Source organism: Muricoccus harenae (genome assembly GCF_009848505.1).
Classification (GTDB): Bacteria; Pseudomonadota; Alphaproteobacteria; order Acetobacterales; family Acetobacteraceae; genus Roseomonas; species Roseomonas harenae.
Genome location: NZ_WWDL01000006.1, coordinates 109,241 through 155,919, shown reverse-complemented (window position 1 = coordinate 155,919; position 46,679 = coordinate 109,241). Strand labels below are relative to the sequence as shown.

Sequence of the window (46,679 nt, the reverse complement as noted above, 5' to 3'; positions counted from 1 at the left end):
CCACCCGGCCATCGATCTCCTCCACCAGCCGGCTGACCTCGCTCTTGGAGATGCCCGACCCGCCCATCGCCTTGACCAGGTCATCGACGGCCCGGGTGGAGACGCCATGAATGTAGGCCTCCTGGATCACAGCCGTGAGTGCCTTCTCCGCCGTCCGGCGGGGCTCCAGAAAGGAGGGGAAGTAACTGCCCCGGCGCAGCCGGGGGATCTCAAGCTCGATCCGGCCCGCCCTGGTCTCCCAGGCCCGCCCGCGATAGCCGTTGCGCTGCACCTGCCGAGCCGGATCCCGCACGCCATGCGCCGCGCCGGTTCGGGCCTGCACCTCGGCCTCCATCAGGCGCTCGGCGGCAAAGCCCAGCATCTCGCGCACCAGATCACCATCGGCGCTCTTCTCGATCAACTCCAGCAGCGCCATCTTGTCGTCGGTCATCGTCATCTCTGTGCTGAGGGTTCAAGGTCGCACTCGAACCATAGCCAGAGATCGACGGTGGCCACCCCGCCAGGGCAGCCCCCCGCTGTGGATAAGTGGCCCGCCTGCGCTCAACCCCTGATCTCGCTCCGGCAGGCCACTTACCCACAGCTGCTACACCACGCGTCGGGGCACGATCCTCCGCTAACCTCCGCTGAGGCTGAACTGAATGCTGATGATGGCCCTGAAGCGCGGCGAGTCCCGACCGATGCCAGCTCCGAGCGCGCCACCGAGGATGACGTCGCGCGCAATCTGGTGGCGCAGGCCCGCCTCAAGGATGGTGGCGTCGCGCTCGCCACGCTCCTGGCTTTCGCGCAGGAGGTTGGTCACCAGCGCGGTGCGCTCCGCGACCAATTGGCTGTAGCCGAGGGTGAAGCGGTAGCGATTGCGCCGCTCCTCCTCCCTCGGATCGAGGCGGCGGAACCAGATGGCGTTTAAATGAAGACGCCGCTGCGCCGGGCTGGGATCGATCGTCCTGCTGGCAATTCCCCCGAGCTGGATCTCCCAGCTTCGGTCGCCCGGACCGATCGGTGCGTCCGCTTCCGCGAAGGCAGCGAAGGCGGGCAGCCAACCTGTCTCGCGGTTCAGCTGGCAAAGCCCGCCCAGGCTGACTTCGCCCTGATTCGCGCGGGAGCCCGAGCCCACAGTATAGGGCAGGTCAAAGGAGAGCTGCAGCCGCTCCGCCGGAACCCATTGCAGCTGAGGGATGAAGCGCACCGTTTCGTCGCCCCGGCGCCAGCGGTCGTAGCGGGCCGCGCCGAGCAGGTCGAGGCTGCCGCGCTCACCGACGAAAGCATCCTCCAGCGTGTTCGGCATGTTGACGTCAAGGTCGCCGACTTCGCCCGCGCCTGCGCCACACACGACCGTTGCGGCAAGGATCCCGGCGAGGAGGCCTCCCCGCCGGAAGATTCGCACCCACACGCCCCTGTTCCTCCGCCACGCGCATGGCCTGCAGCGTTCTTTCGTGATCGAGGTTGAGGTTCCCGCATGGCGCGCCGGAGTGGTTGCCCGGCACATGTCACGAAGCTGCCTGCCGCCGGAAGGCGCTGCGGCTTGAGGAGGACAGAGGATGCAGGGCTCTATCTGGAAGCGGTATGGGTTCGCCTGGGTGACGGGAGGCTTCTTCCTCATCTCGTTCCTGGGCCACTGGGTGTTCGGCTGGTTTACCTATGTCAGCGAACAGCAGGCCCACCAACAACCCGTCCAGTTTTCAGAGTACCTCGTGCAGATGATGCGCGACACGCTGGAGAACTGGCAGTCCGAATTCCTGCAGCTCCTCTGGCAAATCGTCGGACTTGCACTCCTGCTCTATGTCGGATCGCCGCAGTCGAAGGAGGGCAACGACCGCATGGAGGCGAAGATCGACGCCCTCCTGCGCAAGGTGGATCCCGGCAATGCCGACCGCGTCATCGCAGCGATCGACGACGCCTATTCGGGGCGCGAGACCGACACCCCTCACGCCCATCAATGAGGGTTGGAATTCATCCCCGATGGAGGATCGCGCGGTCAAACGATGGTCGTGCAGGCTGCGGCTCCTCGTCCGCATTGTCGCTGCTCCTGCACAGCGAAAACGTATGCCGCTGAAAGACATGCAGCGGCCGGTGCTGGAGCCTGTATCGGGCGTCCCCGATCCAGGCTCTGGCATCAGCGTGTCACCGCCGCGCGCAAGCCGCCGCCTCGATCCCCGGCATTCTTCACCTCGCCACCACATCCGGCCGGCTTAGGCACGAACCGGCCCTAGCCCGAACCGGCGGCAAGGTCGGCCATGATGGAAGGCACCTCCGCCAGCAGCTCCCTCGCGAGGAATCCCAGCGGCCCTAGCCGCCGCGCCAGGCGGTGCCCGGCTTCGGCGTGCAGCCAGACGGCCCAGGCCGTCGCCTGAACCGGCGGCGCGCCGCGCGCCAGAAGTCCGGTGACGATGCCTGCCAGCGTGTCGCCCGAGCCGGAGGTGGCGAGACCCACATGGCCGTGGCTGCATGACAAGGTCTCGCCGCCTGGCCCGACAACCCAGGTATGGGCCCCTTTCATTGCCACCACGGCCCCGAGCAACTCCGCCGCGCGCCGGGCCGCTGCCAGCGGATCCGCCGAGACTTCCTCCTTCGGAATGCCCAGAATGCGGGCCATCTCCCCGGCATGGGGCGTCACCACGCTGTGCCCGGCATGCCGGCGCAGCGCGGCCGGATGGGCGCCCAGGCCGGCGAGGGCACCGGCATCCAGCGCCACGCCTGTCCCGGGCTCCAGCCCGTCGAGCAGCGTGCCGACCAGCGCCTCCGCCCCATCGGCCATCAGCCCGGGGCCGATGAGGAGCGCGGCGCTGCCCGAAAGCCGTGGCAGCAGGGCGGTGCCGGCCCCGGCACCGACGCAACCCTCCGCCGTCTCCTCCAGGGGGATCACCAGCGCCTCCGGCACCGCGAGGGCGAGATGCAACGCGACGGAGCGCACCGTCGCCATCTGCAGCCGCCCCGCCCCGGCCCGCAGCGCGGCCTCACCTGCCAGCATCACGGCGCCGGGCACCTCGGCGCAGCCGCCCACCACCAGCACCGTGCCGCGCTGGGACTTGTCGTCATCCGCCGCCGGGATGGGCAGCGGATGGGCGCGCAGCCAGGCGGGATTGATCTCGGTCATCGCCTGGCTCCGCCGTTCGGCGCGGCGGACGTCACCTCCGCGCGCCTCACGGCGCGACGGCCTTCGCGTCCGGCTCGGACGTGACCGGCGTGCCCTCGCGCTGCAGCGGCACGACGAAATTGTAGCGCTCCAGTGTCAGCGCGCCCGTTGCGCCCTTGTCAGCATCGAAGCGGTATTCGGTGATGCCGCAATTCGGCACGTCGCCCTCGCGGTCGATCGCCAGAATCTCCTCCTCGGTCATGTTCTCCAGCAGGTAGCGCAGGCAGAGCACCACAACCTGATGCGCCACGATCACCACGCGGCGTCCGCCGTGATGCAGGCTGATCGTGTCCAGCGCCGAGCGCAGCCGCAGGATGACGTCGCACCAGGATTCGCCCCCCGGCGGCCGGTGGTAGAACTTGCCGAGCAGGCGGCGGAACTCCGCCTGGTCCGGATGCACCTCGCGGATGCCGAGGGTGGTCAGCCCGTCCAGCACGCCGAATTCCTTCTCGCGCAGCCGCTCGTCGATGACGAAATCCTCGCGTTCCACGGGCAGGCCGCCGGCCTCGTGCAGCAGCGCCGCCGTCTGCCGCGCGCGGCGATAGGGCGAGCAGAGGATCACCTCCGGCCGCTCCTCCTCGGGCATGGCGGCGAACCAATGGCCCAATGAGCGGGATTGCTCCTGGCCGAGCGGACTGAGCGGGACATCCACGTCACGGCCATCCAGCGCGATGCGGGCGGCCTTGGCGCGATGCGCGGCATCCCGGGCGACATTCCCGGCGCTTTCGCCGTGGCGGATGATCCAGAGCCTGTCCGGCCATCGTTGCGAAGGCTGGCGCCGGGAGGGGTGGGGCATGCGGTCTCCTCTCTCGGCAGGCCCAACGCCCCGGCGGCGGGTGGGTTGGCTGCCGGTCCGGAACGCCGCCTCAGCCCTCGTCCTCGAGCCGCGCGATTCCTTCGTCGGAATAGCCGAAGTGATGGGCGATCTCGTGGATCAGCACGTTGCGGACCAGGCGGAACAGGTCTTCCCCGGTCTCGACCCATTCCACCAGGATCGGCTCGCGGTAGAGGAGGATCGTGTCGGGGCCGGTCGCGACATCCAGCACGGATTTCTCCGTCAGCGGTGTGCCGCGGTAGAGGCCAGTCAGCTCCCAGGGATGTTCGAGCCCGAGCGCCTCCAGCGTCTCGTCATCGGGCAGTTCCTCCACGAGGATGGCGGCGCCCGCCACGGCCTCGCGGAGCGGGGCGGGAATGGCGGCGAAGGCGGTCTCGGCCAACTCGGCGAGATCCTCGGCGCTGGGCGGGTTGCCCCATCGGGTGCTGGTGTTCGGCATTGGAGAAGGGGGCCATAAGGACGGCCCAGGTCAAGTGAAACTGGTTGCGTCAAACCCGTGAATCGAAACCGGCAGCAGGAGATGCGCGCCATGGTCGAACCCCTCCCCGCCGCCCGCCGCGAGGCGCTGCCCACCCTGCTGCCGCATTGGTCCGTGGCGGAGGGGCGCGACGCGATCCAGCGGACGTTCCGCTTCCGCGACTTCTCCGAGGCCTTCGGCTTCATGGCCCGGGTGGCGCTGCTGGCCGAGGCGCAGGACCACCACCCGGAATGGTTCAACGTGTGGAACCGGGTGGAGATCACCCTCACCACCCATGACGCCAAGGGGCTGAGCGAGCGCGACCTGCGGCTGGCCGAAGCCATCGATGCCCTCCTCCCCTGACAGCGAATCCGTTGCGCGCCGGCACCAGGGCGCGCAGCCTTCCTCCAACCGCCATGCAACGGCGGAGGAGGAGAATGTTATGGCCATCACCCGCCGCGCTGCTTTGGCGGCACCCGCGATCCTTCTCGGGCGTCCCGTGCTCGCCCAGGGCACCTTTCCCAGCCGCGCCGTGCGCATGGTCGTCCCCTACACGCCCGGTGGCGTGTCGGACATCACCGCGCGGCTGATCGCTGAGCCGCTGGCAGCGCAATGGGGCCAGCCCGTGCCGGTCGAGAACCGCGCCGGGGCGGATGGCATCATCGGCACGGATGTGGTCGCGAAGGCGACGCCGGACGGGCACACCCTCGGCCTCGTCTCGGTCGGCCATCCGGTGAACGCCGCCTTCTACCGCCTGCCCTATGACACGATGAAGGACTTCTCCTTCATCACGCTGACGACGAAAACCCCACTGGTGCTCGTGGCCAGCAAGGGCTTCGGCGCCTCCAACCCGGCGGAGCTTGTGGCGCGGGCGAAGGAAGGCGGCACGGCCAAGCCCCTCACCTTCGCCGGCACCAGCGGCGTGGTGCGACTGGCCCCGCTGCTCTTCGCGCAGCGCGCCGGGATCGAGATGACCTATGTCCCCTATCGCGGCTCCACCCAGGCGCATCCGGACCTGATGGCGGGCCGCGTCGACATCATGTTCGACACGGTGCCCGCCGCGCTCTCCCATATCCAGTCCGGCAACTTCAAGGCGCTGGCCACTACTGGCGCCAGCCGCGCGCCGCAGCTTCCCGACGTGCCGACGCTCGGGGAAGCCTTCATGCCGGGCTTCGAGGCCTCGACCTGGGGCATGGTCATTGGCCCGGCCGGCATTCCGGCTCCGGTGCTGGCAAAGCTCTCGGCGGATTGCGGCGCGGCGGTGATGCGCCAGGACGTCGCCGCCCGGCACACCGCCCTGGGTGCGGCGGTGGTGCGTTCCACGCCGGAGGAGACTCGGCAGTTCGTCCAGGCCGAGATGGAGAAATGGGGCGATGCCGCCCGGAAGGCCGGCATCCAGCCCCAATCCGCCAGCTGAGCCTGACAGCCCGCCCTTCGCCACGCGATGCGGCGGGCGCTTCAACCGCCGAGCCACAGGAAGAGCAGGACACATGGGTGGGCATTCCCCAGAGCCGCGAGGCCGGGCTCGGCTGCCTTCGCGCCTTGGTGGAGGTAAAGGCTCCGGCTTTGTCGTCCGCGCCCTTACGGCCAGCGGCCAGGGAGACGCGACAGTGGTGCCATCGGCGCAGTTAGGACCGATGGCGCAGTTAGGACCGATGGCACAGTACCCGGGCCGGCAGGACGACAGCCGCCCGGCGCGGCGCTAGGATCGGCCGATGCGCGCCTATCGCTTCGTCACCGTCGACGTTTTCACCGACCGCCGCTTCGGCGGCAATCCGCTGGCGGTCTTCCCCGATGCACGAGGCCTGTCCGATGCCGAGATGCAGGCCCTCGCCGCCGAGTTCAACCTGAGCGAGACGACCTTCGTCCTCCCGCCGGAGGACCCGGCGCATACCGCCCGCGTTCGCATCTTCAACCGCCAATCCGAAATGCCCTTCGCCGGCCACCCCAATGTCGGCACCGGCTTCCTGCTGGCGCAGGAGGGGCACGACCGCGAAGGCCGCCTTGCCTTCGAGGAGATCGCGGGGCTGGTGGAGGTTGTGGTGGAGCGCGATGCCGCCGGCACAGTGCGGGGCGCCACCATCGCGGCGCCGCAGCCCCTGTCCCTCGGCACGCGCTTCGAGGCCGGGCCGATCGCCGCCTGCGCCGGGCTGGAAGCCACCGCCATCCGGACCGGCGGTCATCCGCCCATCCAGGCAGGAACCGGCAATCACTTCGTGATCGCCGAAGTGGCGCCCGAGGCCCTGGCTCGCGCCCGTCCGGACGCGGGCGCCTTCCGCCAGATTGCCGCCGAGCACCCAGCGCTGGAAGGGCGCGTCGCTCTCTACCTCTATGCCCGCGAGGAGAATGGCGACCGCGCCCGCATGTTCGCGCCACTCCACGGCACGGAGGAGGATCCGGCGACCGGCAGCGCTGCCACGTCGCTGGCCGCTTTGCTGCTGTCCCTTTCGAGCGAGGCGGCGGCGCGGCTCGACATCCGGCAGGGGGTGGAGATGGGCCGCCCGAGCCTTCTCCGCACCACGGCCCGCCGGGCGGCAGATGGCATCCACGCCACGGTGGGCGGCGGCTGCGTGCCGGTGCTGCGCGGCGAGGCCCTCCTCTGAGCCACGGTCGCCAGAGGGGCGGAGACCGGTAGGCCGCCCCTACGGCGTTCCGCGCCAGGCCATGTCTTGCACCGCTGCCGCGTCCATTCCAGCTTCCCGCAGCGCCCGCAGGGCGGGGGCACCGTCCCGCTTCGCCAGCCGCCGCCCATCCGCGCCCCGTAGCAGCGCGTGATGCCGGTAGCGCGGCTCTGGCCAGCCCATCAGCGCCTGGATCAGGCGGTGGAGGTCGGTGGCTGGTTTCAGATCCTCGCCGCGCGTGACGAGCGTCACCCCCTGTAGCGCGTCGTCATGCGTCACGCAGAGATGGTAGGAGGCGGGCGTGTCCTTCCGGGCCAGCACGATGTCGCCGAAGCGCGCGGGGTCGCAGGGGATACGGCCTTCGCCCAGCTCATCGAAGGACAGGGGGCCATCCACCGCGGCCAGTGCCGCCTGCATGTCCAGCCGCAGGGCATAGGCATCGCCCGCCGCGATGCGGGTCGCCCGGGCGGCGGCGAAGAGGCGGCGGCAAGTGCCGGGATAGGGCACGCCCTCCGGCCCATGCGGGGCGCCGCCGATCGCCGCCACCTCCCGCGCGATGTCGGCACGGGTGCAAAAGCAGGGATAGAGCAACCCGCGGCCCGACAGGCAGTTCAGCGTCGCGCGATAATCGGGGAAGTGCTCGGACTGCACGCGCACCGGCCCATCCCAGTCCAGGCCGAGCCAGGCCAGGTCCTCGAGGATGGCCTCCGTGTATTCGGGCCGGCAGCGGGTGCGGTCGATATCCTCGATCCGCAGCAGGAAACGGCCGCCCGCGTCCCGCGCCGCGCGCCAGGCATGGAGGGCCGAATACGCATGGCCCAGATGCAGGAAGCCGGTCGGGCTGGGGGCGAAGCGCGTTACGACAAAGCTCGGTTGGGGACTCGGGGGATGGGGGCTTGCTGCCATCGCGATGGGCGGGTTAGCCGGGACCAGGAACGAAGGAAAGCATGATGGCCGAGCTGGACGGACCGCGCTGGGGCCCCGCCTCCAAGGGCAAGGTGAAGCAGATCGTCTTCCTGCTGCACGGGGTGGGGGCCGATGGGCACGACCTGATCGACCTCGCCCCCCGCTGGGCGCAGGCGCTGCCGGATGCGCTGTTCATCTCCCCCCATGCGCCGACGCCCTATCAGGGCGCGGCCTTCGGCCGGCAATGGTTCGACCTGACCGACCGCAGCCCCGCGCGGCTGGAGGCAGGGGTGCGCGCCGTGGCCCCGGTGCTGGATGCCGCCATCAGCCGCGAATGCGCCGCCGCCGGGTTGCCAGAGTCGCACGTGTTCCTGGCGGGCTTCAGCCAGGGCGCCATGACCGCCCTGTTCTGCGGGCTGCGCCGGGCCACGCCACCCGCCGCCATCCTGGCCTATTCCGGCCTTCTCCTCGGGCCGGAGTCGCTGGGCGCGGAGCTGCGTGGGCGCCCGCCGGTGCTGCTTGTCCATGGCGAGGTGGACGAGGTGGTGCCGGTCGGCGGCAGCCGGGCCGCGGAGCGCCAGCTGCGGGATGCCGGGGTGCCGGTGGAGGCCGTTTACTCCCCGAAACTCGGCCATGGGATCGACGATGCGGGGCTGGTGGCCGGTTCCCTTTTCCTCCAGCGGGCCGCGGCCGGCCTGCCCGAAGCGTGACGCTCGCGTGAAGCTAGGCGAGGGCGAGTTGCACCCCCCGCCCGGCGCTGCCATCCTCGCTTTGTTCGGGGCGGCGCCACTTGATCTGGGGCCCGTCCGCCCGGCCGAGCCCCAGGACTGGTGATGCCGCGCCTCCGGCAAGGAGAGGCGCGTGCCAGACGGATCTTATGTTGGTGGCGATTTAAGTGATCTTCCCGCCTTCGGCTCCCCCGGCAGCCGTTCCTTCCCCGCCCTTGTCCTGAACGCAGACTTCCGCCCGCTCTCCTACTTCCCGCTCTCGATCTGGTCCTGGCAGGACGCGGTGAAGGCCGTCTTCCTCGACCGTGTGTCGGTGCTGAACGAGTATGAGACGGAGGTGCATTCCACCAGCCTGACCATGCGCCTGCCCAGCGTGATCGCGCTGAAGGAATACATCCCGGCGGCGCGGCGCCCGGCCTTCACCCGCTTCAACGTCTTCCTGCGCGACCGCTTCTCCTGCCAGTACTGCGGCGCCGACCGCCCCGCGCCGGACCTGACCTTCGACCATGTCATCCCCCGCAGCCGCGGCGGGCGAACAACCTGGGAGAACGTCGTGGCCGCCTGCGGGCCCTGCAACCTGCGCAAGGGGTCCAAGCTGCCGCGCGAGATCGCGATGCACCCGCGCCAGGTCCCGCGCCAGCCGACAAGCTGGGAGCTACAGGAGAATGGCCGCGCCTTCCCGCCGAACCACCTGCATGAAAGCTGGCGCGACTATCTCTACTGGGACTCCGAGCTGGAGAGCTGACAGGGCCGGTCTCCATGGACCGCATGCTCTTCTTCATGTGGCGCCTGTGGCGGAACCCGCCCTCGCGCTTGAAGCTCATCGTGATGATGGCGGCGCTCGCCCTGGCAGTCGGGCTGGTGCTGGTCGAGCGCTATGTCGGCTGGCCCGACTGGATGCGGGCGGAACGGATGCCGAGGCCCCGCCTGCCCCATCCCTGACGGGCACGGGCGGCACACCGCCCGCCCCTGACTCAATCCGCCTGCAGGCCGAGTTCGCGTGACACAGCCTGCCAGCGCGCGGCGCTTTCATCCGTCCAGCGCACCAGATCGGCCTCCGGCACCACCAGCGGATCGACGAAGGCGCCCCTCAGCTTCTCCTCGAATTCCGGGGTGCGGCCCTTGACCATCGCCTGGCGCAGGGTGGCGACCACCGGGGCGGGCGTGCCCTTGCGCACGAAGAAGCCAGTCCACAGGCCCACATCATAGCCGGGCAGTCCGGCCTCGGCGAAAGTCGGCACCTCCGGCAGCGCCGATGCGCGGCGGGTGGTGGAGGCGGCCAGGGCCCGGAAGGCGCCCGAGCGGATATGCGGGGTAGAGGTGGCGGTGGTGTCCAGGCCGAAATCGATCTCGCCGGACAGCATGGCCGTTACCAGCGGGGCCGAGCCGCGATAGGGGACATGCGTCGCCTCGATCCCTGCCATCTTCAGGAAGGTGGCGGCCGCGAGATGCGAGGAGCTGCCATTGCCGACCGAGCCGTACATCAGCGGCTTCTGCTTTGCCTCCGCGATGAAGTCCTTCAGATTGGTGGCCTTCACCTTGCCCGGCAGCACGGAGAGGATGTTCGCCACCTCCCCGATCGTGCCCAGCGGCACGAAATCCTTCGAGGCATCGACGCCGCCGCGCGGGTAGAGCACCGGGTTCACGCCCAGGATCGCCATGCTGCCCAGCAGGATGGTGTAGCCATCGGCCTCGGCGTTCAACGCGGCCAGGGTGCCGACATTGCCGCCCGCGCCGGCGCGGTTCTCCACAACCACGGTCTGGCCCAGCATGCGGCCCAGCAACTCGGCACCCAGGCGGCCGGAGATGTCCATCACGCCGCCGGGCGGGAAGGTGACGATCACCCGGACGGGGCGGTCCGGCTTCCAGCCGGGCTCCTGCGCCCGGCCCCGGGCCGGCGCCAGCGCCGTCGGCAAGGCCAGGGCGGCAAGGGAAGCCATCGTGTCGCGCCTGCGCATCCTCGAACTCCTGTTTTATTTCCGTGCGGGCGACGCATAGCCCGGCGGGGTTGGTTGGGACAGGGAGTCTGACAGAACACCGCCCGGGCTCGTCCCGGGCTCCGGCTGGGGTTAGGATAAGGAATGCAACGCCGCGCTGCCCCAATCCTCGCCGCGCTCCTGCCCCTGCTGGCCGCATGCGGTGGCCGGGCGCCGCCGCCGCTTTCCGCCGAAGCCGCTTATGCCCGCCTGCCGGAGGAGATCGGCGGCTTCCGCAAGTCCCGGCCCGAGGAGGGCCAGGCCCGCACCATCATTGCTCGCTACGCCCATCCGAACCGATCGGCGGCCTCGATCCATGCGCTGCCGCCGACCAGCCGTGGCAATGTGCAGGATGGCGGGGACGCGCCGGAGGTGAGCGCCGCGGTGGAGGTCTTCGCCCGTGCCCTGGTGACCGACGCCACCACCCGCCAGGAGAATGTGACGCTGCGTCATTTCGGCGCCCGGCTGGCCGAGCCCGGTCCAGCCGCACGCTGCCTGGACGCGCATCTCCGCAGCGAGGAGCCGCGCCGCCAGCTCGGCTGCGCCACCATGCTGGAGCGCAGGGTCTATTTCGTGATGATGGTCGCGCCGGAGTCTGTGGATGCCCGGCGCGGGCTTCGGGACCCGCTACTGGCCGTGACGATGCGGCTGATCGGCGCCCTGTCGGGCCACCCGCCCGAGCCCGTCCCAGCCTCGGCGGATGAGGTGCTGCCACCGCCGCCCGAGGCCGCGCCGCCCGCGCCGAAGCGCCCCGCTCCGCCACGGCCGAGGCGCCCCGGAAGCGGCCCGACCTGGCGAACCTGAGCGGGCGGGATCAGACCCGCTCGCTCACCTTGATGGCCACCTTGCAGCCGGCCTTGATGACGCTGGCCAGCAGCTTGTAGGCCGGGGCGAGCTCGGCCTCGTTCTCCAGGCCGATGTCGCGATGCTCCAGCTCCTCCTGGCGGAAGCGCTCGATCTGGTCGCGCAGCGGCTGCTCGTCCTCACCGAGGGTGGCGTGCTGGGCGGCGTAATGCTCGTCGATCGCCTCCTCCACCGCGACGGTGCAGGCCATGGCGCCACGATGGCCAATCAGGGCCGTGGCGGCGCCGAGGGCGAAGCCGGCCACATGCCAGAGCGGCAGCAGCGCCGTGGGGCGCACCCGGCGTTCGCCGATCAGGCGGGAGAAGGTGTCCAGATGGACCTGCTCCTGCGCCTTCATATGCTCGAGGATCGGGCCGTATTTGGTACGGCCGAGCACGGCCAGCTGGCCCTCATAGATGCGCTTGGCGCCGTATTCCCCCGCATGGTCCACGCGGATCGTGCGCGCCACGTATTCGCGCGGGGTCGGGTCGCCCGGCAGACGGTTGCTCAAAGTGGTGGAACGGGGCGTCGCGCCGCCCGCACCGGTGCTCGCTTCACTCATCCATTGGCTCCTCTGCGGGCCCAGTTAAGCGCCAACCCGCCCAGCACAAGCGCATAGGCCAGGTTCATCGCCGCCATCGAGACCGGCAGGCCCGGAATGAGATAGGCGGGTGCGTCGCAGGGCTTGTCCGGCCGGGGGGCGAGGCTGCGCAGGAGGTCGTCCGCATTCATTGCGGCGCCGGCATTCGGCGCGGCGCAGGAGGCCAGCGGGCTGGGCCACCAGCCATGCTCCACCCCCACATGCAGCCCCGCGATCCCCGCCGAGACGAGCACCGCCAGCCCCGCCAGCGCCAGCAACCCGCGGGAGCGCAGCCCGGCGGCGAGGACCGCCAGCACCACCGCCACCCAATAGGGCCAGCGTTGCCAGAGGCACAGGGCGCAGGGCGCCATGTGCAGGAAGGCCTCGGAGCCTAGGGCCACCAGCGGCGCGGTCGTGGCCAGGATGGCCAGGATTGTGGCGTGTCGGCGGATGGTCATCGCGGCGGAAGCTGCTCCTGCCCCTGCTCGGCGGCAAGCCCACCGCAGCCTTCCACGCCGCCCGTCCATGGGCTTGCCGCTCGGGCAGGCGGCACCCAGATGCAAAATGGACGACCCGGCTCCGCGCAGCCTGCAGGTCTTTCGTGAGGCGACGGTTCCCGGGCCCTCCGCACTGCGTTCGCAACGCAGCCCGCCGCAGAGACATGCGGCCGGCAAGGAGGAATCGTGATGGCCGTAGCTCCGCGCATCGACACGAGATCCACGGACCGGATCGCCGAGCAATCGGGTACCCGCCACGCACCGGTGGTGGTCCGCCGGATCGGCACCGGCAATGTCTGGGCGTCCCTGCGGGAGGGTTGGGAGGACTTCCTTTCGCAGCCTACGCAGTTGGTTTTCCTGGCGATCATCTATCCTATCATCGGGCTGATTGCGGCTCAGGTGGCCTCGGAAGGGGAGCTGATGCCCCTGATGTGGCCGCTGATCTCCGGCTTCGCCCTGGTCGGCCCGATCGCCGCCCTCGGGATCTACGAGCTGAGCCGGCGGCGGGAGCAGAACCTGCCCACCACCTGGCTGAACGCCTTTGACGTCCTGCGCTCCCCCAATCTCGGGGGCATCGTCATCCTCGGCGTGATGCTGCTGGCGATCTTCGTAGCCTGGCTGCTCACCGCGCAGGCGATCTACGATTCCATATTCCACGGGGCGCGGCCGGCGACGATCGAGGAGTTCACCCACCAGATCTTCCGCACCGAGGAAGGCCGCCGGCTGATGGTCGTCGGCAATATCGCCGGCTTCTGCTTCGCCGTGGTGGTGCTGGCCCTTACGGTGGTGGCCTTCCCGCTCCTGCTGGACCGGCCGGTCGGGCCCCTCGCCGCGGTCGGGACATCGGTGCGGGCGGTCCTGGCCAATCCCATCCCGATGGCGCTCTGGGGGCTGATTGTCGGCGTCCTGCTGTTCCTCGGCAGCCTGCCGCTGTTCGTCGGGCTGGCCGTGGTCCTGCCCGTCCTCGGACATGGGACCTGGCACCTCTATCGTAAGGTGATCGGCGGCTGATCGGCGGCACGAGGCAACATTGCGGGCCGCCGCCCGCCATGATCCCGTCCACCAGTCCCTGGCGCCCCCTCGCGGAGGCTGGCACCTTCCGCCCGGAACCGGATGCAACCGGGCAGGAGGGACGGCACCATGCCGGGTGAGACGCTGACCATCTGGGGACGGGCCAACAGCGGCAACGTCATGAAGCCGCTTTGGCTCTGCGAGGAACTGTCCATCCCCTTCCGGCGGCTGGATGCGGGCGGCGCATTCGGGGTGACGAAGGATGCCGCCTACACGGCCATGAACCCCAACAGCACCGTCCCCACCATCGAGGAGCCGGACGGCTTCACCCTGTGGGAGAGCAACAGCATCCTCCGCTACCTGGCCTCCACCCGCCCAGGCGGGGAGGCGCTCTATCCCACCGAACCGCGCCGCCGCGCGAAGGTGGACCAGTGGCTTGACTGGGTCCTCGGTCAGCTGAACCCGAATGTGACGCTGCTCTTCTGGGCCCTGGTGCGCCTGCCGCCAGAGCAGCGGGACCCGGTGGCCTTCGCCAAGGCACACAAGGAATCCATCCGCCTGTGGACCATCCTGGACCAGGAGCTGGAGGGCCGGGACTATATCTGCGGCGCCTTCTCCATCGCCGATATCGCCGCCGGGGCCCTGGTGCACCGCTGGCACAACCTGCCCCTCGAGCGGCCGGACCTGCCGCGCCTAGCCGCCTATTACGCGCGGCTGCGCCAGCATCCGGGCTTCCGCCAGCACCTCGACGTCCCGCTCAGCTGAGGAGCCATCCATGCCCACCACGGTCAGCAAGGCCGCCGGCGCGCATTACGATGCCGGGCTGCGAGCCTTCTTTGCTTATCGGGACCTCGGCATCCGCGATGCCACCGGCGGCGCCTTCGGGGCGCATTTCATCCGCGCCGTGCCCGGCGAAGGGCCGAAGCCGCATTGGCACACCCATGAGCTGGGCTTCCAAATGGTGCTGGTCACCCGCGGTTGGGTCCGCTTCGAATACGAGGATATCGGGGAGGTGCTGCTGGAACCCGGCGACACGGTCCTCCAGCCGCCCGGTGTCCGGCACCGGGAGGTGGCGCATTCCGACGATCTGGAGATGCTCGAGGTGACCTCCCCGGCGACCTTCCGGACGGCGGAGGTGGAGGCGCCCGCCCCAGCCTGACGCAACGCTCGCCCTGGCGCGGCAGGCCCGCGGCCTTTCCGCTTTGCCAAGGCACCCTATAAGAAGTGCAGGCATGCCGGCGTCCTTGGGCCGGCCAGCGGGCGAGGCATGGCACTTCTGTTTCTTTCAGGCGGCGGCGAGATGGGGCAGCGGATGCGCTCCCATGACTGGGATGCCACGCCCCTAGGCGATCCGCCGGGCTGGCCTTCTCCGCTCAAGACCATTACCGGCGTGATGCTGAGCGCCAGCCAGCCGATGTTCGCCGTCTGGGGCCCCGAGCGGATCATGCTCTACAATGACGACTATGCCGCCGTCCTCGGGGCCAAGCATCCCGCCGCCCTCGGTCGGCCCTTCGCCGAGGTGTGGCACGACATCCTCGGGGAGGTCGGGCCGCTCATGGACCGCGGCTATGCCGGCGAGCCGACGAGCATGGAGAACCTCCTGCTCACGATGACGCGGCACGGCCATCCGGAGGAGACATATTTCACCTTCTCCTACTCTCCGCTCCGAGGCGAGGATGGGCAGGTGGGGGGCGTCTTCTGCGCCTGCCAGGAAACCACCGCCCAGGTCACGGCCGAACGCGAGCGCGTCGCGGAGATGGACCGGCTGCGCCAGCTCTTCGAGCGATCCCCGAGCTTCATGGCCCTGCTGCGCGGGCCCGAGCACCGCTTCGAATTCGCCAATCGTCGCTACCTCGAGCTTGTGGGGCGGGCGGATGTGACCGGGCTTTCCCTGCAGGAGGTGCTGCCCGGAATCGCCGAGCAGGGCTTCATCGCATTGCTGGATCAGGTGCGCGTGACGGGCGAGACCCATGTCGGCCGCGACAGCCGTGTCCTGCTGGACCGCGTGCCGGGCCAGCCGCCCGAGGAGCGCATCCTCGACTTCATCTTCCAGCCGCTCCCCGATGGCCGGGGCGGCGCCGCGGCCATCTTTGTCGAAGGAGTGGACGTCACCGAGGCACGGCGCGCGGAGGCGCAGCTGCGCGAGCGCGAGGGCTTCCTCATGGCCATCATCGGCCAGGCGGCGGCAGGCATCGCACTGACCCTGCCGGATGGTACGCTGACCTTCATCAATGACCGCTACTGCGAAATCCTTGGCCGACGGCGCGAGGTGCTGCTGGGCACGCGGATGCAGGACGTCATCCATCCGGAGGACCGCGAGGCCAAGTTGGCCGCATTTCGCGCACTGCGCGCGGGCGGCCCGCCCTTCACTGCCGAGTGGCGCCATCTCCGGCCCGACGGTGCGGTGGTCTGGGCCCGCAACAGCGTCACCGCCATCCGTGACCCGGACGGCGCCATCACCGATGTCATCACCGTGTCCATCGACGTCTCGGATCGCCATGCGGCGGAGGCGGCGCTACGGGAGATGAACGGAACGCTCGAGCGCCGCGTTGCCGAGCGGACGGGCGAGCTGGACCGGCTCTGGCGGACCTCGCAGGACCTGCTGGCGGTGGTGGGGGCCGACGGGGTCCTTCGCGCGGCCAACCCGGCCTGGCGCGAGGTGCTGGGCTTCGATTCCAGCCAACTGGTCGGCCGTTCGTTGGACGACATCCTCTGGCCCGAGGACCGCGTGGCCACGCGCGAGGCGCTGCGGCGCTCCACCATGGGGGCCCTGCGGCATTTCGAGAACCGCTTCCGCCACCGCGACGGCGGCTTCCGGTGGGTCGCCTGGTCCGCGGCCCCGGACGAGACCGGGCTGGTCTATGCCACCGGGCGGGACATCACCTCCGAGCGCGAGGCCAAGGAGGCACTGGCCCTGGCCGAGGAAGCGCTGCGCCAGTCCCAGAAGATGGAGGCGCTGGGCCAGCTGACCGGCGGCATCGCGCATGACTTCAACAACCTGCTGACGGGCATCATCGGCTCGCTGGATATCATGCGCCGGCGCATCGAGGCCGGCCGCAGCGGCGAGCTTGCCCGCTACATGGACGCGGCCTCAGGCGCCGCCCAGCGGGCCGCCGCCCTCACCCACCGGCTGCTGGCCTTCGCCCGGCGGCAATCGCTCGATTCACGGCCGGTGGACGTCAACCTGCTGGTCGCGGGGATGGAGGATCTGCTTCGCCGGACGCTGGGCGAGCAGATCGGGCTGGAGACATTGCTGGATACCGCGCTCTGGCCCGCGCACACCGATGCGAACCAGCTTGAGAGCGCCATCCTCAACCTGGCGATCAACGCACGGGACGCGATGCCCGATGGCGGGCATCTCTATATCGCCACAGGGCGGGAGACCCTGGAGGCGGACGGCAAGGAGGTGGCGGCGGGCGACTACGTCGCGATCCGCGTCTCCGACACCGGGGTGGGCATGCCGCCCGACGTGCTGGCCAAGGCCTTCGATCCCTTCTTCACCACCAAGCCCATCGGCCAGGGCACCGGCCTCGGCCTCTCCATGATCTACGGCTTCGCCAAGCAGTCGCGCGGCCATGTGCGGGTGCGGAGCGCACCGGGCCAGGGCACCGCCTTCACGCTGCTGCTGCCGCGCGCCCAGCTCTCCGGCAAGACTGGCGCCGCCGCGGAAGGCGCCGCACCCCAGGGCAAGGGCGAGACGGTGCTGGTTGTGGAGGACGATGCCACCGTGCGCCTGCTGGTGGTCGAGGTGCTGGAGGAGTTGGGCTACCGCTACCTGGAGGCCGCGGATGCGCGGGACGCGATCCCCATCATCCAGTCGGCGCAGCGGATCGACCTGATGATCTCCGATGTCGGCCTGCCCGGCATGAACGGGCGGCAACTGGCCGAGATGGCGCGGAGCGTCCGGCCGGCCCTGCGGGTGCTTTTCGTCACCGGCTATGCCGAGAATGCCAGGATGCGTAGCGGATTCCTCGCACCGGGCATGGACATGATGACCAAGCCCTTTGCCCTGGACGCGCTGGGGACAAAGATCCGGGCAATGCTGGAGGCCCGCTGACGCCTTCCGCCGGAGGGCCTGCTGGCCAGGTTGCTGGACGGGCCTGCTGGACGGAGTGGGGTCCGTCGTGGCATCCAGCGGGTGCGCGGGTGTGGCGGAACGGTAGACGCGGCGGACTCAAAATCCGCTTCTGGTAACAGAGTGCCGGTTCGAAACCGGCCACCCGCACCAGCCCAGGCATTGGCCGTCGCCTCGCGATGGCCGTGACGCGCCGCCGTGCTTAGCTCCGCCTGAAAAGATCCGTCCAGGAGAGCTCAGCCCGAAAAACTTCCGGCTCAAAAACGCGCTGACCTGAAACCGGCGGGAGCCGGACGGCTTCTGGGCTGGACGGATTGGCGAAGAGGTCCAGATGACCCGACGATCGGCAGGCCTTCTGCCGGAGACTTCCTCTCCCCGCCGCCAAGGCGGGCTTCGGCGGATGCCGCCCGGCCGTGCCCGATCCCTAACAACTGATTGAACATGCTTTCATTCATGGCTGATGGTGGCCAGTTGGGCGCCCTGATCCGCGCGCATGACTGGGCCGCCACCCCGTTCGGGCCGGCGGAGCGCTGGCCGCAATCCCTGAAGACGCTTGTGAGCGTGATGCTTGGTGCCCAGCAGCCGATGTTCGTCGTCTGGGGTCCCGGGCGCAGGCTCCTCTACAACGGCGGCTATGCCGAGATCCTCGCCGGCAAGCATCCCGCGGCGCTCGGCCGGCCCTTCCTGGAGGTCTGGTCGGAGATCGCGGCGGATCTGATCCCGATCGTCGAGCAGGCCTATTCCGGCAAGCCCGTCCATATGGACGACATCCTCCTGATGATGGAGCGCAAGGGCTATCCGGAGGAGACGCATTTCGCCTTCTCCTACACGCCCATCCGCGGCGAGGGCGGCGTGATCGAGGGCTTCTTCTGTCCCTGCACGGAAACGACCCAGCAGGCCCTGGCCATCCGCGCCCTGCGCGACAGCGAGGCGCGGGCCCATCAGGTCTTCGACAGCGTCACCGATTACGCAATCATCGTGAGCGACCTGGAAGGCGGCATCACAAGCTGGAACGAGGGGGCGCGCCAGACCTTCGGCTGGACCGAGGAAGAGATGCTCGGCCAAACCTCGGCCCGGATCTTCACACCGGAAGACCTGGCGGCCGGGCGCCTCGCCGAGGAGATGCGCCAGACCCTCGCGCACGGCCATGCGCCGGACGAGCGCTGGCACCTCCGCGCGAGCGGCGAGCGCTTCTGGGCCACGGGCGAGATGACCCAGCTGCGGGACGATGCCGGGGACATGGTGGGCTTCGTCAAGGTGCTGCGCGACCGCACGGCGCAGCGCGAGGCCGAGCGCGCCCTCGCCGAGAGCGAGGCGCGCTTCCGGGAGGTGGCGGAAGCGGTGCCTGGCTTCCTCTGGACGGCGACGCCGGATGGAACACTCAACTATGCCAGCCCGCGCTGGTACAGCTATTCGGGCGCCATGCCGATCCAGACCCATGGCGCGGGCTGGACTTCCTTCGTGCATCCCGAGGACCAGGATGCCGCCGGGGCGCGCTGGGCGCAGTCGACGACGACGGGCACGCCCTATGAGACGGAACTCCGGCTGCGGGCCGCTGATGGCAGCTATCGATGGTGGCTTGCCAGGGCCCTGCCGAACCGGGAGGAGGGCGTCATCCAGCGCTGGATCGGCGTCTGCACCGACATCCAGGAGATCGTCGAGGCGCGCGAGACCCTCGCCCGTTCGCGCGAGGAGCTGGAGGTGCTGATCCAGCAGCGCACGCGCGACCGCGACCGCATGTGGCGGCTTTCCACCGACATCATGCTCGTGGCCGACTTCGAGGGGCGGATCGATGCGGTCAACCCGGCATGGACGACGACGCACGGCTGGGGACGGGAAGAGCTGATCGGCGCGAGCCTCCTGGAGCTGGTCCATCCCGAGGATATCGAGGCCACGCTCGCCGAGGTCGGCAAGCTCGCCCAGGGCATCACCACGCTGCGCTTCGAAAATCGCTACCGGCACAAGGACGGGACCTATCGCTGGCTGTCCTGGACGGCGGTGCCGGACGAACGCTTCATCCATGCCGTCGGCCGCGATATCCAGGCGGAGAAGGAGGCGGCCGAGGCGCTGCGGGCGACGGAAGAGGCGCTGCGCCAATCGCAGAAGATGGAGGCCGTCGGCCAGCTGACGGGTGGCATCGCGCATGACTTCAACAACCTGCTGACCGGCGTGATCGGCAGCCTGGACCTGATGCAGCGGCGGATCGCAGCGGGGCGTACAGGGGACATCGAGCGCTTCGTCTCCTCGGCCATCACCTCGGCCAATCGCGCGGCCGCCCTCACCCACCGCCTCCTCGCCTTTTCGCGCCGCCAGCCGCTGGATCCGAAGCCGGTGAACAGCAACCGGCTGGTGGCCTCGATGGAGGAGTTGCTGCGGCGGACCATCGGCGAGAGCATCCAGCTGGAAATCGTGACCGCCGGCGGGCTGTGGCTGACGCTGTGCGATTCGCACCAGCTGGAAAGCGCGCTGCTCAACCTCTCGATCAATGCGCGGGATGCCATGCCGGGCGGCGGCAAGCTCACCATCGAGACCTGCAACGCCCATCTGGACAACGCCTATGTCGCCCGCGCCCGGGACCTGCGGCCCGGCCAGTATGTGTGCATCTGTGTCTCCGACACCGGGGTGGGCATGAGCCGCGACACGATCGAGAAGGCTTTCGAGCCCTTCTTCACCACCAACCCGATCGGCCAGGGCACGGGACTCGGCCTGTCGATGGTCTATGGCTTCGCCCGCCAATCGGAGGGCTATGCGAAGATCTATTCCGACCTCGGTCAGGGCACGACGGTGAAGCTCTACCTCCCCCGCTACTATGGCGAGGGTTCGGATGCCGAGGATGCGCTTCCCACCACCGAGGCGCCCCGCCCCTCGGAACGAGGTGAGGTCGTGCTGGTGGTCGAGGACGAGACCGCCGTGCGGAATCTCGTGGTGGAGGTGCTCTCCGAGCTCGGCTACCGCGCGATCGAGGCGGCGGATGGCCCCGCCGGCCTCCGCATCCTGGAATCGCGCGAGCGGATCGACCTGCTGGTGACCGATGTCGGCCTGCCCGGGCTGAACGGAAGGCAGCTGGCGGATGCGGCCCGCCAGCACCGCCCGGCCCTGAAGGTGCTGTTCATGACGGGCTATGCCGAGAATGCGGCGATCAACGGCGGCTTCCTCGATCCGGGAATGGAGCTGGTCACCAAGCCCTTCGCGATCGACACGCTGGCGCAGCGGGTCCGGGGGATGCTGGAGGCGCGCTGACGCCCGAGCGACAGCGCCGCCTCCTCTCGCGCGGCGCCCGGCCCTGGTCAGGTGCCGCGCCTGGTGGAACATGTTGCCGGGCCACGCCACCGAGGTCTTCCCGGTCCTGCGAAGGCTCGGCCCGCCGAAATGCCGCAGGACGAGGCGCATCGGCCCGAAGGTGGAACGACACCGCCATTCGGCCTCCCCGACAAAGTCTTGAATCCTCACGATATCGGGAGGCGGCCGCCGGGCGGGGCGCCGCCGCCCCTGGACTTCGCACCCCATTCCGGTCCATCACCCGCGCCGATCATCAAGACCCCCGCCCCTGCCCGGCCCTTCAAGGCCGCGCCCGGCGTGCCTGACCAGGAGCCGCCCCATGGCTGCCGAGACCACCGCCACCTTCGACAAGGTGGCCGACATCATCGCCGAGAACAGCGAGGTCGCGCGCGACAGCATCACGCCGGACAGCCATGTGACTGAGGACCTGGGGATCGACAGCCTGGACTTCCTCGACATTGTCTTCGCGATCGACAAGGCCTTCGGGATCAAGGTCCCGGTGGAGAAGTGGACGCAGGAAGTGAATGCGGGCGAGAAGCCGGCCGAGCACTACTTCGTCATGAAGAACCTCGCGGCCCGCATCGACGAGCTGGTCGCCGTCAAGCAGGGTTGAGGCGGCGCCGCCGATGCGCCTCGAATATTTCCAGATGATCGATCGGATCGTGTCGCTCGAGGGTGACACCATCCAGGTGGAGAGCCGCGTGCCCGAGGCATCGCCGGTTTTCGAGGGGCATTTCCCCGGTCACCCGCTGGTCCCAGGCGTGCTGCTGGTGGAAACCATGGCGCAGGCGAGCGGCTGGCTCATCCTCGGGCGCAACGGCTTCGCGCAGATGCCCTTCCTGATGTCCGTGAAGGAAGCGAAGTTCCGGAACTTTGTCGGACCGAACGCACCGCTCGACGTCACCTCCAAGGTTACGCATGACGGCTCTGGCTACACCGTGACCGAGGCGCGGGTGACGAGCGGGGGCAAGCGGATTGCGGATGCCGAGATCCTGCTGCGCTCCATGCCCTTCCCCCATCCGGATCTGGAGGCCGCCATGCGCGCCAATGCCGTGCGGATCGGCCTTCCGGGGCATGCGGCATGATCCGGCGTGATGTGGTCATCAGTGGGATCGGGCTGGTCTCCGCCCTTGGCGAGGGACCGGATGCGCATTGGGAGACGCTCTCGGTCGGCGCGAAGCCCGTGGTGGACGAGGCGAGCTACGCGCCCTGGACCGTGCATCCCCTCCCCGCCCTGAGCCTCGACACACAGATCCCGAAGAAGGGCGACCAGCGGCAGATGGAGCCCTGGCAGCGCCTGGGCACCTACGCAGCGGGCCTGGCGATCGACGATGCCGGGGCACGCGACTTGGTGGACGACATGCACCTGATCGTCGCCGCCGGCGGCGGCGAGCGCGACGTGCCGCTGGATGAGCAGGTGAACGCCGAGCTGGCGAACAGCAACGACACGGGCTCGCGGCTGAACGAGTTGCTGGCGACCGGGCTGCGCCCCACCCTTTTCCTCGCGCAGCTTTCCAACCTGCTCGCCGGCAACATCTCCATCGTCCATGGCGTGACCGGTTCCTCCCGCACCTTCATGGGCGAGGAGAGCGCGGCGGCGGACGCGCTGCGCATCGCCCATGCGCGGCTTTCCGAAGGCCGCGGCGAGATCGCCCTGGTCGGCGGCGCCTTCACGGCGCAGCGCTGGGACATGCTGCTGCTCTACCGTGGGCAGGACGGCATGTGGCAAGGGCCGCACAAGCCCCTCTCCGAACGCCCCGTTGCTGGCCAGGGGGGGATGATCCTCGGCGGCATGGCCGGCTTCCTCGTGCTGGAGACGGCGGAGCATGCGAGGGCCCGTGGCGCGCGGGTCCTGGCACGGCTCGATGCCGTGGCGAGCGATGCCTCCCGCCGCACCGCCCCGGGGGATGCGGCGGAAGCCGCCCGTGCCCTGTTGCCCCGCGTGGCGCCCACGGGCGTGGATGCCGTGATCTCTGGCGCTTCCGGCGCGCCGGAGGCCTGGGCGGAGGAAGAAAACTTCCTGCGCGGGCTGGACGCCCCTGTGCGGCGCCCGGCCAATCTGATCGGCCATGGGGTGGAAGGCGCCTTCCCGGCCCATGTGGCTCTGGCCGCTCTGGCTCTTTCGCGCGGCGGCTTCTACGCGGCCATGGATCCCGCCGATGCCGGGGAAGCCGCGGCGCCGTCCCGCATCCTCGTCACGGGCTTTGGGCAGTGGCGCGGCGAGGCGCTCGCCACCCTCTCCCGCGCGGAGAAGAACTGATGCGCGATCATCTCGGGCGTCCCCTCGTGGCGGTGACGGGCATCGGCGCCGTCACCTCCCTCGGCTTCGGCCTGCAGGACAACTGGTCCCGCCTGCTGGCCGGGCAGTCCGGCATCCGGCGCATCACGCGCTTTCCGACCGACCACCTGAAGACCACCATCGCCGGCTGCGTGGACCTGCCGGAGGAGACGGGTGGCGAGACCTTCACGAGCCCGATGCGGGTGGAACGCATGGCGGGCTTCGCGATCGAGGAGGCGGTGACGGCGGCCGCCATCGGCGCCAAGGGAAGCTTCCCGGGCCCGCTTTTCCTCGGCATGCCGCCCGTGGAGGTGGAGTGGCCGAACCGCTTCGACCTGGCTCGTCAGGCCGGCTCCCCCTCCTATGCCGCCATGACCGGAGCGAGCGCGGGGCGGCACGACATCTATGAGACCTTCCTCTTCGGCGGCGTCGGCGAGCGCCTGGCGGCGCGCTTCGGCACGCGCGGCGCGCCGATCTCCCTCACCACCGCCTGCGCCACCGGCGGCTCCGCCATCCAGCTTGGCGTCGAGGCGATTCAGCGCGGCGAGTGCGACGCCTGCATCGCGGTGGGCGCGGATGCCTCCGTTCATGCGGAAGCGCTCATCCGCTTCTCGCTGCTCTCCGCCCTGTCCACACGGAACGAGGAGCCTGAAAAGGCTTCCCGCCCCTTCGAGAAGAACCGCGGCGGTTTCGTGATGAGCGAAGGCGCGGCAGCGCTGGTGCTGGAGGATTACGACGCGGCGAAGGCGCGCGGCGCGAAGATTCTCGGCCTCGTCTCCGGCTGTGGCGAGCGGGCGGACAACTTCCACCGCACACGCTCCAATCCGGATGGCCGCGCCATCGTCGGCGCGATGAAGAACGCGCTGGACGATGCCGGGCTCGAGCCGGACCAGGTCTCCTACGTGAACGGCCATGGCACGGGCACGCCGGAGAACGACAAGATGGAGAATTTCGGTATGCGCGCCGTGTTCGGCGAAAACGCGCCGCCGATCTCCTCCAACAAGAGCATGATCGGGCACACCCTCTCGGCCGCAGGCGCGCTGGAAGCAGCCTTCTCGCTGCTGACCATCCGCGACCAGCGCCTGCCGCCCACCATCAACCATGACGAGCCGGATCCGAACATCACGCTGGACGTGGTGCCCAACGTGGCGCGGGATGCTCCGGTGAAGCATGTCCTGTCCAACTCCTTCGGCTTCGGCGGGCAGAATGTCTGCCTCGTGCTTTCCGGAGAGCCCGCCTGATGCGTGCGCTGCGCCTTCATGGCGATCGTGACCTGCGCCTCGAGGACATTCCCGAGCCGCTGCCGCCCGGGCCGGGCGAGGTGCGGCTGCGGATGCATGGCATCGCGCTGAACCACATCGACGTGTGGGGCTGGCGCGGCATGGCCTTCACCCAGCGCAAGCTTCCCATCTGCGTCGGCGCGGAAGCCGTGGGCGAAGTCGTCGCGCTCGGCGAGGGCGTGCAGGGCTGGAAGATCGGCGACCGCGTGGCCCCCTACGGCGCCCAGACCTGCGGCCATTGCCGCGCCTGCGTCGAGGGCCGCGACAATCTCTGCGAGAACGTCTCCGGCGTGATGGGCTTCCATCTTGACGGCTTCGCGGCGGAGTTCGTGAACCAGCAGGCCCGCCTGCTGGTGCGCGTGCCGGACGGCGTGAGCACGAATGACGCCGCCTGCGCCGCCATCACCTTCTCCACGGTCGAGCACATGCTGTTCGACAATGCGAAGCTGCAGCCCGGCGAGACGATCCTGATCCATGCCGCGGGCTCGGGCATCGGCACCGTCGCGATCAAGGAGGCCAAGGCGCTTGGCTGCACCGTGATCGCCACCGCCGGCGACGACGAGAAATGCGAGAAGGCCAGGGCCCTCGGCGCCGACCATGTCGTGAACTACAACGAGAAGAACTTCGCCTCTATCGCCCGCCGCCTGACGAACAAGGCGGGCGTGGACGTGGTGTTCGAGCATGTCGGCGCCAGCACCTGGTCGGGCTCGCTGCTCGCGCTGAAGATGGGCGGGCGGCTGGTCACCTGCGGCAGCACCTCGGGTGTCTCGGCCGAGACGAACCTGATGATGATCTTCCAGCGCCAGCTCCGCATCTTCGGCAGCTTCGGCGCCTCCATGCGCAATGTCGCGGACGGGCTGGCGAAGATGGCGGGCGGCATGTCGCCCGTGCTGGACCGCGTGATCCCGCTGGAGAATTTCGCTGAAGGGCTGGACCGGCTGGAAAGCCGCCGTGTCTTCGGCAAGATCGTGGTCACCATCTGAGCATGGCGAAACGCGGGCCCGCGGACGCCGCGCTGTCCGCCCTCACGCGGCTGGGCTTCGCCGTGCCGCGCGCGCTCGGCCCGGATCTCGGGCCGCGGGTGGGCGCCGCGCTGGCGCGGCGGCTGGGGCCGCTGACCTCCGCGCACCGCATCGCCATGGACAACATCGCCGCCGCCTTCCCGGAGAAGGACGCGGCCTGGCATCGCAGGATCGCCGACGAAGCCTGGGACAATCTTGGCCGCGTCGCCTGCGAATACGTGCATATCGAGACGATCTGGGATCTGACCGAGGCACGCGACCCCAAGGCGCACATCCAGGTGGATGACTCAACCTTCGCCCGCTTCGCCGAACTGCGCGAGAGCGGCGGTCCCGTGCTGGTCTTCGCCGCGCATCTGGCGAACTGGGAACTGCCGGCCGTTGCCGCCGCCAAGCACGGGCTGGATGCGGCGGTGCTCTACCGCACCCCGAACAGCCGCCCGGTGGCGGAAGCCATCCTGGCGCTGCGCCGGGATCTGATGGGCGAGCTGATCCCGGCCGGGCTGATGGCGCCGACCAAACTGGCCAAGGCACTGCAGCGAGGCGCGGTGGTGGGAATGGTGGTGGATCAGCGCTTCGGCCGCGGCCCGCGCATCGACTTCCTCGGGCGGCCCGCCCAGGCCAACCCGCTGCTGGCCAATCTGGCGCGCCGCTTCGACTGCCCGGTGCGCGGCGCGCGGGCCATCCGTCTGCCGAATGGCCGCTTCCAGCTGGAACTGACCGATCCGATCCCGCTGCCGCGCGACGCCGAGGGACTAATCGACGTGGCTGCCGCCACACAGGCGGTCAACGACGTTATCGCCGGCTGGATCCGCGAGCATCCCGGCCAGTGGCTGTGGATGCATCGCCGCTGGCGGTGAGCAGCCGTCCCGCAACATGCGGATGATGCCGGAGAAATCGGCCTCAGCCCCACCGCGCTCCACGAAGAGGCGGTAGAGCTCCAGCGCCCGCGCGCCCATCGGCGTGGCAGCCCCGGTTTCCCTGGCCGCCTGCTGCGCCAGGCTGACATCCTTCACCATCAGCGCGGCGGCGAAACCGGGCTTGTAGTCGCGGTTGGCGGGACTTGCCGGCACAGGGCCAGGCACGGGGCAATAGGTGGTCAGCGACCAGCACTGGCCCGAGGACTTGGACGCCACCTCGAACAGCGCCTCATGCGAGAGGCCCAACTTCTCGGCCAGGACGAAGGCCTCGCAGGTACCGATCATGCTGATGGCCAGCAGCATGTTGTTGCAGGCCTTGGCCGCCTGCCCCGCGCCGGCCTCGCCGCAATGGACGATCGTGCGGCCCATCGCCTGCAGCACCGGCTGGGCGCGGGCGAAGGCATCGGCGGGTCCGCCCACCATGAAGGTGAGCGTGCCGGCCTCCGCCCCCATCACGCCGCCGGAGACGGGCGCGTCCAGAAAAGGGTGACCGGCGGCGGAGGCCACCTCGCGCGCCGTCGCCACGTCGATGGTGGAGCAGTCCAGCAGCACGGCACCCGGCGCGGCGGCCGCGGCCATGCCGCCCGCGCCCAGCCAGGCGTCGCGCACATGCCTACCGGCCGGGAGCATGGTGATGACGAACTCCGCCCCCGCCGCGGCCTCTGCGCCCGAGGCTGCCGGGCGGGCGCCTTCCACCCGCCGCATCGCCTCGGCGGAAAGATCGAAGACGGCGACCTCATGCCCCGCCTTCACGAGATTGCGGGCCATGGGCGCGCCCATATTGCCCAGCCCCACGAAGCCTATCCTGGCCACGCCTTCCTCCTCGCATCGTTGCGGAGAGGCTAGGCCGGGGCCAGCGGCCGGTCCACCTCAGCCCACCCGGATCAACTCAGCCCTGCCGGCTTCAACCATGAAGCGCGCCCGGTCCTCCAGCGGCGCGCCGGGACGGGAGACATAGGGCACGGCACGGAAGCGCGTCTCCATCCGGCGCTCATCGGCTTCGATCAGCGTGTAGCCGCGGCGGCCGTTGAAGAAGGCGATATGGGGATTGCGATCCAGCGCCCGCTGCGGGCCAGCCCAGATCTCGCGCCCATCGCCCGCCGAGGACATCGAGGTGGAGACGAATTCCACCCCCACCGCTGGACCATCCCGGTCGTAATCCGGACGCAGCGTACCGGCCCAGGCCGTGTGAATGTCGCCGGTTAGCACGGTCAGGTTCGGCACGCGCGCCTGGCGCACGTGGTTCAGCAGCCGGGCACGGGCGGCTGGATAGGCGTCCCACTTGTCCATGTCGTAGCGCGGGTGATCCTCCGCATCCGCGCCGCCGACATCGCGCCGCATCATCATCACCTGCTGCGCCAGGATACTCCAGACTGCCTCCGCCTGGGCGAGGCGGCCGAAGAGCCAGGCTTCCTGCGCCGGGCCGAGAACATGCGCGGCGGGATTCAGCACCTCGTCGCAGGCAGGCTTCACCCCGTCGCCGCAGGGCTGGTCGTCGCGGAAGCTGCGTGTGTCCAGCACCGAGACCGAGGCGAGCGTGCCCCACTGGAAGCCGCGATGGGCAAGGATGTCGGGCCCTTGCGGGACCTGTGAGGGGCGCAGCGGCATGGCCTCGTACCAAGCCTGGAAGGCGGCGGCCTTGCGCAGGGCCAACTGTTCCGGCGGAGTGCCGCGCCCGCTGGTCACGCTCGCCCAGTTGTTCTCCACCTCATGGTCGTCGAAGGACATGAGGAAGGGATGCGCATGATGCGCCGCGCGCAGGTCCGGATCGAGCTGGTAGAGCGCGTAGCGGCGCCGGTAGGCCTCCAGCGTCCGCACCTCCGGGGAGTTGTGGCTGCGGATGGCGGGGAAGTTGCCGCTGCGCCCGACGCTGGCGCCGCGCTCGTAGATGTAGTCGCCGTAATGGAAGACGAAGTCGAGGTCGGGCTCCCCGGCAACATGCCGCCAGGCGGTGAAGAGGCCCTGCTCGTAGTGCTGGCAGCCCGCGCTGACGAAGCGCATCCGGGCCGGGCGTGCATTCGGTGCCGGCGCAGTGCGGGTGCGGCCCACCGGGCTGGCCGCCCCGCCGGCGATGAAGCGGTAGTGATAAGTGGCGGAGGGGCGCAGGCCCGTGACCTCCACGCGGAGCGAATGATTCAGCTCCGGCTTCGCCAGCGCGGCGCCGCGGGCGGCGATGCGGGTGAAGCCCTCGTCCTCCGCAACCTCCCATCGCAGTTCCAGCGCGGCTGGCGGCATGCCGCCATCGCCGAGCGGGTCCTGGGAAAGCTGCGTCCAAATCACCACGCCATCCGGCCAAGGATCGCCGGATGCGACGCCGAGCGGAAAGGGATCGGACTGGAACACCGGCATGGGCACGACGCGCTGCGCGAAGACAGGGCGGGTCGCGGCGAGCGCCGCCATGGCCGTCGCCCCCCGCAGCAGCCCGCGCCGTGACAGATCGAGGATGTGGCGCGCGACGCTGTCCATGGACGTTCCCGTTTTCAGACGGGAACCTCTCCCGGCGGCTTGAGGGCGGTCAAGACGAAGGAGGATTTCGTTTCCTTCACCCCCGGCATCCGCAGCAGCGCCTTCATGGCGAAGTCGGCATAGGCCTCGAAATCGGCGGCCAGGATGTGCAGCAGGTAATCCATCTCGCCGCTCATGGCGTAGGCGGCCAGTACCTCGGGCCGGGCAGAAAGCGCCTTCTGGAAGCCTTCCACCACCTCCTCGGCATGGCTCGACAGGGCAACCATCACGAAGGCCTGCAGCGGCAGGCCGACATGCGCGGGATCGAGCACGGCGGCGTAGCGGGCGATGACGCCGGTCTCCTCCAGCCGCCGTACGCGCCGCTGGCAAGGGGTGGGAGACAGGCCGACGCGCTCGGCAAGGGCCACCACGGGCAGGCGGCCATCGCGCTGCAGGGCGCGCAGGATGCGCCGATCGATCTGATCCAGTTCCGGAGCGTCTTTCGCCATCCTCGCGCATGTCCCTGGTGAATACCGCTCACAATAGCCTCGTTGGCGCCGACCTTCGCTGATTTTCACTCCTCCGGAGTGGTTAGCCTTGCCCATCGGAAACGCAGCGGGAGAGAACATCATGGGAGGGACCATCCAGCCGACCACCGGCGTGATCGGCACAGCCACTCTGCCCCAAGGCTTGCGCGGCGATTACGACCGCGCGCGGCCCGATGGCACCCTACCGGATACCGTGATTGAGCGCTCCGAAGCGGATCATGCCACCTGGCGCACGCTCGTCGCCCGGCAGCGCGCCATCTATCCCGGCCGTGCTGCCTCTGCCTGGCTCGAAGGGCTGGACCGGCTCCGCTGCGACCAGATGGTGCCGACGCTGGAGAGGGCCTCCGCCATCCTTCGCGCGGCGACAGGATGGAGCTTGGTCCCCTGCCCCGGCCTGCTGCCGGATGCGCAGTTCTTCGCCCTGCTGGCGAAGCGCCGCTTCCCCGTCACGCACTGGATCCGCAAGCCGGAGGAGCTGGACTACATCGTGGAACCGGACATCTTCCACGATTTCCTCGGCCATGTGCCGCTGCTCACCCAGCCCGACTACGCGGATTTCCTGGAAGCCTATGGCCATCTCGGCCTGCAGGCGGAGAAGCGCGGCCAGCTCGCACCGCTCGCCCGCTTCTACTGGTTCATGGTGGAGTTTGGGCTGATCGCCGAACGCGGCGGGCTGCGCGCCTATGGTGCCGGCATCCTATCCTCGCGCACCGAGACGCTGCACGCGCTCTCCGACACGCCACGCCGGCTGCGTTTCGACATGGTGCGGGTGTTGCGCAGCGCCTATCGCATCGACGATGTGCAGCCGGTCTATTTCGTGATCCGAGACTATGCGGAGCTGTATGCGGCGATCGGGGAGGCCCCGGCGCTGCTCGACGCCGCCATGGCCACCAACCCCATTCCGCCCGGCGGCAGGGCTGCAGGCGATCAGGATTGGGGCTGCTGATCTGGCGCGGCGTAAGTCAGGCGCTTCCGCCGACGCCGCGTGGCGCCCTGCGCGAGCCAGCCTCGTCGAGCCGCCGCTGCTCCTCCCGTAGGGCCTCGCGCCGGGCATCCGCGGCACGGGCCGAGGCAAGGTGCTCCACGGCTCGTTCGGCCGCGCGGGCAGCGGCGAGCACGGCGGCGGCCTCCGCCGCCCGCCGTGCGGCTTGATAGGACTCCCTGGCTGCTGCGTCGCGCTGCCCGAGCCCACGGGGCAGCCAGGCGGCATAGTCAGGCCCGCCCCGCTGCGCTTCCTCCCTCAGCGCCCTCTCCGCCTCTGCCTCGCAGGCTTCGGCGGCGTCGCCCATGGCCGCCTCCCCGGCCAGGTCGCGGCGAGCCAGCATCACCTCGGCACTGCGCAGACGGGCCAGCACGGCCAGCGGGTCGCGCCTCATTCCGGCGGACCCATGGCGATAGCAAGGGCGGCAAAAGCGCCGGCGACGCTGCCCGCCTCCTCCTTGCCCTGACGCAGCACTTCCTCGATCAACGGGGCGAGCCGCACCGCCTCATCCACCGCCGGGTCGCTGCCGGTGCGATAGGCTCCCAGCCGCACCATGTCCGCCATGTCCCGGTGCAGCGCCAGGATACGACGCGCGCGGGCCAGGATCTCCCTCTCGGGTGGCTCCAGGCAGCCCGGCACGGTGCGGGAGAGGCTGCGAAGGACATCCACCGCCGGGTAGCGCCGCCCTCCCCGATCCGCCGGTCCAGCACGACATGCCCGTCCAATATGCCGCGCACAGCATCGGCGATCGGCTCGTCATGGTCGTCGCCCTCCACCAGCACGGTAAAGAGGCCGGTGATGGAACCGGCGCAGCCCTCGGGGTCCGGGCCGGCACGCTCCAGCAGGCGCGGCAGTTCGGCGAAGACGCTCGGCGGGAAACCGCGCGTGGCTGGCGGCTCCCCGGCGGACAGGCCGATCTCGCGCAAGGCCATGGCGAAGCGCGTGACACTGTCCATCATCAGCAGCACGCGCCGGCCCTGGTCCCGGAAGTGCTCGGCCACCGACATGGCGGCAAGTGCGGCGTCGCGCCGCATCAACGGTGCCGAGTCGGAAGTGGCGCAGACCACGACGCTGCGCGCGAGGCCAGCCGCCCCGAGATCATCCTCGACAAACTCGCGCAGCTCGCGCCCGCGTTCCCCGACCAGGCCGATCACCGCGACATCGCAATCCGCGTGGCGTGCCAGCATGGACATGAGGCTGGACTTGCCGACGCCGGAGGCGGCGAAAAGGCCGAGTCGCTGACCGCGCCGGCAGGTGGCAAAGGCATCCAGCGCCCGGACGCCAAGATCGAGTCGCGGCCCCAGCCTGGCGCGAGTTCCGGCCTGAGGCGGAGCGGCGCGTAGAGGGCGGGCCACGGGGCCATACGGAAGCGGCCCCAAACCATCGATCGGACGCCCCAAGGGGTCGAGAACCCGACCAAGCCAGGCGTCGCAAGGGTGCAGGGAAAGCGGCCCTGCAAGCTCGGCCCGCGCACCGACTGCGAGCCCATCCAGTCCATGCCGGCTCACGGCGAGGGCCATGCCGCCGCGGACGCACACGACCTCCGCCTGCATCAATTCGCGGGACATCCCACGGATGTTGACGCAACCTCCGATAGCAGGGGGCGGATGAAGACCTGTCACCTCAAGGCACGAACCCTGAACGCCGCCAACCCGTCCAAACCCCACTACATCATTGAATTTTTTCGATTAAGTCACGATCGAAAGAGGCTTTGAGCGAAGCGGGCGATCAATCCGTGTCATTTTTTAGTCCGCTATTCCACAAATTGATACGACCAAGGAGTGATAAAGCTCTTTCCTTACTCGCGCAAAAGTTGTCCTAATTTATCAGGAACGAGGGGAGAACACTAAAATGCGTGTCCTGCTGGTTGAAGATGATCTGACGGCCGCCCGGGGCATCACCCTGATGCTCAAGACCCAAGGCATGATCGTGGACAGCGCCGACACCGGCGAAGAGGCCCTGGAGCTGGCGCGGCTCTACGACTACGACATTGTCGTGCTGGATCTGATGCTGCCCGACATGGAGGGCTACGAAGTGGTCCGCCGCCTGCGGGCCGGGCGTAGTACCACCCCGGTGCTGATCCTCTCGGGCGTCTCCCGCCCAGGCGCGAAGGTGAAGGGATTTGGCCTTGGCGCGGACGACTTCATCGTGAAGCCCTTCGACAGCCAGGAGCTAATCGCCCGCATCCAGGCAATCGTTCGGCGCACCAAGGGCTTCGCCCAGCCCAATGTCTCGGTGGGCCGGCTGACCCTGGACCTCGGCGCGCGGGAGGCGAGCGTGGCCGGACGCGCCGTGCACCTGACCGGCAAGGAATACGCGATCCTCGAGTTGCTGACCCTGCGCAAGGGCATGGTCATGACGAAGGAGGCCTTCCTGAACCACCTCTATGGCGGGATGGACGAGCCGGAGGTGAAGATCATCGATGTCTTCATCTGCAAGCTGCGCAAGAAGCTCGCCCAGGCCGGCTGCGAGGAGCTGATCGGCACCGTCTGGGGCCGCGGCTACGTGCTGCGGGATCCTGTCTCCTCCCCGTTACGTTCCTCCGCCGGGCTGGTCACCCCGAGCCCGGCCCAGGCAGCGGCCTGACCGAAGACCGCGCCCGCCCGCGCGCCAAGGAACGGTCCCGGCACAGCCCGGCTGGCCCCCTCTCCCAATGGGGAGAGGACCACCCTGGCTCATCACGTGCCGGGGAACAGCCCTGCCTCGCGCCGCCTAGCCCGCCAGCGCCATGTGGCCGACGGGCGCATAGACGCCGCGCTCACCCTCGATGGTCGCGAAGCGGTCCGTCAGGCCCAGCACCGTTTCCGCGCCGCCGAGATACAGTACCCCCCCCGGGCGCGAGCCGGTCCGCCAAGCCGGAGAGCACACGCGTCTTGGTTGGGGCGTCGAAATAGATCAGCACGTTGCGGCAGAAGATCACGTCGAAGGTGCCGAGCGGACGGAGATCGGCCATCAGGTTACCGGTCTCGAACCGCGCCATGGCACGCAACGCGGGCGAGATCCGCCATTGGCCGCCTTCCTGGCGGAAATGCTTCACCAGCATCTGCACCGGCAGGCCACGCTGGACCTCGAACTGGGAATAGAGGCCCTCCCGCGCACGGCGCACCACCTCCTGGCTCAGATCCGTCCCCAGGATCTCCAGCCGGGCGGCAAGGCCGAGCGACTCGGCGACCATGGCAACGGAATAGGCCTCCTGCCCCGTAGAACAGGCGGCGGAGAGGACGCGTAGCCGTTGCGTCGCGGGCCGTGCGGCGGCAAGGCGGGGCAGCAGGCGCCGAAGATGGTCGAAGGGCTTGCCGTCCCGGAAGAAGAAGGATTCGTTGGTCGTCAGCGCCTCGGTCACGGCACTGGCCAAGCGCTCGCTGCCAACTGCGCGCAGCTTCACCGCCAGCGCATCCAGATTCGCCAGGCCATGCTCGCGCATCAGCCCGCCCAGGCGCGTGTCCAGCATATAAGCCTTGTCCGCCCCCAGCACGATCCCGGAGCGCGCGCGGACGAGCGCCGCGATGGTCTCGAAACCCGCTGCGCTCACGATGCCATCCTCCCCGGCCCAGCGGCGATCGCCGCGACCCGCGCCGCCAGCCGCTCCGGCGGCAGCACTTCCCGCGCCAACCCCGCGCGGGCCACCGCACCGGGCATGCCCCAGACCACGGAGGAGGCTTCATCCTGTGCAAGCACCGTTCCGCCGGCAGCGGCTAGGGCACGGCAGCCCGCCAGCCCGTCCTGCCCCATGCCCGTAAGGATGACGGCCAGCACCCGCCCATCGCAGGCGCGCTGGGCGCTGCGCAGCATCGGGTCCACGGCGGGGCGGCAGAAATGCTCCGGCGGGTCGTCGCGCAGCCGTGCGATCAGCCCTCCCGGACCGCGCTCCACCAGCAGATGCCGGTCCCCGGGCGCGAGATAGGCATGGCCGGGCCGCAGCGCCTCGCCATCCTTCGCCTCCGAGACACGCAGCGTCCCGACACGGTTCAGATGGTCGGCCAGCATGGTCGTGAAGCCCGCCGGCATGTGCTGCACGATCACCATCGGTACGGCAGGCGGCACCACCAAGGCGCGGAGGAAGGCTGCCAACGCCTGCGGACCGCCGGTGGAGGATCCCACAGCCACCATCCCAGGCACCACCAGCGGGGCGGCCAATGCAGGGGCCGGCGCCGGCGCCCGCGTCACAGGTGCCGCCGCAGGGGCACGGCGCATCCGCGCCCAACCCTTCACCTTCTCCAGCAGCTCGGCACGGAAAACCGGGTCCAGCGCCCCGCCTCCGCTTGCGCCTGGCTTGGGGATGTAGTCCGAAGCCCCGGCCCGCAGCGCCGCCATCGCAGCCGCAGCGCCACGCTGCGTCAGTGCACTGGCGACGATGACGATCGGGCGCGGCTCGGTCTTCAGCAGCAGCGGCAGGGCCGTCATGCCGTCCATGACCGGCATCTCGAGGTCGAGCAGCACCACGTCGGGACGGGCCACGGCCAGGGCATCGAGCGCCTGCCGCCCGTCGCCCACGCGCGACACCACCTCAATGGCAGGATCGGCGCCGAGCAGCCGGCCGAGGATGCCGCGCACCGTCGCGCTGTTGTCGCATAGCATCACGCGGACGGGCCGGGCGCCCGTTGCGGCGCCGCTCACGCCGCCTCGTTGGGCAGCAGCCCCAGCACTTCGAGTTTGCCTGCGAGGATCTCGTCGTCGAAGGGCTTCATGATGTATTCCTGCGCGCCTCCCTCGAGCGCCGCAATGATGCGGGAAAGGTCGCTCTCCGTCGTGCAGAGCATGATGCGCGGCTCGTCCGGCCCGAACTCCTCGCGCGCCAGGCGAAGGAAGGTGATGCCGTCCATCACTGGCATGTTCCAATCCAGCAGCACGAGGGTCGGCAGGGCAGCGCGGCAGGCTTCCAGCGCCTGCTGCCCATCCTCCGCCTCGCGCACGGAGAAGCCCTGCGCCTCCAGCATCCGCCGCGCGGCGCGTCGCACCGTCCGGCTGTCATCCACCACAAGGCAGTCAGGCATCTCCATCGCCTCCCTCAGCTGATGTCCAGGACGCGCTCGACGTCCAGCATGATGAGAAGCCGGGCGTCGCCGGCATGGACCGGCACGTCCTGGTGGATGCCGGCGCAGACATCGCGCCACAGCGGGTCCAGCGTCGGCGGGTTCGGTGCCAGGCTGGCATCCGGCAGGGCCAGCACATCACCGACCGAATCCGCCAGCAACGCGTAGAGTTCGCCGCCCACCTCCACCACCACGCTCATCGGCGGCGGCGAAGCGGCCTCGCGCGGTGACAGGCCGAGGCGGCGGCGCAGGTCCACAGCCGTCACGATGCGGCCGCGCAGGTTCAGCCCGCCCGCCACCTCGGGCGGGGCAAGTGGGATCGGCGTGATGGTCTGCGGGCCCAGAATGTCGCGCACCGACAGGACGGACACACCGCAAAGCTGGCCGGCAACCGTCAGGGTCAGCACGCCGTGCTCGGTGGACACCGCCGCGGTGGCGCGGCGGGCTGGGGCGAGTTCGGTCTGCATGGCGTTGTCCTCTCAGTGCTGGCTGGCGGCCAAGCGGCCGCGCAGCGCGCCCAGCAATGCGTCGCGATCGAATTTCGGCACGTATTCGTCGAAGCCCGCCTCGCGGCCGCGCCGCTCCGCCTCAGGCTCCTGGCGTGAGGTGAGGGCGATCATCGGCGTCGTGTGCCAGGTGCCGCCGTCCCGCGCGGCGCGCGCCAGCCCCAGCCCGTCCAGCTCCGGCATCTCGATATCGGAAATCACGGCGTCGAAGGTTTCGCCAGCCTCGCGCAGCTTCAGCGCCTGCGCACCGCTGCCCACCGCCACCACCTCATAGCCGGCGGCGCCGAGCACGGGGACGAGCATGTTGCGGAAGAAGGCGCTGTCCTCCACCACCAGCACGCGGGCTGGGCGCGCGGCGGGTCGCTTGCCGCCGAACCAGTCGTCGCCCGCTTGGCGCAGCCACCAGGCACAGTCGATCACCTCGGTCGCGCGCCCGGCGATCACCGCCGTGCCGAGATAGCCCGCGCGGTCCTGGCCGTTCTCGATCTTCAGCGCCTCCTCGACGACGTCGAGGATCTCCTCCACCGCCAGCCCCATGGCGCGGTCGCCATCATTGAAGACCAGCACGGCTTGGCGGCTGCCGGGCGCAGGCGGTATCCAGCTGTCGCTCATGGGCACCAGCGGCATCAGCGCGCCGCGGTACTGCACCACCGGTCGGCCATGCGACATTTCAATGCGCTCGCCCGGCAGGTCCTCCAGCCGTGCCACCAGCCCCAGCGGCACGGCGCGTGGCGCGCCATCCCCCGCCCGGAACAGAAGCAGCGACATGCGCTCGGCCGAGGATGCGCTGGAGATGGCGGCGCCGCGCCGTGCCTCCTCCTGCACGCCCTCCGCGCCGACACCTGTGGCACGCGCGATGCCGTTCGGGTCCAGGATCATGATGACGGATCCGTCGCCGAGGATGGTGTTGCCGCTGAACATGGTGACATGGCGCAGGATCGGCGCCACCGGCTTCACCACGATCTCTTCTGTGTCGAAGACGCGGTCGACGATAATGCCGAACAGGTTCTGCCCGACCTGGGTGACGACAACGAAGCCGCCGCCATCCGCTTCCCCCGGCCGTTCGTCAAGGCGCAACAGCCGCGACAGCGAGACGAGCGGCAGCAACCGGTCGCGCAGCCGCAGCACCAGTGCGTCCTTGATATGCGCGACGCCGTCGCCCGCGCGCACCAGCTCGACCACGCCGATCTGCGGGACGGCAAAGCGCTCGCCGCCGGCTTCGACGATGAGGGCGGAGACGATGGCCAATGTCAGCGGGATCTTGATGAGGAAGGTGGTGCCTTTGCCCTCGCGTGAGCGCAGGTCGATAGTGCCGCCGATCTTCTCGACATTCGTCTTCACCACATCCATGCCGACGCCCCGGCCAGAGACGGAGGTGACGGCAGCGGCGGTCGAGAAGCCGGCGCGGAAGATGAAGCGCTGAATGTCGCGCTCCCCCATGCCCGCCAGCTCCTGCTCGGTCGCGAGTCCCTGGGAGAGCGCCTTGGCACGGATCTTCTCCACCGCCAGGCCGCGCCCGTCATCGCCCACCTCGATGATGATGTGTCCGCCCTCGTGATAGGCGTTGAGTGTGACGGTCCCGACCTCCGGCTTGTCCGCGGCGCGACGGTCCGCGGGGGATTCGAGGCCGTGGTCACCGGAATTACGGACCATATGGGTCAGCGGGTCGCGGATCAGCTCCAGCACCTGCCGGTCGAGTTCCGTCTCGGCGCCGCGCATCTCCAGCTCGATCTTCTTGCCGAGCTCACGCGAGAGGTCGCGCACCAGCCGAGGCAGTCCCTTCCAGGCATTGCCGATTGGCTGCATGCGCGTCTTCATCACACCCTCCTGCAACTCGGATGTGATGTGGGAGAGGCGCTGCAGCGGGCCGGAGAGCGCGCCGTCATTGCGCGCTCGGGAGAGCTGCAGCAGCTGGTTGCGCGTCAGCACCAGCTCGCTGACGAGGGTCATCAGGCTTTCCAGCACGTCCACGTTCACGCGCAGCGTCTGGGCGACGGCCACGGCCTCGCCGGCCGGTGCTGCAGTGGGTTCCACCGCGGCGGGTGCCGGCACTGCAGGCGGGGCTTCCAAAGGCTCCGCCGGGGCAACGGCAGGCGCGCCTTTCGCGCGGCGCGGTTTGGCGGTGGCGGGCTTCGCCACCCGCCGCTTGCCGGCGGAAGCCGGCACCTCGACCACGGCCACTGGGACAGCGCGCTCCGGAGAGGCCGCCGGGGCATCCTCCGGCGCCACTTGGCCCGTGAAAACCGCATCTAACTCGGCGATGAGGGCGGCGTCGTCCCCGGCGGGCTCGGCCCCCGTGGCCTCGAGTCCCGTCATGATCTCCCGCACCCGGTCCACCACCCGCAGGATCAGCGACACCCCACCCGAGGTGACGGACAGCGAGCCCTCGCGATAGCGCCCGAGCACGTTCTCCCCGGCATGGGCCACCTTCTCCAGGCGGGAGAGGCCCAGGAAGCCGCAGGTGCCCTTGATGGTGTGGATCAGGCGATAAGATCTCGCCGATCGTCCGGGCATCGTCCGGATGGCGCTCCAGCCGCAGCAGCGCGGCGTCCAGCCCAGCCAGCCCCTCGCCCGTCTCGGTCAGGAAATCGGCGATCAAGTCGTCCATCGGAACCCCGCACCCGTTCTGCGGCATCCAGGATCGGGGCGGGGGGCGAAGATTCGGTAAAGCCGCGGCGGCTTTCGCGAGCGTGCCTCAGCCGGCGCGCGGCATCAGGGTCAGGGGCGGAACCGCGCCTTCGCGGCCCATGGCGAGGCCGAGGACCATCCCCGCCTCACCGGCGAGGTGGAGAAGGAGCGGCGCCAGCACGTCGCGCGGGCCCGCCACCGCCTCCCCCGCCAGCGTCGCGGCCAGGGCTGCCGGCCAAGCGGCGTTGCGCCCTTCCGGCCAGATGGCGATGCCGGTCCCGTTGCCGGCCAGGTGGATGGTGCCGCCGCGCGGCAGGGCCTCGCTGCCCAGCATGGCGGCCGCCAATGCCGCCTGTGCCAGCGCGGCGGGCAGCGGCACCTCGGGCAGGCCGGACAGGTCGGCCGTCACGCGGCCATTCGCCAGCGTCCCTTCCAGCAGTTCCGCCAGGCCTTGCCGGTCCAACGGACCGGTTCCAGCTCCGGCCGCCGCCCGCCAGAGACGCAGGCGACGGCGCATGGCCTCCGCTCCATCCCGCGCGACCGACAGGGCCTCGACAGGCTCCACCTCCGCAAGCTCCAGGGCGCCGGACAGCGCCCCCAGCGGGCCACCCAGGTCATGGCAGATGCGGGCACACACGTCCTGCGCCAGGGAAAGCACGTCCATTCGGGCGCTCCTGTAGGGATGGGTCGCTTTTGCCGGGGGCCGGCTTGATGGCTAGTAAACCCTGGCGCAATGGGGAAGCCGCCCTGAGACGCCACATGCAGGAAACGGTCAAGGAATGTCGGATAGTCTCTTCGAGCCGGGCCAGTATGTCCGCCACCCCCAGCGGCCCGAATGGGGGGTCGGACAGGTCCAGTCCGTAGTCGGGGACCGGGTGACGGTGAATTTCGAGCATGCGGGCAAGCTTCTGATCAACACCGCCCATACGGTGCTGGAGCCGGTGGACGGAACTGGCCCGTGACCGCCTTCATCGAGGACGTCCCGCGGCTCCTCCTGAACCTGCCCTTCCTCCTCGCCGCCCTGGCCACCGCGGTGGCCGGGGTGATGCGGGGCTATTCGGGCTTCGGGACGGCGATCCTGCTGGCGCCGGTTTTCGCCACCCTCTGGGGGCCCCGCGCCGGGGTGCCGGTGCTCCTGCTGATGGAACTCTTCGTCTCCGCCCAGCTGCTGCCCCGCGCGCTGGGCGAGGCGGACAAGCGCATGGTGCTGCCCCTCGGCCTGGCAGCGGCGGTGGCCACTCCGCTGGGGATCTGGGTGCTTCTCCATGCGGATGCCGAGGGGCTGCGCCGGGCGATCGGGGCGCTGGTGCTCGTCTTCGGGCTGCTGCTGCTCTCCCCATGGCGCTATCACGGGCCGCGGCCCCTGGGGCTCAACCTGGCGGTCGGGGCAATGGGCGGGCTGCTCAAGGGCGCCACCGGCATGTCGGGGCCGCCCGTCATCCTCTATCTTCTCTCCGGGCCCGAGGAGGTGCGGCGGCACCGGGCGAACCTCATCCTCTTCTTCGGCCTGATCGCCATTGTCTCGGTGATCCCGCCCATCTGGAACGGGCTGATGGGCCGGGAGGCACTGATCCGCGCGGCGCTGCTGCTGCCCGTGATGCTGATTTGCGTGCCCCTCGGCGCCCGCATGTTCCATCTGGTGCCGCCGCGCTGGTACCGCCGCTTCGCCTTTGCTGCGCTCATGGCGGCGGGCGGGGTTGCGCTGCTTGGATAGGCCGGCCCTTGCGCGGAAGGGGGTTCCCGGCCCAAATCTTGATGGCGTTGCAGGAGTTCCCCCCACCCATGCTCGATCCGTTCGGCCGGCGGATTTCCTATCTCCGCGTCTCGGTCACGGACCGCTGCGATCTTCGCTGCGTCTATTGCATGGCCGAGGACATGACCTTCCTGCCGAAGAAGGAGCTGCTCACCCTCGAGGAGCTTGAGCGGCTCTGTGGTGCCTTCATTGACCTGGGCGTGGACCGCATCCGCCTGACCGGCGGGGAGCCGCTGGTGCGGCGCGGGGTGCTGCAGCTCTTCCAGGGGCTCGGGCGGCGCATCGGGGATGGCGGGCTGCGGGAGCTGACCGTCACCACCAACGGCACGCAGCTGACCAAGATGGCGGATGACCTGTATGCGGCCGGGGTGCGGCGGATCAACGTGTCCATGGACACGCTGGACCCTCAGACCTTCACCGCCGTCACCCGCTGGGGCAAGTTGGAGCAGACGCTGGACGGCATCTTCGCCGCCAAGGCCGCCGGGCTTGCCGTAAAGATCAACGCCGTCGCGCTGAAAGGCGTGAACGAGCACGAATACGACCGCATGATTGCCTGGTGCGGCGAGCACGGCTTCGACCTCACGCTGATCGAAACCATGCCGATGGGCGACATCAGCGGCGACCGCACCGATCAGTACCTGCCCCTTTCCACCATCCGCCGCCGCTTGGCGGAACGCTGGACGCTGTTGCCCAGCAGCCACCAGACTGGCGGTCCCGCCCGCTACGAGACGGTGCAGGAAACCGGCCGGCGCATCGGCTTCATCACGCCGATGACCCATAATTTCTGCGAATCCTGCAACCGCGTGCGGCTGACCTGCACCGGCACCTTGTATATGTGCCTCGGCCAGGAGGATGCGGCGGACCTGCGCGCGCCCCTGCGCGACTCCTCGGTGGACGATGCGGGCTTGCGGGAGGCAATCCTCTCGGCCATTGCCCGGAAGCCGAAGGGGCATGATTTCGTCATTGGACGGGATTCACGCCCCTCGGTCGGCCGGCACATGAGCGTGACGGGCGGTTAGGCGCGGAGGGGAAGACGATCGTGCTGGATTCGGAAATCGTCGGCCGCCTGGCGATTCCGGGGCTGCCGGAATGGAGCGGGCTGGTCGTCCTGTTGCTGGGCCTGCTCTTCGTAGCGGCCTTCCTGATGATGCCCTTCAGCGTCTTCGGCCTGAAGTCGCGGCTGGATGCCATCGAGGCGCAGCTCGACGACGTGCAGCAGGAAATCCGCAGCCTGGCCCTGCGCCTGCCCGAGCCGGCGGTCCGCCGCCGCGCCGCGAGCCTGGATGATGGCTATGACGAGCCGCCCAGCCTGCTTGCACGGCCCGAATCCTCCCTGAGGGAGGACCGTGCGCCGCGCATGACGCCGCCGGTGCCGCCGCCTCCGGCCTGGCCGGAAGGCGGGCGCGACGCGAGCAGGCGCGCCGAGCCCCGCCTGGGCGGGCCGCGCCGCTAGGGCATTCCCGCGAAGGCCGGGACCTCCCGTCCGGCATTCACCTCATCAGCCTGGATGGGCTGCTGCCCAGCGGGCTTCCTGCGTGCGCCCGCCATAGCCATAGGCATGGCCGTCCGCGGCATGGACGAGCACGTAGCTCTCCTCGTGCAGCGGCCCGAGCAGCTCCCGCATCGCCGCGAAGGCTGCACGGACGAAGCCCGCAGTCTCGTCCTTTGTGTTCGTGCCGGCGGTGATCTTGATGTCCAGCCAAAAGGCGGAGAGCCGCGCCTCGGCCAGGCTTTGGCCGGCGATGTACCATCCTTCGGGATCGGCGGGCTCCACCAGCACGGCGGTGACGCCGGGGTCCTTACCCAGCACCTCCGCGGCGAGGCGTGCGGCAAGAGCGGCTAAAGCAGGGCGCAATTCGGGGCGGGGCTGGGGGGTGGCATAGCGCAGGGTGATCATCGGCATGGGCATCTCCTTTCGAAGATGAAAGTTTGGCCTGCCCACGACCATCGCGGAATTCCATGACTAGCTGGTTTCATCATAGCCTTCTGCAATCATGCTCGACCTGGAATCCGTCCGGCTCTTCGTCCTCGCGGTGGAGTTCGGCAACCTGACCCGCGCCGCGGAAGCGGCAGGCACGGTGCAACCCGTGGTCAGCCAGCGGCTGAAAGCCCTGGAGGCCCGGTTAGGCCGCCGCCTGCTGGACCGCTCGCCCCGCTTCGTCCGCCCCACCGCCGAGGGCGCGGCCTTCCTGGTCCATGCCCGGGCGCTGCTCGCGGCTCATGACGCGGCGCTGCGCCCAACGGAGGCCCCTGCCCCGCGCGTTGCGATTGGGCTGAGCGACCATGCGGTCGGCCTCGGCTTGCCGGCCCTGTTGCTCCGCCTCCGGGCCGCCCTGCCCGCCCATGCGGCGCTGGATGTGCGGAGCGGCCTTTCCATCCCTCTCCGCACCGCCTTCGACGACGGCGAACTCGATGCCGTGGTGCTGCGGCGCGAAGCGGGCGGCGCGGAGGGCGAGCTGCTGGGGCTGGACCCGCTCGGCTGGCGGGGTGCATCAAGCTTCACGCTGGCGCCGGGTGCCCCGGTGCCGCTGGCGGTGCTCGCCCCGCCTTGCGGAGTGCGCGCGGCAGCGGAGCGGTCCCTGGATTCCGCAGGTCGCTCCTGGCGGGAGGCCTATCGCGGCGGAAGCTGCGCCATGCTGCTGGCCGGCGCCCAGGTTGGGCTGGGGGTGGCGCCAATGGGCCGGGTCAGCGCCGGTGGAGCGCCGGATCTCGGCCCGGCGCTCGGGCTGCCGCCGCTGCCGGCCTCCGAGATCGTGCTGTTCGGCCGCGCCGCCTCGCCAGAGGCCGGGGCGGTGCTGCGCGGCCTGGCAGCCGGGATGCGCGCGGCGCTTGGCGCCTTCAGCCCGGAAGGATCTCGCACAGCGTCTCGGCGGGGCGGCAGAGCCGCACCCCCTTCAGCGTGAAGACGAAAGGCCTCTCGATCAGCCCTGGGTTGGCGGTCATGGAGTCCAGCAACGCCTCATCCACGAGCACGGGATCGGCCAGGAGGGCCGCCCCCTCCTTCCGCCAACTCGGCGCGCATTGGCGGAGTACGCTTGTACTCCACCACCGCCGGTTAGATCCCGGCCTCGCGCAAGGCCGACAGCACGTTGCGGGAGGTGCCGCAGGCCAAGTTGTGCCAGATGGTGACCGCGCGAGATGCCGTCAGCCCACCTCGATCTTCGCGCTGCGGACGATCTCGGCCATCGCATTGCGCTGGGCGGTGACATAGGCCGCGAAGGTTGCCGGATCGGTGCCCACGGGGATAGCACCCAGCGCGTCCAGCCTCTGCTTCACCGTGGCATCGGCCAGCGCGGCCTTCGACGCTTCGAACAGCTTCTGGATGATCGGCTGGGGCGTGCCGGCGGGGGCGTAGAGTCCGTTCCACTCGTTCAGCTCATAGCCGGGGAAGCCCTGCTCCGCGATGGTGGGCACGTCCGGCAGCGGCGGGATGCGCTCGGCCGTGGTGACGCCGAGAGCCCGCAGCCGGCCGTCGCGCACCAGCTGAACCGAGGATGAGACGGTGCCGAAGACGAAGACGGTGCTGCCCCCCATCACGTCCTGCAGCGCCGCCGTGCCGCCGCGATAGGGAACGTGCTGGATGTCGAGCCCCGCGCGCTGCAGGAACAGCGCTGCCGCGAGATGCGCGGCCGTGGCATTGCCGGATGAGCCGTAGGAGAGGTTAGGCTTGTCCTTCGCCCAGGCGATGAATTCCGCGACATTGCGCGCCGGCACCTTCGCCGGGTCCACCACCAGCAGCTGCGGCAGCACGACCACCTGGCTGATATAGGCGAAGGCCTTCGAATAATCGAAGGGCAGGCCAGGCAGCACGAAGGGGTTCACCACATGGGCGAGCGCATCGACCATGATGGTCTGCCCGTCCGGGGCGGAGCGGGCGAGTTCGCCAGCGCCCAGGCTGCCGCCTGCGCCGGGCCGGTTCTCCACCACCACGGGCTGGCCGAGCGCCACGCCCATCGGGCCGGCCAGCAGCCGGGCGGTGGTGTCGACGCCACCACCGGGGGTGTAGGGCGCGAGCAGGCGGATCGGCCGGCTGGGATAGGCGGGCTGCGCTGAGGCCGGGCGGATGACGTGCAGCGCGGGCAAGGCAAGGATGGCGGCGCCGAGGGCGCGGCGGGTCGTGCGTGGCATTTGGAAGTTCTCCTTGGCAGGATTCTAGCGCAGTTCAATTATCTCCGCGCCAGGTTAACGCTCCGCCTTCCCCGCCGCGGCGCTGCTGGCGGCCTTCAGCCGGAGCCATCCCAGGGCCGGTAGCCCTGGCTCGACCACGATCTGGAGCAGCCGCGCATAGTCGAGCACCAGCCCAGGTGTCCAGGCCATGGTCTCCGCCCGCCGGCGCAGTACCCCGGCAGCCCAGAGCTCTGGGCTGAGCATGGCCTGCAGGCCGGAACGCCACGGCTTGCCGGTGCGGCCGAGTGTGCCCTCCAGCGCCGCATCCAGCGCATGCGCGACGACGCTCGAGCAGTTCCGGTTGGTCAGGTTGTAGGTCTTGTCCTCGCGATAGGCCTGCCAGAAGGCGCGCAGCCGCTCGGCGTCGAATCGGCTGAAGCGCACATGCTCCGTCGCCTCGCACCAACCCGCTGCCTCCTCGGCATAGCTCGGCTGGAAGCGGCCGGGCACGTCGTTATCCTGGGTGGCGCGTAGGGTGCGGCTGAAATCATCCGGCGAACGGTCGATCTCCACGGCGGGGTAATGGCTGATGTAGAGATCCGGCTTCAGCTCCATTGCGGCATGGCCCGTGGAGATCACCCCCTGCGGATCGACGGCGGCGACATAGCGGTCCACCAGCGGGCGGCGCGCGACCGTTCCCGCGGAGCCGGTCGGCGTCCAGACATGGACGATGAGGTCGCCGGCCGAATCGTCGTCATCTGCCATACGCCGCAGCCAGGCCGCCGCCGGAAGCGTGCCGCCGAGCAGCACGGAAATCGGTGCGCCGGGCGGCATGCCGCGCAGGCGCAGGGCCAGCCGCAGGGTCGCCAGGCCGCCGACGATGAGTAGCGCGCCGACATTGGCGCCGATCGTGCCCTCATAGCCCGTGGGCCATGGCTGCAGCGTGGCGATGGCGAAGAGAAGCTCCACGATTCCGGCCCCGAGCGACCAGCGCCATCCCCCGAAGCGGACGACATAGGCGCTTGCGATGCGGAAGCCGCCATCCATCAGCAGCACGAGCCCAAGCAGGATCGCGATGATCAGATTGCCATGCGGCGGCTGGATGATGATGAGCACGGAGGGCACGATCAGCACCGCCGCGCGCGTAAAGCGGTAGCCGCGGCGCGACACCGCGGCCACAGCCGCCGCCAGCGCGACAAGCCCCTCCAGCAGCAGCAGGTAGCCGAAGTAATGCGGCTGGATGACCGTGTCGCCGTCCAGCGCGTCGATCAAGATCGCCACGCCGATCGCGCCCCAGAGCAGCGACAGGCCCGTAAGAATAGCCCATCGCCGCTGGATCAACTCGGATCCCAGCAGGAGCAGCAACAGCCGGATCATGATCTTGCCTCCTCGTTCCCCCGGCTGATCGGAATGCACAGCGGCAGGACGTCGAACTGGAACGATCCTTCATCACATGGGAAGCTGCAACGATAGCCCTGGGGATTCTCGCCTTTGCACAAGCCAGCCAGCCTGCCTTCGCCCGATCTCCTGTCCCAGGGCGCCGTCATCGCCACGGCCATGATCTTCGGCCTCACCTACAGCCTGAGCGCGGCGCTGATTGCGCTCGACCTGGCGGAGATGGGCTTCGGGGAGGGAATGATCGGCGCCAATGCGGCGATGCATGCGGTCGGCGTGCTCGGCATGGCCTTCCTGCTGCCGCGGCTCGTGCCATCCATCGGAATGCGGCGCCTCGTGGTGGGCGGGCTGCTCGTCGCGGCGCTGATCCTGGTGCTGTTTCCGGCCGCACCGCTGATCTGGCTGTGGTTCCCGCTGCGCCTCCTGCTCGGTGCCGCATCGGAGACGCTGTTCGTGCTCTCGGAGACTTGGCTGAACAGCCTGAGCACGGAGGAGACCCGTGGGCGCGCGATGGGCGCCTATACGGCGGCGCTGTCTGTCGGCTTCGCGCTGGGGCCACTGATCCTGTCCCTGGTCGGGACGAGCGGCGCCCTGCCCTATATCGTCGGCGGGGCGATCACGGCGGCTGCGGCGGTGCTGGTGGCCTCGCCGCGAATCCGCGAACCGGCGGTCGACCAGGCATCCCATGGCAATCCGCTGCGCTTCCTCGCTTTGGCGCCGGTGGCGATCGCGGCGACGACGCTCAACGCCGCCATCGAGACGGCGGGCCTCTCATTCCTCGCGATCTATGCGGTGAACCTGGGCTGGGGCGAGACGGAGGCGACGCAGCTGATGTCGTGCATGA

The 46,679-nt window shown here is 69.7% G+C and carries 51 protein-coding genes, 1 tRNA gene and 1 pseudogene (1 of these 53 cut by a window edge); 28 read left to right on the top strand and 25 right to left on the bottom strand.

From position 1 onward, the window contains the following. Both GSE44_RS07115 and GSE44_RS07110 read right to left on the bottom strand, forming a co-directional pair. A partial coding sequence (locus GSE44_RS07115) for a transposase (RefSeq protein WP_201305960.1) occupies positions 1-430 on the bottom strand: 430 nt, incomplete at its 3' end. A 183-nt stretch (positions 431-613) separates the two neighbouring features. Beyond that, the gene (locus GSE44_RS07110; protein ID WP_159348093.1) at positions 614-1,390 is read right to left on the bottom strand and encodes a hypothetical protein; all 777 of its coding nucleotides are present in this window, start codon (positions 1,388-1,390) and stop codon (positions 614-616) included. 148 nt (positions 1,391-1,538) lie between these two features. On the opposite strand from GSE44_RS07110, the gene GSE44_RS07105 reads away from it, so the two are divergent. Beyond that, positions 1,539-1,940 (top strand): DUF6766 family protein, encoded by a 402-nt coding sequence (locus GSE44_RS07105; protein ID WP_159348092.1) that lies wholly within the window; start codon positions 1,539-1,541, stop codon positions 1,938-1,940. A 266-nt stretch (positions 1,941-2,206) separates the two neighbouring features. Here the strand turns inward: GSE44_RS07105 and GSE44_RS07100 are convergent, their stop codons facing one another. The 3 genes from GSE44_RS07100 to GSE44_RS07090 form a co-directional block, all read right to left on the bottom strand. Then, positions 2,207-3,094 (bottom strand): NAD(P)H-hydrate dehydratase, encoded by an 888-nt coding sequence (locus GSE44_RS07100; RefSeq protein WP_159348091.1) that lies wholly within the window; start codon positions 3,092-3,094, stop codon positions 2,207-2,209. Between the two features lie 46 nt (positions 3,095-3,140). Next, the gene (locus tag GSE44_RS07095; RefSeq protein ID WP_159348090.1) at positions 3,141-3,929 is read right to left on the bottom strand and encodes a histidine phosphatase family protein; all 789 of its coding nucleotides are present in this window, start codon (positions 3,927-3,929) and stop codon (positions 3,141-3,143) included. 70 nt (positions 3,930-3,999) lie between these two features. Beyond that, on the bottom strand, positions 4,000-4,407 hold the full coding sequence (locus GSE44_RS07090) for a metallopeptidase family protein (protein ID WP_159348089.1): 408 nt from the start codon (positions 4,405-4,407) through the stop codon (positions 4,000-4,002). 90 nt (positions 4,408-4,497) lie between these two features. Here GSE44_RS07090 and GSE44_RS07085 point away from each other — a divergent pair, with 90 nt between their 5' ends. The 3 genes from GSE44_RS07085 to GSE44_RS07075 all read left to right on the top strand — a co-directional run bounded on the left by GSE44_RS07085 (position 4,498) and on the right by GSE44_RS07075 (position 7,028). After that, complete coding sequence (locus tag GSE44_RS07085) at positions 4,498-4,788, top strand: 4a-hydroxytetrahydrobiopterin dehydratase (protein WP_159348088.1); 291 nt, start codon at positions 4,498-4,500, stop codon at positions 4,786-4,788. Beyond that, positions 4,772-5,842 carry a tripartite tricarboxylate transporter substrate binding protein gene (locus tag GSE44_RS07080; RefSeq protein ID WP_235924603.1) on the top strand — a complete coding sequence of 357 codons (1,071 nt, stop codon included), beginning with the start codon at positions 4,772-4,774 and terminating at the stop codon, positions 5,840-5,842. Before GSE44_RS07085 ends, GSE44_RS07080 begins: the two co-directional genes overlap by 17 nt. Before the next feature lie 298 nt (positions 5,843-6,140). After that, a complete protein-coding gene (locus GSE44_RS07075) occupies positions 6,141-7,028 on the top strand; it encodes a PhzF family phenazine biosynthesis protein (protein ID WP_159348087.1) in 888 nt (295 codons plus the stop codon). 39 nt (positions 7,029-7,067) lie between these two features. On the opposite strand, the gene gluQRS is transcribed toward GSE44_RS07075, so the two are convergent. Continuing rightward, a complete protein-coding gene (gene gluQRS / locus GSE44_RS07070) occupies positions 7,068-7,952 on the bottom strand; it encodes a tRNA glutamyl-Q(34) synthetase GluQRS (RefSeq protein WP_159348086.1) in 885 nt (294 codons plus the stop codon). A gap of 44 nt (positions 7,953-7,996) precedes the next feature. Here gluQRS and GSE44_RS07065 point away from each other — a divergent pair, with 44 nt between their 5' ends. From GSE44_RS07065 to GSE44_RS07055, 3 genes are all read left to right on the top strand, one after another. Next, positions 7,997-8,662, top strand: a complete 666-nt coding sequence (locus GSE44_RS07065; protein WP_159348085.1) for an alpha/beta hydrolase — start codon at positions 7,997-7,999, stop codon at positions 8,660-8,662. Positions 8,663-8,900: 238 nt separating this feature from the next. After that, positions 8,901-9,425, top strand: coding sequence for an HNH endonuclease (locus tag GSE44_RS07060; RefSeq protein ID WP_235924605.1), 525 nt, complete (start codon positions 8,901-8,903; stop codon positions 9,423-9,425). A 14-nt stretch (positions 9,426-9,439) separates the two neighbouring features. Further along, positions 9,440-9,622, top strand: coding sequence for a hypothetical protein (locus GSE44_RS07055; protein ID WP_159348083.1), 183 nt, complete (start codon positions 9,440-9,442; stop codon positions 9,620-9,622). A gap of 32 nt (positions 9,623-9,654) precedes the next feature. Here the strand turns inward: GSE44_RS07055 and GSE44_RS07050 are convergent, their stop codons facing one another. Continuing rightward, the gene (locus tag GSE44_RS07050; RefSeq protein WP_159348082.1) at positions 9,655-10,638 is read right to left on the bottom strand and encodes a Bug family tripartite tricarboxylate transporter substrate binding protein; all 984 of its coding nucleotides are present in this window, start codon (positions 10,636-10,638) and stop codon (positions 9,655-9,657) included. A 123-nt stretch (positions 10,639-10,761) separates the two neighbouring features. Between GSE44_RS07050 and GSE44_RS07045 the strand changes: the two genes are divergently transcribed. Beyond that, positions 10,762-11,460 carry a hypothetical protein gene (locus GSE44_RS07045; protein ID WP_159348081.1) on the top strand — a complete coding sequence of 233 codons (699 nt, stop codon included), beginning with the start codon at positions 10,762-10,764 and terminating at the stop codon, positions 11,458-11,460. Between the two features lie 10 nt (positions 11,461-11,470). Here GSE44_RS07045 and GSE44_RS07040 read toward each other — a convergent pair whose 3' ends face one another. Continuing rightward, positions 11,471-12,061, bottom strand: coding sequence for a demethoxyubiquinone hydroxylase family protein (locus GSE44_RS07040; RefSeq protein WP_159348080.1), 591 nt, complete (start codon positions 12,059-12,061; stop codon positions 11,471-11,473). Continuing rightward, positions 12,058-12,537, bottom strand: coding sequence for a disulfide bond formation protein B (locus GSE44_RS07035; RefSeq protein ID WP_159348079.1), 480 nt, complete (start codon positions 12,535-12,537; stop codon positions 12,058-12,060). The genes GSE44_RS07040 and GSE44_RS07035 overlap by 4 nt, the downstream gene beginning before the upstream one ends. Before the next feature lie 228 nt (positions 12,538-12,765). On the opposite strand from GSE44_RS07035, the gene GSE44_RS07030 reads away from it, so the two are divergent. From GSE44_RS07030 to GSE44_RS06975, 12 genes are all read left to right on the top strand, one after another. Beyond that, the gene (locus tag GSE44_RS07030; protein ID WP_159348078.1) at positions 12,766-13,587 is read left to right on the top strand and encodes a DUF2189 domain-containing protein; all 822 of its coding nucleotides are present in this window, start codon (positions 12,766-12,768) and stop codon (positions 13,585-13,587) included. Positions 13,588-13,716: 129 nt separating this feature from the next. Then, the gene (locus tag GSE44_RS07025; protein WP_159348077.1) at positions 13,717-14,352 is read left to right on the top strand and encodes a glutathione S-transferase family protein; all 636 of its coding nucleotides are present in this window, start codon (positions 13,717-13,719) and stop codon (positions 14,350-14,352) included. Between the two features lie 10 nt (positions 14,353-14,362). Continuing rightward, entirely contained in the window at positions 14,363-14,746 is a 384-nt protein-coding gene (locus tag GSE44_RS07020) for a cupin domain-containing protein (protein ID WP_159348076.1), read from the top strand. Positions 14,747-14,854: 108 nt separating this feature from the next. Then, positions 14,855-17,644: a PAS domain-containing protein gene (locus tag GSE44_RS07015; RefSeq protein ID WP_159348075.1), complete on the top strand. Its 2,790-nt coding sequence runs from the start codon at positions 14,855-14,857 to the stop codon at positions 17,642-17,644. Positions 17,645-17,729: 85 nt separating this feature from the next. Further along, positions 17,730-17,815, top strand: a tRNA-Leu gene (locus tag GSE44_RS07010). Between the two features lie 300 nt (positions 17,816-18,115). Beyond that, positions 18,116-20,902: a hybrid sensor histidine kinase/response regulator gene (locus GSE44_RS07005; RefSeq protein WP_235924602.1), complete on the top strand. Its 2,787-nt coding sequence runs from the start codon at positions 18,116-18,118 to the stop codon at positions 20,900-20,902. 358 nt (positions 20,903-21,260) lie between these two features. After that, positions 21,261-21,554 carry an acyl carrier protein gene (locus tag GSE44_RS07000; RefSeq protein ID WP_159348073.1) on the top strand — a complete coding sequence of 98 codons (294 nt, stop codon included), beginning with the start codon at positions 21,261-21,263 and terminating at the stop codon, positions 21,552-21,554. A 13-nt stretch (positions 21,555-21,567) separates the two neighbouring features. Further along, on the top strand, positions 21,568-22,026 hold the full coding sequence (locus tag GSE44_RS06995) for a 3-hydroxyacyl-ACP dehydratase FabZ family protein (protein WP_159348072.1): 459 nt from the start codon (positions 21,568-21,570) through the stop codon (positions 22,024-22,026). Then, positions 22,023-23,201 (top strand): beta-ketoacyl-ACP synthase, encoded by a 1,179-nt coding sequence (locus GSE44_RS06990; RefSeq protein WP_159348071.1) that lies wholly within the window; start codon positions 22,023-22,025, stop codon positions 23,199-23,201. The genes GSE44_RS06995 and GSE44_RS06990 overlap by 4 nt, the downstream gene beginning before the upstream one ends. Beyond that, positions 23,201-24,460 (top strand): beta-ketoacyl-ACP synthase, encoded by a 1,260-nt coding sequence (locus GSE44_RS06985; RefSeq protein ID WP_159348070.1) that lies wholly within the window; start codon positions 23,201-23,203, stop codon positions 24,458-24,460. The genes GSE44_RS06990 and GSE44_RS06985 overlap by 1 nt, the downstream gene beginning before the upstream one ends. Then, positions 24,460-25,482 (top strand): zinc-binding dehydrogenase, encoded by a 1,023-nt coding sequence (locus GSE44_RS06980; RefSeq protein ID WP_159348069.1) that lies wholly within the window; start codon positions 24,460-24,462, stop codon positions 25,480-25,482. Before GSE44_RS06985 ends, GSE44_RS06980 begins: the two co-directional genes overlap by 1 nt. Before the next feature lie 2 nt (positions 25,483-25,484). Next, complete coding sequence (locus GSE44_RS06975) at positions 25,485-26,378, top strand: lipid A biosynthesis lauroyl acyltransferase (protein WP_159348068.1); 894 nt, start codon at positions 25,485-25,487, stop codon at positions 26,376-26,378. Here the strand turns inward: GSE44_RS06975 and mmsB are convergent. The 3 genes from mmsB to GSE44_RS06960 are packed head-to-tail and all read right to left on the bottom strand — an operon-like array spanning position 26,274 to position 29,392. Next, positions 26,274-27,251, bottom strand: a complete 978-nt coding sequence (gene mmsB / locus GSE44_RS06970; protein WP_159348067.1) for a 3-hydroxyisobutyrate dehydrogenase — start codon at positions 27,249-27,251, stop codon at positions 26,274-26,276. The genes GSE44_RS06975 and mmsB overlap by 105 nt on opposite strands. Before the next feature lie 57 nt (positions 27,252-27,308). After that, positions 27,309-28,904 (bottom strand): alkaline phosphatase D family protein, encoded by a 1,596-nt coding sequence (locus GSE44_RS06965; protein WP_159348066.1) that lies wholly within the window; start codon positions 28,902-28,904, stop codon positions 27,309-27,311. Positions 28,905-28,918: 14 nt separating this feature from the next. Beyond that, the gene (locus GSE44_RS06960) at positions 28,919-29,392 is read right to left on the bottom strand and encodes an Lrp/AsnC family transcriptional regulator (RefSeq protein WP_159348065.1); all 474 of its coding nucleotides are present in this window, start codon (positions 29,390-29,392) and stop codon (positions 28,919-28,921) included. 121 nt (positions 29,393-29,513) lie between these two features. Between GSE44_RS06960 and phhA the strand changes: the two genes are divergently transcribed. Next, positions 29,514-30,377 (top strand): phenylalanine 4-monooxygenase, encoded by an 864-nt coding sequence (gene phhA / locus GSE44_RS06955; RefSeq protein ID WP_159348064.1) that lies wholly within the window; start codon positions 29,514-29,516, stop codon positions 30,375-30,377. Positions 30,378-30,393: 16 nt separating this feature from the next. On the opposite strand, the gene GSE44_RS06950 is transcribed toward phhA, so the two are convergent. The 3 genes and pseudogenes from GSE44_RS06950 to fliI all read right to left on the bottom strand — a co-directional run. Next, positions 30,394-30,807 (bottom strand): hypothetical protein, encoded by a 414-nt coding sequence (locus GSE44_RS06950; RefSeq protein ID WP_159348063.1) that lies wholly within the window; start codon positions 30,805-30,807, stop codon positions 30,394-30,396. Beyond that, on the bottom strand, positions 30,804-31,082 hold the full coding sequence (locus GSE44_RS26750) for a hypothetical protein (protein ID WP_457852159.1): 279 nt from the start codon (positions 31,080-31,082) through the stop codon (positions 30,804-30,806). The genes GSE44_RS06950 and GSE44_RS26750 overlap by 4 nt, the downstream gene beginning before the upstream one ends. A gap of 77 nt (positions 31,083-31,159) precedes the next feature. After that, positions 31,160-32,035, bottom strand: a pseudogene (gene fliI / locus GSE44_RS06945) (flagellum-specific ATP synthase FliI); the annotation flags it as partial. A gap of 229 nt (positions 32,036-32,264) precedes the next feature. On the opposite strand from fliI, the gene ctrA reads away from it, so the two are divergent. Further along, the gene (gene ctrA, locus GSE44_RS06940; protein WP_159348062.1) at positions 32,265-32,999 is read left to right on the top strand and encodes a response regulator transcription factor CtrA; all 735 of its coding nucleotides are present in this window, start codon (positions 32,265-32,267) and stop codon (positions 32,997-32,999) included. Positions 33,000-33,171: 172 nt separating this feature from the next. On the opposite strand, the gene GSE44_RS06935 is transcribed toward ctrA, so the two are convergent. The 6 genes from GSE44_RS06935 to GSE44_RS06910 all read right to left on the bottom strand — a co-directional run bounded on the left by GSE44_RS06935 (position 33,172) and on the right by GSE44_RS06910 (position 39,244). After that, complete coding sequence (locus GSE44_RS06935; RefSeq protein ID WP_408015093.1) at positions 33,172-33,945, bottom strand: CheR family methyltransferase; 774 nt, start codon at positions 33,943-33,945, stop codon at positions 33,172-33,174. After that, a complete protein-coding gene (cheB, locus tag GSE44_RS06930) occupies positions 33,942-35,030 on the bottom strand; it encodes a chemotaxis-specific protein-glutamate methyltransferase CheB (RefSeq protein WP_457852158.1) in 1,089 nt (362 codons plus the stop codon). Before cheB ends, GSE44_RS06935 begins: the two co-directional genes overlap by 4 nt. After that, a complete protein-coding gene (locus tag GSE44_RS06925) occupies positions 35,027-35,407 on the bottom strand; it encodes a response regulator (protein WP_159348061.1) in 381 nt (126 codons plus the stop codon). The genes cheB and GSE44_RS06925 overlap by 4 nt, the downstream gene beginning before the upstream one ends. Positions 35,408-35,421: 14 nt before the next feature. Further along, positions 35,422-35,913, bottom strand: a complete 492-nt coding sequence (locus GSE44_RS06920; RefSeq protein ID WP_159348060.1) for a chemotaxis protein CheW — start codon at positions 35,911-35,913, stop codon at positions 35,422-35,424. A gap of 12 nt (positions 35,914-35,925) precedes the next feature. After that, entirely contained in the window at positions 35,926-38,466 is a 2,541-nt protein-coding gene (locus tag GSE44_RS06915; protein WP_328799055.1) for a hybrid sensor histidine kinase/response regulator, read from the bottom strand. Between the two features lie 181 nt (positions 38,467-38,647). After that, complete coding sequence (locus GSE44_RS06910) at positions 38,648-39,244, bottom strand: histidine phosphotransferase family protein (protein WP_159348059.1); 597 nt, start codon at positions 39,242-39,244, stop codon at positions 38,648-38,650. 115 nt (positions 39,245-39,359) lie between these two features. Here GSE44_RS06910 and GSE44_RS06905 point away from each other — a divergent pair, with 115 nt between their 5' ends. The 4 genes from GSE44_RS06905 (at position 39,360) to GSE44_RS06890 (ending at position 41,786) form a co-directional block, all read left to right on the top strand. After that, entirely contained in the window at positions 39,360-39,542 is a 183-nt protein-coding gene (locus GSE44_RS06905) for a DUF3553 domain-containing protein (protein WP_159348058.1), read from the top strand. Next, positions 39,539-40,294 (top strand): sulfite exporter TauE/SafE family protein, encoded by a 756-nt coding sequence (locus GSE44_RS06900; protein WP_201305964.1) that lies wholly within the window; start codon positions 39,539-39,541, stop codon positions 40,292-40,294. The genes GSE44_RS06905 and GSE44_RS06900 overlap by 4 nt, the downstream gene beginning before the upstream one ends. A 68-nt stretch (positions 40,295-40,362) precedes the next feature. After that, entirely contained in the window at positions 40,363-41,352 is a 990-nt protein-coding gene (gene moaA / locus GSE44_RS06895) for a GTP 3',8-cyclase MoaA (RefSeq protein ID WP_235924601.1), read from the top strand. A 20-nt stretch (positions 41,353-41,372) separates the two neighbouring features. Further along, entirely contained in the window at positions 41,373-41,786 is a 414-nt protein-coding gene (locus GSE44_RS06890; protein WP_159348055.1) for a hypothetical protein, read from the top strand. Positions 41,787-41,831: 45 nt separating this feature from the next. On the opposite strand, the gene GSE44_RS06885 is transcribed toward GSE44_RS06890, so the two are convergent. Continuing rightward, entirely contained in the window at positions 41,832-42,236 is a 405-nt protein-coding gene (locus GSE44_RS06885) for a tautomerase family protein (RefSeq protein WP_159348054.1), read from the bottom strand. A gap of 91 nt (positions 42,237-42,327) precedes the next feature. Here GSE44_RS06885 and GSE44_RS06880 point away from each other — a divergent pair, with 91 nt between their 5' ends. Then, positions 42,328-43,236, top strand: a complete 909-nt coding sequence (locus GSE44_RS06880) for a LysR family transcriptional regulator (protein WP_159348053.1) — start codon at positions 42,328-42,330, stop codon at positions 43,234-43,236. Here the strand turns inward: GSE44_RS06880 and GSE44_RS25565 are convergent. The 3 genes from GSE44_RS25565 to GSE44_RS06865 form a co-directional block, all read right to left on the bottom strand. Continuing rightward, complete coding sequence (locus GSE44_RS25565; protein ID WP_235924600.1) at positions 43,172-43,306, bottom strand: ArsC/Spx/MgsR family protein; 135 nt, start codon at positions 43,304-43,306, stop codon at positions 43,172-43,174. The two genes, GSE44_RS06880 and GSE44_RS25565, sit on opposite strands and share 65 nt — an antisense overlap. A gap of 171 nt (positions 43,307-43,477) precedes the next feature. Continuing rightward, the gene (locus tag GSE44_RS06870; RefSeq protein ID WP_159348052.1) at positions 43,478-44,461 is read right to left on the bottom strand and encodes a Bug family tripartite tricarboxylate transporter substrate binding protein; all 984 of its coding nucleotides are present in this window, start codon (positions 44,459-44,461) and stop codon (positions 43,478-43,480) included. 54 nt (positions 44,462-44,515) lie between these two features. After that, on the bottom strand, positions 44,516-45,817 hold the full coding sequence (locus tag GSE44_RS06865) for an HdeD family acid-resistance protein (RefSeq protein ID WP_159348051.1): 1,302 nt from the start codon (positions 45,815-45,817) through the stop codon (positions 44,516-44,518). 114 nt (positions 45,818-45,931) lie between these two features. Between GSE44_RS06865 and GSE44_RS06860 the strand changes: the two genes are divergently transcribed. Further along, positions 45,932-46,679, top strand: the 5' portion of a protein-coding gene (locus tag GSE44_RS06860) for an MFS transporter (RefSeq protein ID WP_235924599.1). The gene runs 419 nt beyond the window's last position; the window shows 748 of its 1,167 coding nt (coding positions 1-748); the start codon lies at positions 45,932-45,934; its stop codon lies beyond the right edge, outside the window.

Coding starts and splice junctions, on each gene's coding strand:
- GSE44_RS07105 (WP_159348092.1), top strand. CDS start 1,539: ATGCAGGGCTCTATCTGGAAGCGGTATGGGTTCGCCTGGGTGACGGGA.
- GSE44_RS07100 (WP_159348091.1), bottom strand. CDS start 3,094: ATGACCGAGATCAATCCCGCCTGGCTGCGCGCCCATCCGCTGCCCATC.
- GSE44_RS07095 (WP_159348090.1), bottom strand. CDS start 3,929: ATGCCCCACCCCTCCCGGCGCCAGCCTTCGCAACGATGGCCGGACAGG.
- GSE44_RS07090 (WP_159348089.1), bottom strand. CDS start 4,407: ATGCCGAACACCAGCACCCGATGGGGCAACCCGCCCAGCGCCGAGGAT.
- GSE44_RS07085 (WP_159348088.1), top strand. CDS start 4,498: ATGGTCGAACCCCTCCCCGCCGCCCGCCGCGAGGCGCTGCCCACCCTG.
- GSE44_RS07080 (WP_235924603.1), top strand. CDS start 4,772: ATGCCCTCCTCCCCTGACAGCGAATCCGTTGCGCGCCGGCACCAGGGC.
- GSE44_RS07075 (WP_159348087.1), top strand. CDS start 6,141: ATGCGCGCCTATCGCTTCGTCACCGTCGACGTTTTCACCGACCGCCGC.
- gluQRS (WP_159348086.1), bottom strand. CDS start 7,952: ATGGCAGCAAGCCCCCATCCCCCGAGTCCCCAACCGAGCTTTGTCGTA.
- GSE44_RS07065 (WP_159348085.1), top strand. CDS start 7,997: ATGGCCGAGCTGGACGGACCGCGCTGGGGCCCCGCCTCCAAGGGCAAG.
- GSE44_RS07055 (WP_159348083.1), top strand. CDS start 9,440: ATGGACCGCATGCTCTTCTTCATGTGGCGCCTGTGGCGGAACCCGCCC.
- GSE44_RS07050 (WP_159348082.1), bottom strand. CDS start 10,638: ATGCGCAGGCGCGACACGATGGCTTCCCTTGCCGCCCTGGCCTTGCCG.
- GSE44_RS07045 (WP_159348081.1), top strand. CDS start 10,762: ATGCAACGCCGCGCTGCCCCAATCCTCGCCGCGCTCCTGCCCCTGCTG.
- GSE44_RS07040 (WP_159348080.1), bottom strand. CDS start 12,061: ATGAGTGAAGCGAGCACCGGTGCGGGCGGCGCGACGCCCCGTTCCACC.
- GSE44_RS07035 (WP_159348079.1), bottom strand. CDS start 12,537: ATGACCATCCGCCGACACGCCACAATCCTGGCCATCCTGGCCACGACC.
- GSE44_RS07030 (WP_159348078.1), top strand. CDS start 12,766: ATGGCCGTAGCTCCGCGCATCGACACGAGATCCACGGACCGGATCGCC.
- GSE44_RS07025 (WP_159348077.1), top strand. CDS start 13,717: ATGCCGGGTGAGACGCTGACCATCTGGGGACGGGCCAACAGCGGCAAC.
- GSE44_RS07020 (WP_159348076.1), top strand. CDS start 14,363: ATGCCCACCACGGTCAGCAAGGCCGCCGGCGCGCATTACGATGCCGGG.
- GSE44_RS07015 (WP_159348075.1), top strand. CDS start 14,855: ATGGCACTTCTGTTTCTTTCAGGCGGCGGCGAGATGGGGCAGCGGATG.
- GSE44_RS07005 (WP_235924602.1), top strand. CDS start 18,116: ATGGCTGATGGTGGCCAGTTGGGCGCCCTGATCCGCGCGCATGACTGG.
- GSE44_RS07000 (WP_159348073.1), top strand. CDS start 21,261: ATGGCTGCCGAGACCACCGCCACCTTCGACAAGGTGGCCGACATCATC.
- GSE44_RS06995 (WP_159348072.1), top strand. CDS start 21,568: ATGCGCCTCGAATATTTCCAGATGATCGATCGGATCGTGTCGCTCGAG.
- GSE44_RS06990 (WP_159348071.1), top strand. CDS start 22,023: ATGATCCGGCGTGATGTGGTCATCAGTGGGATCGGGCTGGTCTCCGCC.
- GSE44_RS06985 (WP_159348070.1), top strand. CDS start 23,201: ATGCGCGATCATCTCGGGCGTCCCCTCGTGGCGGTGACGGGCATCGGC.
- GSE44_RS06980 (WP_159348069.1), top strand. CDS start 24,460: ATGCGTGCGCTGCGCCTTCATGGCGATCGTGACCTGCGCCTCGAGGAC.
- GSE44_RS06975 (WP_159348068.1), top strand. CDS start 25,485: ATGGCGAAACGCGGGCCCGCGGACGCCGCGCTGTCCGCCCTCACGCGG.
- GSE44_RS06965 (WP_159348066.1), bottom strand. CDS start 28,904: ATGGACAGCGTCGCGCGCCACATCCTCGATCTGTCACGGCGCGGGCTG.
- GSE44_RS06960 (WP_159348065.1), bottom strand. CDS start 29,392: ATGGCGAAAGACGCTCCGGAACTGGATCAGATCGATCGGCGCATCCTG.
- phhA (WP_159348064.1), top strand. CDS start 29,514: ATGGGAGGGACCATCCAGCCGACCACCGGCGTGATCGGCACAGCCACT.
- GSE44_RS06950 (WP_159348063.1), bottom strand. CDS start 30,807: ATGAGGCGCGACCCGCTGGCCGTGCTGGCCCGTCTGCGCAGTGCCGAG.
- ctrA (WP_159348062.1), top strand. CDS start 32,265: ATGCGTGTCCTGCTGGTTGAAGATGATCTGACGGCCGCCCGGGGCATC.
- GSE44_RS06925 (WP_159348061.1), bottom strand. CDS start 35,407: ATGCCTGACTGCCTTGTGGTGGATGACAGCCGGACGGTGCGACGCGCC.
- GSE44_RS06920 (WP_159348060.1), bottom strand. CDS start 35,913: ATGCAGACCGAACTCGCCCCAGCCCGCCGCGCCACCGCGGCGGTGTCC.
- GSE44_RS06915 (WP_328799055.1), bottom strand. CDS start 38,466: ATGCCCGGACGATCGGCGAGATCTTATCGCCTGATCCACACCATCAAG.
- GSE44_RS06910 (WP_159348059.1), bottom strand. CDS start 39,244: ATGGACGTGCTTTCCCTGGCGCAGGACGTGTGTGCCCGCATCTGCCAT.
- GSE44_RS06905 (WP_159348058.1), top strand. CDS start 39,360: ATGTCGGATAGTCTCTTCGAGCCGGGCCAGTATGTCCGCCACCCCCAG.
- moaA (WP_235924601.1), top strand. CDS start 40,363: ATGCTCGATCCGTTCGGCCGGCGGATTTCCTATCTCCGCGTCTCGGTC.
- GSE44_RS06885 (WP_159348054.1), bottom strand. CDS start 42,236: ATGCCGATGATCACCCTGCGCTATGCCACCCCCCAGCCCCGCCCCGAA.
- GSE44_RS06880 (WP_159348053.1), top strand. CDS start 42,328: ATGCTCGACCTGGAATCCGTCCGGCTCTTCGTCCTCGCGGTGGAGTTC.
- GSE44_RS06870 (WP_159348052.1), bottom strand. CDS start 44,461: ATGCCACGCACGACCCGCCGCGCCCTCGGCGCCGCCATCCTTGCCTTG.
- GSE44_RS06865 (WP_159348051.1), bottom strand. CDS start 45,817: ATGATCCGGCTGTTGCTGCTCCTGCTGGGATCCGAGTTGATCCAGCGG.